The organism is Reyranella sp. (assembly GCF_004297265.1).
Lineage (GTDB): Bacteria > Pseudomonadota > Alphaproteobacteria > Reyranellales > Reyranellaceae > Reyranella.
In genome coordinates this window covers 56,525-110,873 of record NZ_SCUT01000048.1, presented here as the reverse complement: position 1 = coordinate 110,873, position 54,349 = coordinate 56,525, and the positions used below count along the sequence as shown (strand labels likewise).

At 66.4% G+C, this 54,349-nt stretch carries 58 protein-coding genes and 3 tRNA genes (2 of these 61 cut by a window edge); 27 read left to right on the top strand and 34 right to left on the bottom strand.

Features of this window, described 5'->3' with window-relative positions; genetic code table 11:
• From EPO41_RS21125 to EPO41_RS21090, 8 genes are all read left to right on the top strand, one after another.
• Window positions 1–12, top strand: the 3' portion of a protein-coding gene (locus tag EPO41_RS21125) for an ETC complex I subunit (protein ID WP_296329257.1). It extends 291 nt beyond the left edge of the window; only the last 12 of its 303 coding nucleotides appear in the window; its start codon lies beyond the left edge, outside the window; its stop codon occupies window positions 10–12.
• A 35-nt stretch (window positions 13–47) separates the two neighbouring features.
• Window positions 48–123, top strand: a tRNA-Arg gene (locus EPO41_RS21120).
• 211 nt (window positions 124–334) lie between these two features.
• Complete coding sequence (locus EPO41_RS21115) at window positions 335–2,626, top strand: TonB-dependent receptor (protein ID WP_296329254.1); 2,292 nt, start codon at window positions 335–337, stop codon at window positions 2,624–2,626.
• 21 nt (window positions 2,627–2,647) lie between these two features.
• A complete protein-coding gene (locus EPO41_RS21110; RefSeq protein WP_296329250.1) occupies window positions 2,648–3,331 on the top strand; it encodes a Fe2+-dependent dioxygenase in 684 nt (227 codons plus the stop codon).
• A complete protein-coding gene (locus tag EPO41_RS21105; protein ID WP_296329247.1) occupies window positions 3,331–4,017 on the top strand; it encodes a PepSY-associated TM helix domain-containing protein in 687 nt (228 codons plus the stop codon). Before EPO41_RS21110 ends, EPO41_RS21105 begins: the two co-directional genes overlap by 1 nt.
• Window positions 4,018–4,039: 22 nt before the next feature.
• Window positions 4,040–4,840: an energy transducer TonB gene (locus tag EPO41_RS21100; RefSeq protein ID WP_296329244.1), complete on the top strand. Its 801-nt coding sequence runs from the start codon at window positions 4,040–4,042 to the stop codon at window positions 4,838–4,840.
• An 11-nt stretch (window positions 4,841–4,851) separates the two neighbouring features.
• Window positions 4,852–5,583, top strand: coding sequence for a MotA/TolQ/ExbB proton channel family protein (locus EPO41_RS21095; protein ID WP_296329241.1), 732 nt, complete (start codon window positions 4,852–4,854; stop codon window positions 5,581–5,583).
• A gap of 12 nt (window positions 5,584–5,595) precedes the next feature.
• Window positions 5,596–6,012, top strand: coding sequence for a biopolymer transporter ExbD (locus EPO41_RS21090; RefSeq protein WP_296329239.1), 417 nt, complete (start codon window positions 5,596–5,598; stop codon window positions 6,010–6,012).
• A 4-nt stretch (window positions 6,013–6,016) separates the two neighbouring features.
• On the opposite strand, the gene EPO41_RS21085 is transcribed toward EPO41_RS21090, so the two are convergent.
• On the bottom strand, window positions 6,017–6,643 hold the full coding sequence (locus EPO41_RS21085; RefSeq protein ID WP_296329237.1) for a LysE family translocator: 627 nt from the start codon (window positions 6,641–6,643) through the stop codon (window positions 6,017–6,019).
• A gap of 114 nt (window positions 6,644–6,757) precedes the next feature.
• On the opposite strand from EPO41_RS21085, the gene EPO41_RS21080 reads away from it, so the two are divergent.
• On the top strand, window positions 6,758–7,375 hold the full coding sequence (locus EPO41_RS21080; protein WP_296329235.1) for a TetR/AcrR family transcriptional regulator: 618 nt from the start codon (window positions 6,758–6,760) through the stop codon (window positions 7,373–7,375).
• Window positions 7,376–7,388: 13 nt separating this feature from the next.
• On the opposite strand, the gene EPO41_RS21075 is transcribed toward EPO41_RS21080, so the two are convergent.
• Window positions 7,389–7,979 carry a GNAT family N-acetyltransferase gene (locus tag EPO41_RS21075; protein WP_296329233.1) on the bottom strand — a complete coding sequence of 197 codons (591 nt, stop codon included), beginning with the start codon at window positions 7,977–7,979 and terminating at the stop codon, window positions 7,389–7,391.
• 8 nt (window positions 7,980–7,987) lie between these two features.
• Between EPO41_RS21075 and EPO41_RS21070 the strand changes: the two genes are divergently transcribed.
• Window positions 7,988–8,611, top strand: a complete 624-nt coding sequence (locus EPO41_RS21070) for an HAD-IA family hydrolase (protein WP_296329230.1) — start codon at window positions 7,988–7,990, stop codon at window positions 8,609–8,611.
• A gap of 63 nt (window positions 8,612–8,674) precedes the next feature.
• On the opposite strand, the gene mdcB is transcribed toward EPO41_RS21070, so the two are convergent.
• Genes mdcB through mdcA form a run of 6 tightly spaced genes read right to left on the bottom strand, consistent with a single transcriptional unit; the run spans window position 8,675 to window position 13,741 of the window.
• On the bottom strand, window positions 8,675–9,511 hold the full coding sequence (gene mdcB / locus EPO41_RS21065; protein ID WP_296329227.1) for a triphosphoribosyl-dephospho-CoA synthase MdcB: 837 nt from the start codon (window positions 9,509–9,511) through the stop codon (window positions 8,675–8,677).
• On the bottom strand, window positions 9,508–10,143 hold the full coding sequence (gene mdcG / locus EPO41_RS21060; protein WP_296329225.1) for a malonate decarboxylase holo-[acyl-carrier-protein] synthase: 636 nt from the start codon (window positions 10,141–10,143) through the stop codon (window positions 9,508–9,510). Before mdcG ends, mdcB begins: the two co-directional genes overlap by 4 nt.
• Complete coding sequence (locus EPO41_RS21055; protein WP_296329221.1) at window positions 10,140–10,880, bottom strand: biotin-independent malonate decarboxylase subunit gamma; 741 nt, start codon at window positions 10,878–10,880, stop codon at window positions 10,140–10,142. Before EPO41_RS21055 ends, mdcG begins: the two co-directional genes overlap by 4 nt.
• Before the next feature lie 3 nt (window positions 10,881–10,883).
• The gene (locus tag EPO41_RS21050) at window positions 10,884–11,762 is read right to left on the bottom strand and encodes a biotin-independent malonate decarboxylase subunit beta (protein WP_296329219.1); all 879 of its coding nucleotides are present in this window, start codon (window positions 11,760–11,762) and stop codon (window positions 10,884–10,886) included.
• On the bottom strand, window positions 11,759–12,082 hold the full coding sequence (mdcC, locus tag EPO41_RS21045) for a malonate decarboxylase acyl carrier protein (protein ID WP_296329216.1): 324 nt from the start codon (window positions 12,080–12,082) through the stop codon (window positions 11,759–11,761). Before mdcC ends, EPO41_RS21050 begins: the two co-directional genes overlap by 4 nt.
• Before the next feature lie 9 nt (window positions 12,083–12,091).
• The gene (gene mdcA / locus EPO41_RS21040; protein WP_296329209.1) at window positions 12,092–13,741 is read right to left on the bottom strand and encodes a malonate decarboxylase subunit alpha; all 1,650 of its coding nucleotides are present in this window, start codon (window positions 13,739–13,741) and stop codon (window positions 12,092–12,094) included.
• Between the two features lie 51 nt (window positions 13,742–13,792).
• Here mdcA and EPO41_RS21035 point away from each other — a divergent pair, with 51 nt between their 5' ends.
• Together EPO41_RS21035 and EPO41_RS21030 are read left to right on the top strand one after the other, a co-directional pair.
• Window positions 13,793–14,122 carry a DHCW motif cupin fold protein gene (locus tag EPO41_RS21035; RefSeq protein WP_296329206.1) on the top strand — a complete coding sequence of 110 codons (330 nt, stop codon included), beginning with the start codon at window positions 13,793–13,795 and terminating at the stop codon, window positions 14,120–14,122.
• A 1-nt stretch (window position 14,123) separates the two neighbouring features.
• Window positions 14,124–15,011, top strand: a complete 888-nt coding sequence (locus EPO41_RS21030; protein WP_296329204.1) for an NAD(P)-dependent oxidoreductase — start codon at window positions 14,124–14,126, stop codon at window positions 15,009–15,011.
• A gap of 18 nt (window positions 15,012–15,029) precedes the next feature.
• On the opposite strand, the gene EPO41_RS21025 is transcribed toward EPO41_RS21030, so the two are convergent.
• The 4 genes from EPO41_RS21025 to EPO41_RS21010 all read right to left on the bottom strand — a co-directional run bounded on the left by EPO41_RS21025 (window position 15,030) and on the right by EPO41_RS21010 (window position 18,461).
• Window positions 15,030–16,064 carry a histidine kinase dimerization/phosphoacceptor domain -containing protein gene (locus EPO41_RS21025; RefSeq protein WP_296329201.1) on the bottom strand — a complete coding sequence of 345 codons (1,035 nt, stop codon included), beginning with the start codon at window positions 16,062–16,064 and terminating at the stop codon, window positions 15,030–15,032.
• A gap of 1 nt (window position 16,065) precedes the next feature.
• A complete protein-coding gene (locus EPO41_RS21020; RefSeq protein WP_296329198.1) occupies window positions 16,066–16,506 on the bottom strand; it encodes a response regulator in 441 nt (146 codons plus the stop codon).
• 9 nt (window positions 16,507–16,515) lie between these two features.
• On the bottom strand, window positions 16,516–17,985 hold the full coding sequence (locus EPO41_RS21015) for a CHASE3 domain-containing protein (protein ID WP_296329194.1): 1,470 nt from the start codon (window positions 17,983–17,985) through the stop codon (window positions 16,516–16,518).
• Window positions 17,986–18,086: 101 nt separating this feature from the next.
• Window positions 18,087–18,461 carry a hypothetical protein gene (locus tag EPO41_RS21010; RefSeq protein WP_296329191.1) on the bottom strand — a complete coding sequence of 125 codons (375 nt, stop codon included), beginning with the start codon at window positions 18,459–18,461 and terminating at the stop codon, window positions 18,087–18,089.
• 117 nt (window positions 18,462–18,578) lie between these two features.
• On the opposite strand from EPO41_RS21010, the gene EPO41_RS21005 reads away from it, so the two are divergent.
• Window positions 18,579–20,105 carry a M81 family metallopeptidase gene (locus EPO41_RS21005; RefSeq protein ID WP_296329188.1) on the top strand — a complete coding sequence of 509 codons (1,527 nt, stop codon included), beginning with the start codon at window positions 18,579–18,581 and terminating at the stop codon, window positions 20,103–20,105.
• Between the two features lie 3 nt (window positions 20,106–20,108).
• Here EPO41_RS21005 and EPO41_RS21000 read toward each other — a convergent pair whose 3' ends face one another.
• Genes EPO41_RS21000 through hisI form a run of 3 tightly spaced genes read right to left on the bottom strand, consistent with a single transcriptional unit; the run spans window position 20,109 to window position 22,180 of the window.
• Complete coding sequence (locus EPO41_RS21000; protein WP_296329185.1) at window positions 20,109–21,281, bottom strand: MFS transporter; 1,173 nt, start codon at window positions 21,279–21,281, stop codon at window positions 20,109–20,111.
• Window positions 21,282–21,296: 15 nt separating this feature from the next.
• Window positions 21,297–21,770, bottom strand: a complete 474-nt coding sequence (locus EPO41_RS20995) for a hypothetical protein (protein ID WP_296329183.1) — start codon at window positions 21,768–21,770, stop codon at window positions 21,297–21,299.
• Window positions 21,767–22,180 (bottom strand): phosphoribosyl-AMP cyclohydrolase, encoded by a 414-nt coding sequence (hisI, locus tag EPO41_RS20990; protein ID WP_296329180.1) that lies wholly within the window; start codon window positions 22,178–22,180, stop codon window positions 21,767–21,769. Before hisI ends, EPO41_RS20995 begins: the two co-directional genes overlap by 4 nt.
• A 92-nt stretch (window positions 22,181–22,272) precedes the next feature.
• On the opposite strand from hisI, the gene EPO41_RS20985 reads away from it, so the two are divergent.
• Window positions 22,273–22,764, top strand: a complete 492-nt coding sequence (locus EPO41_RS20985) for a Fur family transcriptional regulator (RefSeq protein ID WP_296329177.1) — start codon at window positions 22,273–22,275, stop codon at window positions 22,762–22,764.
• 193 nt (window positions 22,765–22,957) lie between these two features.
• Here EPO41_RS20985 and metC read toward each other — a convergent pair whose 3' ends face one another.
• From metC to EPO41_RS20960, 5 genes are read right to left on the bottom strand one after another with little or no spacing between them, the layout of a single operon-like run.
• Entirely contained in the window at window positions 22,958–24,154 is a 1,197-nt protein-coding gene (gene metC, locus EPO41_RS20980) for a cystathionine beta-lyase (protein WP_296329175.1), read from the bottom strand.
• Window positions 24,155–24,185: 31 nt separating this feature from the next.
• Window positions 24,186–25,043, bottom strand: a complete 858-nt coding sequence (sseA, locus tag EPO41_RS20975) for a 3-mercaptopyruvate sulfurtransferase (protein ID WP_296329172.1) — start codon at window positions 25,041–25,043, stop codon at window positions 24,186–24,188.
• 11 nt (window positions 25,044–25,054) lie between these two features.
• Window positions 25,055–25,756 (bottom strand): alanyl-tRNA editing protein, encoded by a 702-nt coding sequence (locus EPO41_RS20970; protein ID WP_296329167.1) that lies wholly within the window; start codon window positions 25,754–25,756, stop codon window positions 25,055–25,057.
• Between the two features lie 9 nt (window positions 25,757–25,765).
• Window positions 25,766–26,680: a ribokinase gene (locus EPO41_RS20965; protein WP_296329164.1), complete on the bottom strand. Its 915-nt coding sequence runs from the start codon at window positions 26,678–26,680 to the stop codon at window positions 25,766–25,768.
• Between the two features lie 10 nt (window positions 26,681–26,690).
• On the bottom strand, window positions 26,691–27,692 hold the full coding sequence (locus tag EPO41_RS20960) for a cysteine synthase A (protein ID WP_296329161.1): 1,002 nt from the start codon (window positions 27,690–27,692) through the stop codon (window positions 26,691–26,693).
• A 163-nt stretch (window positions 27,693–27,855) separates the two neighbouring features.
• Here EPO41_RS20960 and EPO41_RS20955 point away from each other — a divergent pair, with 163 nt between their 5' ends.
• The gene (locus EPO41_RS20955; protein WP_296329159.1) at window positions 27,856–28,995 is read left to right on the top strand and encodes a hypothetical protein; all 1,140 of its coding nucleotides are present in this window, start codon (window positions 27,856–27,858) and stop codon (window positions 28,993–28,995) included.
• Window positions 28,996–29,007: 12 nt separating this feature from the next.
• Here the strand turns inward: EPO41_RS20955 and EPO41_RS20950 are convergent, their stop codons facing one another.
• The 3 genes from EPO41_RS20950 to EPO41_RS20940 all read right to left on the bottom strand — a co-directional run bounded on the left by EPO41_RS20950 (window position 29,008) and on the right by EPO41_RS20940 (window position 29,922).
• The gene (locus tag EPO41_RS20950) at window positions 29,008–29,622 is read right to left on the bottom strand and encodes an NUDIX domain-containing protein (RefSeq protein WP_296329156.1); all 615 of its coding nucleotides are present in this window, start codon (window positions 29,620–29,622) and stop codon (window positions 29,008–29,010) included.
• A 55-nt stretch (window positions 29,623–29,677) separates the two neighbouring features.
• A tRNA-Asn gene (locus EPO41_RS20945) sits at window positions 29,678–29,752 on the bottom strand.
• Between the two features lie 96 nt (window positions 29,753–29,848).
• Window positions 29,849–29,922: transfer RNA gene (locus EPO41_RS20940), tRNA-Cys, on the bottom strand.
• A gap of 125 nt (window positions 29,923–30,047) precedes the next feature.
• Between EPO41_RS20940 and EPO41_RS20935 the strand changes: the two genes are divergently transcribed.
• The 5 genes from EPO41_RS20935 (at window position 30,048) to EPO41_RS20915 (ending at window position 36,205) form a co-directional block, all read left to right on the top strand.
• Entirely contained in the window at window positions 30,048–30,707 is a 660-nt protein-coding gene (locus tag EPO41_RS20935) for a protein-L-isoaspartate O-methyltransferase (protein WP_296329153.1), read from the top strand.
• Between the two features lie 84 nt (window positions 30,708–30,791).
• The gene (locus tag EPO41_RS20930; RefSeq protein ID WP_296329149.1) at window positions 30,792–32,255 is read left to right on the top strand and encodes a TolC family outer membrane protein; all 1,464 of its coding nucleotides are present in this window, start codon (window positions 30,792–30,794) and stop codon (window positions 32,253–32,255) included.
• Complete coding sequence (locus tag EPO41_RS20925; protein ID WP_296329146.1) at window positions 32,252–32,854, top strand: DUF2497 domain-containing protein; 603 nt, start codon at window positions 32,252–32,254, stop codon at window positions 32,852–32,854. Before EPO41_RS20930 ends, EPO41_RS20925 begins: the two co-directional genes overlap by 4 nt.
• A gap of 68 nt (window positions 32,855–32,922) precedes the next feature.
• On the top strand, window positions 32,923–35,604 hold the full coding sequence (locus tag EPO41_RS20920; protein ID WP_296329144.1) for a valine--tRNA ligase: 2,682 nt from the start codon (window positions 32,923–32,925) through the stop codon (window positions 35,602–35,604).
• A gap of 97 nt (window positions 35,605–35,701) precedes the next feature.
• Window positions 35,702–36,205: a hypothetical protein gene (locus EPO41_RS20915; protein WP_296329142.1), complete on the top strand. Its 504-nt coding sequence runs from the start codon at window positions 35,702–35,704 to the stop codon at window positions 36,203–36,205.
• A 36-nt stretch (window positions 36,206–36,241) separates the two neighbouring features.
• Here the strand turns inward: EPO41_RS20915 and EPO41_RS20910 are convergent, their stop codons facing one another.
• The 8 genes from EPO41_RS20910 to parE form a co-directional block, all read right to left on the bottom strand.
• The gene (locus tag EPO41_RS20910) at window positions 36,242–37,669 is read right to left on the bottom strand and encodes a coniferyl aldehyde dehydrogenase (RefSeq protein ID WP_296329140.1); all 1,428 of its coding nucleotides are present in this window, start codon (window positions 37,667–37,669) and stop codon (window positions 36,242–36,244) included.
• Window positions 37,670–37,674: 5 nt separating this feature from the next.
• Window positions 37,675–38,508 carry a phytanoyl-CoA dioxygenase family protein gene (locus EPO41_RS20905; RefSeq protein WP_296329136.1) on the bottom strand — a complete coding sequence of 278 codons (834 nt, stop codon included), beginning with the start codon at window positions 38,506–38,508 and terminating at the stop codon, window positions 37,675–37,677.
• Window positions 38,509–38,520: 12 nt separating this feature from the next.
• Entirely contained in the window at window positions 38,521–40,068 is a 1,548-nt protein-coding gene (locus EPO41_RS20900) for an acetyl-CoA acetyltransferase (RefSeq protein ID WP_296329133.1), read from the bottom strand.
• Window positions 40,065–41,225 carry a CaiB/BaiF CoA-transferase family protein gene (locus EPO41_RS20895; protein WP_296329131.1) on the bottom strand — a complete coding sequence of 387 codons (1,161 nt, stop codon included), beginning with the start codon at window positions 41,223–41,225 and terminating at the stop codon, window positions 40,065–40,067. Before EPO41_RS20895 ends, EPO41_RS20900 begins: the two co-directional genes overlap by 4 nt.
• A gap of 4 nt (window positions 41,226–41,229) precedes the next feature.
• The gene (locus tag EPO41_RS20890; RefSeq protein ID WP_296329128.1) at window positions 41,230–42,135 is read right to left on the bottom strand and encodes a DMT family transporter; all 906 of its coding nucleotides are present in this window, start codon (window positions 42,133–42,135) and stop codon (window positions 41,230–41,232) included.
• 80 nt (window positions 42,136–42,215) lie between these two features.
• Window positions 42,216–43,265: a quinone-dependent dihydroorotate dehydrogenase gene (locus EPO41_RS20885; RefSeq protein ID WP_296329126.1), complete on the bottom strand. Its 1,050-nt coding sequence runs from the start codon at window positions 43,263–43,265 to the stop codon at window positions 42,216–42,218.
• Between the two features lie 52 nt (window positions 43,266–43,317).
• Window positions 43,318–43,887: a hypothetical protein gene (locus EPO41_RS20880; RefSeq protein WP_296329123.1), complete on the bottom strand. Its 570-nt coding sequence runs from the start codon at window positions 43,885–43,887 to the stop codon at window positions 43,318–43,320.
• Between the two features lie 103 nt (window positions 43,888–43,990).
• Complete coding sequence (gene parE, locus EPO41_RS20875) at window positions 43,991–46,000, bottom strand: DNA topoisomerase IV subunit B (protein ID WP_296329122.1); 2,010 nt, start codon at window positions 45,998–46,000, stop codon at window positions 43,991–43,993.
• Window positions 46,001–46,109: 109 nt separating this feature from the next.
• On the opposite strand from parE, the gene EPO41_RS20870 reads away from it, so the two are divergent.
• From EPO41_RS20870 to prpB, 5 genes are read left to right on the top strand one after another with little or no spacing between them, the layout of a single operon-like run.
• The gene (locus EPO41_RS20870; protein ID WP_296329119.1) at window positions 46,110–46,496 is read left to right on the top strand and encodes an acyl-CoA thioesterase; all 387 of its coding nucleotides are present in this window, start codon (window positions 46,110–46,112) and stop codon (window positions 46,494–46,496) included.
• Window positions 46,493–47,167 (top strand): DUF1007 family protein, encoded by a 675-nt coding sequence (locus EPO41_RS20865; RefSeq protein WP_296329116.1) that lies wholly within the window; start codon window positions 46,493–46,495, stop codon window positions 47,165–47,167. The genes EPO41_RS20870 and EPO41_RS20865 overlap by 4 nt, the downstream gene beginning before the upstream one ends.
• Complete coding sequence (locus tag EPO41_RS20860) at window positions 47,164–48,075, top strand: hypothetical protein (RefSeq protein WP_296329113.1); 912 nt, start codon at window positions 47,164–47,166, stop codon at window positions 48,073–48,075. The genes EPO41_RS20865 and EPO41_RS20860 overlap by 4 nt, the downstream gene beginning before the upstream one ends.
• 8 nt (window positions 48,076–48,083) lie before the next feature.
• The gene (locus tag EPO41_RS20855; RefSeq protein WP_296329111.1) at window positions 48,084–48,974 is read left to right on the top strand and encodes a DMT family transporter; all 891 of its coding nucleotides are present in this window, start codon (window positions 48,084–48,086) and stop codon (window positions 48,972–48,974) included.
• Between the two features lie 13 nt (window positions 48,975–48,987).
• Window positions 48,988–49,911 carry a methylisocitrate lyase gene (gene prpB, locus EPO41_RS20850; protein WP_296329107.1) on the top strand — a complete coding sequence of 308 codons (924 nt, stop codon included), beginning with the start codon at window positions 48,988–48,990 and terminating at the stop codon, window positions 49,909–49,911.
• A gap of 21 nt (window positions 49,912–49,932) precedes the next feature.
• Here the strand turns inward: prpB and EPO41_RS20845 are convergent, their stop codons facing one another.
• From EPO41_RS20845 to EPO41_RS20835, 3 genes are read right to left on the bottom strand one after another with little or no spacing between them, the layout of a single operon-like run.
• Window positions 49,933–50,325, bottom strand: coding sequence for an NUDIX domain-containing protein (locus EPO41_RS20845; protein ID WP_296329104.1), 393 nt, complete (start codon window positions 50,323–50,325; stop codon window positions 49,933–49,935).
• A 13-nt stretch (window positions 50,326–50,338) separates the two neighbouring features.
• Window positions 50,339–51,742, bottom strand: a complete 1,404-nt coding sequence (locus EPO41_RS20840; protein ID WP_296329102.1) for an amidase — start codon at window positions 51,740–51,742, stop codon at window positions 50,339–50,341.
• A complete protein-coding gene (locus EPO41_RS20835) occupies window positions 51,742–52,485 on the bottom strand; it encodes an SDR family NAD(P)-dependent oxidoreductase (RefSeq protein ID WP_296329096.1) in 744 nt (247 codons plus the stop codon). Before EPO41_RS20835 ends, EPO41_RS20840 begins: the two co-directional genes overlap by 1 nt.
• Before the next feature lie 108 nt (window positions 52,486–52,593).
• Between EPO41_RS20835 and EPO41_RS20830 the strand changes: the two genes are divergently transcribed.
• Together EPO41_RS20830 and EPO41_RS20825 are read left to right on the top strand one after the other, a co-directional pair.
• Window positions 52,594–53,517 (top strand): MoxR family ATPase, encoded by a 924-nt coding sequence (locus EPO41_RS20830; RefSeq protein ID WP_295139266.1) that lies wholly within the window; start codon window positions 52,594–52,596, stop codon window positions 53,515–53,517.
• A gap of 7 nt (window positions 53,518–53,524) precedes the next feature.
• A protein-coding gene (locus tag EPO41_RS20825; protein WP_296329094.1) for a VWA domain-containing protein crosses the window boundary here: on the top strand, window positions 53,525–54,349 show its 5' portion. The gene runs 438 nt beyond the window's last position; 825 of the gene's 1,263 nt are visible here — the first part of the coding sequence; its start codon is at window positions 53,525–53,527; its stop codon lies beyond the right edge, outside the window.

Genomic DNA, 54,349 nt, shown 5'->3' with positions numbered 1-54,349 from the left:
TGGACGCACTGAACGTCCAGGCCGGGCGTGTGATATCGAGACGGCAGGCGCCCGTAGCTCAGTGGATAGAGCAACCGCCTTCTAAGCGGTAGGCCGCTGGTTCGAATCCAGCCGGGCGCGCCACCTCGACGGACGGGCCAATAACGCAATCGACTGAGATGGGGCGGGTCGGCCAACAGGGCTTCGGTGATCGCACGCATCGCAGATGAAACGCATTTGCAAGGCAGCATCCCTCTATTGCATGCGATTCATTATCAGTGCCATATTTCTTCCGTGATAATAACTCGCATTCTCCTCATTTAAGAGGAGGCGAGTGAATTTCCGGGGAGTAATCATGGCAAAGCGCGTACCGGTAAAGACAGCCTTGGTGGGTCTGCTTGTGGCCCCATCGGCAATGGCCCAGCAGGAAACCGCCCAGACCCCGGCACCGGCGCCAGCCACCCCCTCCACCGAGAACCAGCCCGCCGATCCCTCGGCCGCCCCGGCAACCATGCAGACGGTGACGGTCACCGGCAGCCGTCCCAGCGAAGACTTCCAGGTCACCCGCGGCTCGATCAACCGCTTGGGCGCCGCCAACCTGATGGACGTGCCGCAGTCCGTGGTCGTCATCAACCGCGCCCTGATGCAGTCGCAGGGCGTGACCAGGCTGGAAGACGCCGTCCGCAATGCGCCGGGCGTCACCATCGGCTCGGCCGAAGGCGGCGCCATCGGCACGAACATCAACATCAACGGCTTCTCGGCCCGCACCGACATCTATCTCGACGGCATGCGCGACCGCGGCCAGTACTATCGCGACGTGTTCGCCCTGGAGCAGGTCGAGGTGCTGATGGGCCCGTCCTCGATGCTGTTCGGCCGCGGCTCGACCGGCGGCGTCATCAACCAGGTGACCAAGAAGCCGTTCCTGAAGCAGGCGACCGAGCTCAGCGCCCAGGCGACCACCAACGGCCTCGTGCGCACCACCGCCGACGTCAACACGCCGTTCGAGGAGACCAACGCGGCCCGCGTATCGGCGATGTTCCAGGTCGGCAAGGCCTCGACCGTCGACCAGACCAACGTGCTCGACTTCGGCCTCGCGCCGAGCGTCAAGCTCGGCATCGGCACCCCGACCGAGATCACGCTGGGTGCGATCCTTCAGCATCGCAAGGACCAGGTGAACTACGGCGTCCCGAACCTGAACGGCTACCCGCTGAATGCACCGCGCAACACCGCCTGGGGATTCAGCGACGACTATACCGAGCAGGATGTCATCGCCCTGCAGAGCCTGATCGAGCACAAGTTCGCGCCGAACCTGAACCTGCGCAACCAGACGGAGTTCGTCTGGGTGAACACGTCCGTGCGTGAAACGTCCGGTGGCTTCGTCGGCACGCTCGGCTCCAACGGAGGATTCGTGGCGGCTCCGCGCGGCCCGAACAACATTCCCTATAGCGCGGCGCCACTCGGGAACCTGTGGATCCGCCAGCTCAGCCGCGACCGCAACATCAACGACATCACGGTCGAGAACCAGACCGAGGTGTTGGCCAAGTTCGATACCGGCACCGTCGGCCACACTTTGCTGATGGGCATCGACCTCAACTACGAATCCTACAGCAACAAGGCGTTCAGCCGCACCGGTACGTGTAACGGCGTCGCGCTTCCAGCCGGCTCAGTGGGCTGCACGCCGGCCGGCTACACGGTCGGCGCCAGCACGCCCGGCAACGTCGCACAGGTGCCGGGCAACTATGCCTCTTCGCAGGCCTGGGGGGCGGGCTTCTACTTCAACGATACGATCCAGGTCCTTCCCGAACTGAAGCTGGTCGGCGGCCTGCGCTGGGACTACTACGCGGCGACGATCGGCAACTCGATCAACAGTGCCAACACGCCGGGCAACAATTCGGTTCCCTTCCTGTATCAGGCCGACACCTTCACCAGCGTTCGTGGCGGCGTGATCTTCGAGCCGACGCCGCAGCAGTCGTACTACGTGTCCTACAGCACCTCGTTCAACCCGTCGCTGGAGCAGCTCACCTCGACGACCGGTACCTCCACCTTGCCGCCGGAAAACAACGCTGGCTGGGAAGCCGGGGTAAAATACGAGTTGCTGAATGCGAACCTGTCGCTCAACGCCGCGGTGTTCTCGATCATCAAGAACAACGCACGCACGGCCAATCCGGACGGCAGCTACTCGCCGACCGGCAACGTGCAGGTGACCGGCGGCCGTGTCGGGGTCTCGGGCCGCATCACGCCGGAATGGCAGGTCTTCGGCGGTTACGCCCACCTCAACGGCGTGATCCTGAACGGGCTCAGCTACCAGAACGGAATCGGCAACACGACCGGCAAGGTGCCGCTCAACACGCCGACCGACTCGGCAAACCTCTGGACGACCTACACGTTCAAGGAAACCTACGAGATCGGCGGCGGCTTCTTCTATGTCGGCCAACGCTATGCCAACAACGCCAACACGGTGGTCGTGCCGGCCTATACCCGGTTCGATCTGACGGCGGCCTACAAGCAGCCGACCTACGACGTGCGTCTCAACGTCTACAACCTGTTCAACTCGATCTACTACGATGGCGTCATCGCCTCGGACGGTGGTCGCGCGGTCATGGGTGCCGGTACGACCGGCATGATCACGCTGAACTACCGGCTGTGATGACGGAAGCCGCCGCCCGTCATGCTGGTCTGTGTTCCCAATGTTCTCGGCGCCGCGCAGCTCGTCAGCCTGCGCGAGCGTCTCGAGCGCTCGAATTCCTGGGTCGACGGTCGCGTGACCGCCGGCTACCAGGGCGCACCCGTCAAGTTCAACCAGCAGATCGACGAGAGGTCCGAGACGGCGATCGCCTGCCAGCGCATCGTCGGGGCGGCGCTGGAGGTCCATCCGGTCTTCATCAGCGCCGTTCTGCCGAACGAGATCTACCCGCCCATGTTCAACCGCTACGGCGAGGGCATGCGGTTCGGCCCGCATGTCGACGGCAGCGTGCGCATCAACCCGCACAGCGGGCGCAAGCTGCGCACCGACGTGTCAGCGACGTTGTTCCTCAGCAACCCCGAGGACTATGACGGCGGCGAGCTGCTGATCGAGGACACGTACGGCCAGCACAGCGTCAAGCTGGCGGCCGGCGACATGGTCGTCTATCCGGCGACCAGCCTGCATTCGGTGGCGCCGATCACCCGCGGCGTGCGGCTGGCCTGCTTCTTCTGGACGCAGAGCCTGATCCGCGACGACATGCAGCGATCCCTGCTGCACGACATGGACAATGCCATCCAGCGCCTGAACGAGACCAGTGCAGATGAGGCGGCACGCCGGTCGCTGATCGGCTGCTACCACAACCTCGTGCGGCAATGGAGCGAGACCTGATGAGCGTCGCCGCGGCCGCGGCGGGGAAGGCCGGCAAGGTCAACCGCCGCCTGACGTTCGTGCGCTGGGTGCGCAAGACCCATGGGTGGTTCGGCCTCTGGGGTGCGCTGCTGGGTCTCCTGTTCGGGTTCAGCGGCGTCTGGCTGAATCATCGCAACACGATGAAGCTGACCTTGCCCGACCAGAAGCAGATCAACGCGCAGCTCGAACTGCCCGACCCGCGGCCTCAGACTATCGAGGCAATGGGCGCCTGGCTGCAGCAGACGCTGAAGCTCGATCGCGGGCCGAACAATATACGTGTCGAGCGCGCGCGGCCCGTTCCGTGGGGCGAGCGGAGTGGTGAGGGCAATGCCCGCCCGCTGCAACAACCCGAGCGCTGGCTGATGAACCTCGGCGGTCCCAACCATCTGGTGCAGGCGGAGTATTGGGTCGGCAACAAATCGCTGTCTGTGCGCACGACTGAGAACGGACTCGTGGCGACGCTGACGAACCTTCACAAGGGCACGGCGATGCCCGTGCCGTGGATCCTGTTGATCGACACGCTGGCCGGCAGCATGATCTTTCTGTCGATCAGCGGCGTCATCCTGTGGTGGGAAACGCATCGCAAGCGCGCGGTCGGCATCACGATTTTCGCCGTCTCCGTGGCCGCCACGGTGGCATTCGCCGTCAGTCCGCTCCAGTTGTAGGGGCGATGCAGTGGTAGATCCCGTGTCCTCGAGTCCGCCTGTCGTGGAGCCCGGCCCGCCGGGGCCCTCGCGCGAGCCGCTTTCGACTGCAGCGCGGCGCGGAATCCTGGTGCTGGTGATCTTCTTCCACGTGGGAGGAGGCTGGGCGCTGACGCAGGTCGAGCCAGTGAAGCTGGTGGTTGGCGACATCGCGCCGATGGAGGTGCGGATGGTACCGGCCGAGGAGCCGGCCCAGGTCGAGATCGAGGATTCGGAGCCGCCGCCACCGGTCGACCTGAAACCCCCGCCGCCGGACCTGGCGACCATCGTCGACCCGCCGCCACCCGACCTGCCGCCGCCGGAATTCCCGCTGGCCAAGATCGACCTGCCGCCGCCGGACGAGCCGCCGCCGCCAGAGATGCCGCCGCCGGAGAAGAAGGTCGAGCCGAAGCCAAAGCCCCCGGAGCCCAAGCCGGTGCAGCGCAAGCCGCAACCGGCGCGCCCCGCGGCCCCGGTCGAGCCGGGCCCGCAGCAGGCCGCGCCCGCGGCGCCAGCCGCGCCGCGCACGGTTCAGGCCTCGCAGCTCGGCTGGCTGGTGCAGCCCAATCCGGCCTACCCGGCACGTTCGCGCCGCGCGGGCGAGCAGGGTACGGCGACGGTCCGCGTCCTGGTCGACGTGACCGGCCGGCCGGCCCAGGTCTCGCTGGCGTCGTCGTCGGGCCACGCCGATCTCGACCAGGCGGCGCTCAGCGCCGTCCGCGCCGCACAATTCCGACCCTATGTCGAGCGCGGCATGGCGCAGGCGGTCTGGGTCCACGTTCCGATCAAATTCGTATTGCAGTAGGAGAGCATCTCATGGGCGACGCATCGGCCCTGGGCTTCGGCCATTTTCTCGCGCAGGCGGACATCGTCGCGAAGGTCCTGCTGGGCGTGCTGGCAGTGATGTCGGCGATCTCCTGGTACCTGATCATCTACAAGGGGATCGGGCAGATCATCCGCCAGGAGCGCAGTCGCCGGTTCCTCAATTTCTTCTGGAGCGCGACCTCGCTCGAGCAGGTGCAGAACGAGCTCAGCATCCATGGCGTGCGCGAGCCGTTCGGCCATCTCACGGCGCACTCGCTGCACGCCCAGGCGCACCACGCCAAGTTCGGCGCGGCCAAGCTCGAGGAGGCGGGCAGCGAGACCGAGTTCCTGACGCGCACCATCAAGAAGGTGCTCGACGAGGAGACGACCTCACTGGAGAACGGCCTCACGATGCTCGCCACGATCGGCGCCACGGCGCCGTTCGTGGGCCTGTTCGGCACGGTATGGGGCGTCTATCACGCGCTGGTGGCCATCGGCATGTCGGGCTCGGGCATGCTCGACAAGGTGGCCGGTCCGGTGGGCGAGGCGCTGATCATGACGGGCATCGGCCTCGCCGTCGCCCTTCCGGCGGTCATGGGCTACAACTGGCTGACCCGGTCCAATCGCGTGCTGACGGCCAAGCTCGACGCGTTCGCCTTCGAACTGCTGACCTTCCTGTCGATGGGCCGTGCGCTGCAGGCCGGCCGCAAGCCGGGCAGCGTGCCACTCGCGGCCGTGAACTGAGGGAGGCGGGCAATGGCATTCGGAAGTTTCGAACGCAAGACCTCGTCCCAGCCGATGGCCGAGATCAACATGGTGCCTCTGATCGACGTGGTGCTGGTGCTGCTGGTCATCTTCATCGTGACGGCGCCGCTGCTCACCAACGTGGTCAAGCTCGACCTGCCCAAGGCGACGGCCAACGCCGACCTGCAGAAACCCGAGAAGATCGAGTTCGCGATCGACGCGCAGGGCGCCCTGCACTGGGGCGGCGAGCGCCTGACCCGCGAGGAGGCGCAGGAGAAGTTCGCCGAGGCCGGCCGCAAGCGGCCGCAGCCCGAGGTCTATCTCCGCGCCGACGCCACCGTGCCCTACCGCTACGTCATGGAGACGCTCGCCGACGCCTCCAAGGGCGGCCTCTCCAAGATCGCCTTCGTCAGCGAACCGGCACGCTGAGTCGCTAGCTCCGAGATCCGGCGAAGCTCACGGTGGCGACACCGGCGCCGACCAGCAGGCCGCCGCCCACCTTGTTGACCACGCCGATGGCGCGCGGATCGGAGGCCAGCCGTCGGGCGCGCGACGCGACCAGCGCGTAGCCGAAGGCGTTGGCGAAGGCGAGGACCAGGAAGGTTGTCTCGAAGACCAGCATCTGGGTCAGGAAGTCCGCCCTGGGATCGAGGAAGGCGGGCAGGAAGGCCACGAAGAAGGTGATGCTCTTGGGGTTGAGCGCCGTCACCAGCCAGGCGTGGCCCAGCATCTTTGCGGCGGAAACGGCGTCGGTCCGCGGCGCGGCGTCGAGCGTGCCGCCGGCGCGCCAGAGCTTGATGCCGAGATAGACCAGATAGGCTGCGCCCACCCACTTCAGGATCGTGAACAACGTGGCCGAGGTCGCGAGCAGGGCGCCCAGGCCCAGCATCGAGAGGGTCATGGCGGTGAAGTCTCCCAGCGCCACGCCGATGGCCATGGGCAGCGCGGTCCGCCAGCCCTGGCCCAGCGCATAGGAAACGACCAGCAGGACGGTCGGGCCGGGGATCACCAGAAGGACGCTCGACGCGGCGGCAAAGGCAGCCCAAGTCTCGAATGTCATGAAAGCTCCATCGGATACCGGGAGATCAAGCCACGCCCGAATCGCGACGTCAGCCGGAATTTGGCCTCTTTCCATCGTCAAGATTAAACGCTATCTGATCTTGCTGGAGGCCGGATGACCCGCACCAAGGCACGAGGCTATCACCATGGCGACCTGCGCGAGGCGCTGGTCGCGTCGGGGCGCAAGCTCCTCGAGGAGAAGGGCATCCGTGGCTTCACCCTTCGTGAATGCGCGCGTCGTGCCGAGGTCTCCCATGCAGCGCCCGCCCACCATTTCGCGTCGATGGACGATCTGCTGGCCGAGCTGGTGCGCCGCGGCTTCGCCGAGCTGACGGCCGCCATGACGGCCGAGGTCCAGCGCGTCGAGGACGAGCCGGCGGCCCGTCTGGTCGGTCTCGGCGTGGGCTACATGGCCTTCGCTGCGGCCAATCCGACGCTGTTCCAGCTCATGTTCAGCCGCGAGGCCAACCGCATCGAACTCAAGGAAGGGGACGAGGGCGCGGAGGGTGTTCGTCGTCTGCAGGCCGCGGTCGTCGACGAGGTGCTGGCGCACGCCTCCGGCGAGCTACGCCAGCGCGCGGCCGACTTCGCCTGGGCCTCCATGCACGGCTTCATCACGCTGGTGCTCGAGGGCGAGATCGGCGGCCGCGATTCGTCCCGGGCGCTGAAGACCCGCGGGCTGGCCGCTCTCGCGGCCATGGCTGAGACGGTGGTGCGGCTGGCCCGGTCCTGAACCCGGCCGACGTTCAGAGAGGGATGCGGAACAGCAGGGCTTCGCTGCCGCCGTGTGCTGCGACCTTCGTGAAGCGATCGACGAGGACGCCACCGTTGGCCGTGATGACCTTCTGCGAGGGCAGATTGTCCGGGTCCGTCGTCAGGTCGACATGCGGTAACCCGTGCCGCCGGATCTCCTTCAGGAGCATCCCCAGCGCCAGGGTCGCGTAGCCCCGTTGGCGCTTCCATGGCGCCACGGCATAGCCGATATGGCCAAGAACGTAAGCGGGGAGCGCCGCCGTCCCCGGCTGCCAGCGAAAGCCGATCGAGCCGCAGAACTCGCCGTCCCACATCCAGCGGCGATAGCCTGGCATGCGGGCGACCATCGTGCCATCGGGCAGGGTGATGGGGCCGGCCTTGGCCTCGGGATCGTCCAGCGAGGCCACGAAGGCCGCCGGATCGGCTTCGATGCGGGCCAACTCCTCGCGCGGCGCCTCGTCGACCCGCACATTGTCGGGCGACCAGCCGCGGCGGAGCGCGTCGGCATAGCCGTCGAGATGGGCGAGATCGGGCACGATGAGCTGCAACGGACTTTCCTTTTGGCCGGGCGGGTGCTGTAGCATGCCGGGCCATGAGTTCCAGCCCCATCCTCGTCCTCGATATCGATGGCGTCGTCTCGCTCGCCCAGCCGGGCTCGCCGCATCCTTGGTACGCGACCTTGAAGGAGGACTGGGGCCTCGACCACGACAGCGAACTGGCGCCGGAATTCTTCCTCAAGCCCGAGTTCATGGAGGTCCTGCGCGGCCGGCTCGATCTCTACGTGGCCCTGCACGCGTATTTCGAGACCAAGGGCCTGGCCGACCGGCTCGAGGAATTCGTCTCCTATTGGTTCGAGAAGGATGCCGACATCGATCGGGGCGTCCTCGCGCAGGCCGACGCCTGGCGCCGGCGCACCGGCGGCCGCGTCTATGCGGCGACCAACCAGGAGCATCACCGCATCGCCTACCTGCGCGACCATCTCGGCCTCGGCGCGCATTTCGACGAGATCGTCTATTCGGCGGCGCTGGGCGTCTGCAAGCCCGAGCGCGTGTTCTACACCAACGCCCAGGCGCGCATGGGCGTCACCGTCGCGCAGTCGATCCTGTTCGTCGACGACAAGACCAGCAACGTCGACGGCGCCCGCATGGCCGGCTGGCGCGCCATGCTCTATCGCGGCCCCGAGAGCCTCGAACGGGCATTGGCCGGTTGGGGGTGAAGGCGGAAGCAACGGAGCGCGCCACTCCAGTGGCGCGCTCCAATGAGGATTACGCGGCGTAACTTAAATCGCCTTGCCGCAACAGCGGGCGACGAGGAGCGTGCAGGCCAGCAGGTCGGCGCAGCCGCCGGCCGACAGGTTGCGCGCGATGAAGGTGCGGTGCAGCGCTTCTGCTTTCTCGAACCAGTCGGAGCGGTGGCAGCCGCCGCCGGCCAGGAAGTCTGCGGCCGACCGGTGGACGAACGAGCCCCCTTCAAGGCCTCCGCGATAGAGCACCGTCGTGTCGTCGATCGACGACATCAGGGTGAACAGGGTCTGTACGGCCGCAGCGTTGTCGTCGAAGCCGGCTTCCCGTGCGCGGCGATAGGCGGGGAGGCCCATCTCGAACACGCTCGGAAAGGCGCGCGCAGCCTCGCGGCGAGCGCCGGCGCGGCCCGTCCTGCGGCGTACTTGGGCACCGTGGCTCGTCTCGCCGTCGCGGGCAGCGTGCGCATCGAGCGAATTGCCCCATGTGCTCCTGAGCGCCTCGCGAATGGCGGCGGGAGAGAGGGCGGGGAAGAGCATCTGTGCTCGCGCGATGGCCGCGACGATCATGCCGATCGAGAAGATCGCGCCGCGATGTGTGTTGACACCACCGGTGACCGTCAGCATTCCGCGCTCGGCCTCGATGCCGATCGGCATCAGGGCCTGCTCGAACGACTGGCCCGCACGGCCGGCCGCGGCGAGGGCCGTGAAGGGCTGCAGCAGCGAATCGGCCGAGCGGCACATCAGGGCGAAATCCATGTCGGCATGGGCACCGGAATCGATCGGACTGACGAGCCCGGGCTTGGGATAGGCCTGTAGTTCGTCGCGCATCGCCGTTACGGCGGCGAGGGCCAGCGCGTGGTCTTCCGGGCTCATCGTCCGAGCTGGGAGCGCGGTACGAGTTTCAGCGTGTCGACGGACTTCAGCAGGACCTCATCCCGGTCCTGGAGCAGTTCGCGCCAGTGGACCTCGCCGTGCCCGGGGAAGGAGAGCTCGCCGTCGATGCGGAAGGCGAGGTCTTGTTCCTCGCGCGCAAGGAAGTTGACCGCGCGGCTGGCCACGTCGAGGTCGGCGACGTCGATCACCACGTCCAGGTCGGACGCTTCGTGCACATGGCGCTCGCCGGTCAGGGCCTGCCACATCCAGCTTCCATAGACGCGGATGTCGAGGCCGGTATCGGTCGCGGCGGAGACGAGGTGCGCAAAGGGTGCCGCGTGCGCCGCCGCCGCGGGGCAGCGGGCGATCAGTTCGAGGGAGGGTGGACGCGCCTCGCGGACGATCTGATCCGCGGCGATCCGGGCGGCCACACGGCGCGGCCGCAATTCGGGATGGGCGGGATCGGTGGTGCAGAACCCCAGGCCGATATCGTTGCCGTGGTCCCGGCGGCGCGTCACGACGAAGGGGCGACCGGCCGCGTGCCAGATGGCCGCCCGGGAGCGGTCGTCTTCAGTCTCCGCCTGGGGCGCCTGCGACAGCCAGACCAGGGTGTGGCGCCGGAGGCCGGTCATCGAGCCGATTCGGCGAGGACCTTCTTGCGGATGTCGAGGGCGAGCTTGCGGCCGCCGCGCTTCTTGCCGAGCTCGGCGCGATTGTCGTCGGTTGACGAGGCCGCGATGGCGGCGGCGAGCTTGGCCTGGACGTCGTCGTCGGCCGACCAGACCTCTTCGACTCCGCCCAGCAGCGCAAACGGCGCGGCGCCGAATTCGAGCGACGGCATGGTCTTCGACAGCTTCTCCAGCACCGGAGCGGGAATCTTGGTGACGGCCGACATCGCCGCGATCGGCATCAGCCCGACGCTGGCCTGGTCGAGCGCGTAGATGCGGTCGGCGAACATGCCGTAGCAGAGGAACGCGCCGCCGACGGCCTGGCCGGTCGCGACGGTGATCAGCTTGTGGCCCTTACGGCGCGCCAGTTCGAGGCACGACAGGAGATGGCCGAAGTAGCTGGCGAGACCCAGCATCTCGGCGACGCGGTTCGGCTCCTGGCCGGCGCTGTCGACCAGCATGACGATCGGCGTCTTCGGCGCGCGCTCGATGCACTGGATCACGTGGGCGGCGAGGCGGAGCGCCGCCGCATTGTCGATGTAGGTGCCATCGCCGGTGCCGATGACGCAGACCTTCTTGCCGCCGACTGTGGCGTAGCCCGTCAGCACGGACTTCTCGATGGCGATGTCCTTGGCGGAGGCGCCGAACAGGCGTGCCAGGACGGCGCGGGCGGACGGCTTCTTCGGTGTCGGCTTCTTCATGACCTACTTCCCACGCTTGGCGAGGGCGGCGAATTCCGGCCCGGAGGCCAGCGACGCGGCCTCGATGTCGCGCACGCCCATGCCTTTCCAGACGGCGTCGGGCTCGCTGGTCGCGCCGAACTTCTTCAGCCGCTTCTCCAGTTCCTTCTGGCGCGCCTTGATGGACGCAAGGCTGACGGCGCTCGACTTGCCGAGGAACTTCGAAATGCCATCCCGCACAGCGTCGGCCGTGTCATGCACGAGGGCATCCGCATCGCCCAGCAGGTACTTGGTCTTGCCGCCGCTCGTCTTCCACACCAGGGCGCGGTTGGCGGAATCGTAGGCCTTCTTGCCCATCCACTTCTCGATGACGATCGGGCCGGAGATTCCCAGGCGCCCGTGCTCGGTCATGACGCGGAAGTCGCAGCAGGTCGACAGGATGCCGATGCCGCCATAGGCGCCGATGTCGGTGGCGATGACGGCGATGGTAGGGACCTTCAGCGCACGGCATTCGAAGATCGCACGCATCGTCTCGGCGATGGCGATCTCGCCGGACGAGCCTTCGTGCAGGCGCACGCCGCCGCTCTCGACGATCAGCACGCAGGGCACCTTGTCGCGCGCGGCCGCCTTGAACAGGCCGGTGAGCTTCGCGCCGTGGATCTCGCCGACGGCGCCACCGACGAACTGGCCGACCTGGGCCGCGAGGTAGATCTTCTTGCCGCCGATCCGGGCGCGGCCGATCACGACGCCGTCGTCGAACGACACCGGGATGCCGAGCTGGGCCAGATAGGGGCTGGTGAGCCGCTCCGGCGGTGGGAGCAACTCGGCGAAAGAGTGCAGATCGACGAGCGATGCGATGCGCTGCCGCGCGGTCTGCTCGTGAAAAAGGATGGCGCCGGTCATTTGTCGCCCTTGATGAGATGGTCGTAGGCCTGGCGCAGACGCAGCGTGACAAGCACCGGCGGCGCGCCCTGATCGTTGATCGTGACCTTCGTTCCACCAGCCGCGTAATGATGGGCGAAGTCGGAAAGGGCGGCGAGCCACGCGGCCTTGTAGCCGGGGATCGACGTCTCGACATGGCACTCCATGGCGTTGGAGGGCTTGCCCCCGCGCTCCAGCAGCACTTCGAGATTGCCCGAGCCGACGACGCCGGCAAGTGCCCAAGGCTTGGCCGTCTTCGACGGCAGCGGCTTGGACGGGAAAGCCTTGGCGAACTTTTCCATGGAGACGTCCTACCAGTCGACGAATTGCGAGGGTGGGTCGTAGAGACCGTTGGACCAGCGCACGAGGCCCTTGATGTCCTGGGTGGCCAGCAGGCTGCGGCTCGCCTCGGACGGGCGGACGCCGACATCCTCGGGCAGCTGGACGATGCCGCGGGCACGCAGGTCCTCGGTCTCGCGCTTCTTGCGCTTGAGACCGACCGGTGTGTAGCCGGCGACCGCGCGGATGGCCGCCTGGCGCTCGGCGACCGAACGGCAGGCGGCCAGGTTGGCGATGCCCTCCTCGGTGACGATGTGGGTGACGTCGTCGCCGTAGATCATCACCGGCGTGACGCCGTGCAAGGCCTTCCGGATGCTCGGCTCATGAGCATCGAGTTCCTCGACGAAGGTCGGCACGCGGCCGGCCTGGAACGTCTCGACCATCTGCACGACCAGCTTGCGGCCGGGCGACGTGCCCGGCCCAGGATTGGCTTCCGCGCCGGCCTTGAGCCATGACTTGCTGGGATGGCGGCGTCCGGTCGGCTGGCACCCCATGTTGGGAGCGCCGCCGTAGCCTGTGATTCGGTTCTTCGAAACGGTCGACGAATTGCCGTTGATGTCGATCTGCAGGGAGGCGCCGATGAACATATCGATGCCGTAAAGGCCGGCCAACTGGCCCATGGGCCGATTGGAATGGAAGCCGCCGTCGCGTCCGGTAAAGAAGACATCCGAACGCGCGGCAGTGTAGCGCTCCATGCCGACCTCGCCACCGAAGGCGAAGACGCTTTCCACCCAGCCGGTTTCGATCGCCGGGATCATGGTCGGCAACGGGTTCACCACCCAGTGCTTGCAGATCTTGCCCTTCAGCCCGAGTCGCTCGCCGTATGTCGGCAACAGCAGCTCGATCGCGGCGGTGTTGAAGCCGACGCCGTGATTCAGCGACTGGACCTCGTATTTCTCGTAGATGCCGCGCAGAGCAACCATCGCCATCAGGACCTGCACTTCGGTGATCGCTGCCGGATCGCGCGTGAACAGCGCCTGCAGGTGCATGGGGTAGGGGGCCTGGACGATGAAGTCGACCTGGTCGGCAGGAATGTCGATGTGCGGGATCCTGTCGACGATCTCGTTGACCTGGGCGAACACGATGCCGTCGGAGAAGGCCGTCGGCTCGACGACGGCAGGCGTGTCCTCGGTGTTCGCCGCAAGATAGAGATTGCCCTTGCGGTCGGCTTGGGCCGCGGCGACCAGCGCGACCCGCGGCGTGAGGTCGACATAGAAGCGGGCGAACAGCTCGTTGTAGGTGTGGATGGCCCCGACCGGGAACTTCTTCGCCTTCACGAGATCGGCGACGGCGGTGCCCTGCGGTCCGGCGTAGCAGAAATCCACCTGCTTGATCATGCCCTTCCTGAAGAGCTCGATATGGGCCGGCAGCGTGATGCAGGACATCACCAGGTGGATGTCGCGCAGGTCCTTCTTGCCGAGCGTCGCGAGCTGGTTGGCGAGGAAATCGGCCTGCTTCTGGTTGTCGCCTTCGAGGCAGAGGATGTCGCCGGGCTCAACGATGCGCCGCAGGACTTCCGGCACTTTTTCCGGGGCCACGAACTTGCCGCGAGCCAGCTTGCCGACACGAGCGATGCGCTCGGTCTTGTTCTCGCGACGCTTCGCCGTTTTTGCAGTGATCATGTTGTCTTTTTGGTCTATCCGTTGGTAACGGTCAATGTGATAGAGCAAACCATGCTGATGTTTGAAATACCCTTCGGGACGACCGACTGGGAGAGCGTCGAACGCACGGAGCATCCGGGCGAAACCGGCAAGGCGTTCTGGCGCACCAGGACCTTCAACAACATCCGGGTTCGGATCGTGGAGTACACGCCGGGATATCTCGCCGACCACTGGTGCCAGAAAGGTCACATCCTGCTGGTGCTCGAGGGTGAGCTGTCGACTGAGCTGGCGGACGGCCGCACCGTCACGCTGAAGCAGGGCCAGAGCTACCAGGTCGCCGACAACACGCTCGGACACCGGTCCCGTACGGCCAAGGGCGCCAAACTCTTCATCGTGGACTGACATGACGGACATGATCGGATTTATCGGCGTCGGCACCATGGGCGAACCGATGTGCCGCAATCTGGCGCGCAAGAGCGGCATGACCGTGCTCGCCGCCGATCGTGACAAGGCGCCTCTCGAGAGACTGGCGGCCGACGGCGTGAAGACGGCCTCGGTCGACGAGATCGCCGCAAGCTGCCGCACGATCTTCCTCTCCCTGCCGGGCGGTAGGGAAGTCGAGGAAGTCTGCCTGGGTGACGGCGGCCTGGTCTCGAAGGCAAAGCTGGGCTGGACGGTGGTCGACCTCAGCACCGCGCCGCCCATCCTGGCGCGACGCCTCTACGAAGAGTTCCAGGGCAAGGCTTCGGCCTTCGCCGATGCGCCTGTCGCACGCACGCGACAGGCCGCGATCGACGGCACGCTCTCCATCATGGTGGGTGCGACCGTGCCGACCTTCGAGCGTATCGAGCCGCTGCTGCGTCACATGGCGAGCGAGGTCACGCATTGCGGCGATGTCGGCGCGGGCCAAACGGTCAAGATCCTGAACAACATGATCCTGTTCCAGACCGTGGTGGCGCTGGCCGAGGGCCTGTCGATCGCCCGCGCGAACGGGGTCGATGGCAAGGTCCTGTTCGAGACGCTGACCAAGGGCTCGGCGGATTCGTTCGCGCTGCGCAATCACGGCATGAAGGCCTTGCTGACGGGAGTGTTCCCGGAGCGCGCCTTCTCGACCAAGTACGCCCTGAAGGACCTGGGCTACGCCATCGACATGGCGGAGCAGGCAAAGATTCCGGCCCTGGGCGCCGACGTGGCGCGCGAGGTCATGGAGCGGGCCGTCGAGCTGGGGCACGGCGAGGAATACTGGCCGGTCCTTCTCAAGGCCATCGAGGACGCGACCGGCAAGCCGTAGCGCGACGCGACCAGGCCGTCAGAGGCGAAAGCGGAAACTGGCGCGCGTGCCCTCTACGCCGCTGTCGTACTCGACCTTGGACTGGAGGTTGGCCGCCATCGCGGTGATGACACGCGTGCCCAGCCCGGTGCCCTGCGTCGATCCCGTGCCTTTCCAGCCGACGCCATCGTCCTCGACGGCGATCGAGATGGTATCGTCGCCGATCTTCTGGAGGATCACCCGGATCTCGCCGCGCATGCCGGCCGGGTAGGCGTACTTGTAGGCGTTGGTGAGCAGCTCGGTGACGATCACGCCGATCGACACCGCCTTGTCGGTGGGCACCCGGACGTCGGCGTCGGCGTGGAGCGCCACGACGTTCTTCTTGTCGGCCGCTTCGATGGCGGCGCTCAACTCGTCGATCAGGCTCATCAGGTAGGAGCCCAGTTCGACGATGCGGACATCCGAGGACGTGTAGAGCCGGCGGTGGATGCCGGCGACGGCCATGATGCGCGCCTGCATCTCCTGCAGGGCGTTTCGAGCCGCCTCGTCCTGCACCGCATTGGCCTGCAGGCGGGCGAGGGAGGCCACCAGAGCGAGCGAGTTGGCGACCCGGTGATTGACTTCGTGCAGCAGGAGTTCGGCTCGGTCGCGTTCCTCGCGGATGGTGCGCTGCGCTTCCTCGGCTTCGGCCTTCATCCGCTGCTGCTGCAGGGCGGAGCGTATGGCAGCACCCAGAAGTTCGCGGAAATGCCCCTGGACATCCTTCCAGACATAGTCCGCCGCGCCGGCCTTGAGCGCGGCCACGGCGACGCGCGCATCCTCGGAGCCAGTCACGTAGACGACCGGCACATCGACCGTGACACGCTGGATCTTCGACAGGACGTCGAGGCCGGTCTCATTGGTCAGGTTATGGTCGAGGGCGATCGCATGGAATTTCTCGTTTTCGAGAAGCTCCAGGCCTTCGTCGCCGGAACCGACATGACGGACGGAGATGCCGTGCGGCGCGAGCGCGCGTTCGACCAGCCGGCCGATACCGGCATCGTCGTCGATGTAGAGGATCCGGACCTGCTCCATATCACTCGGTGGCCGGGACCTGCATGACCGACAGGAACAGGCCAAGCTGCTGGATGGCGTTCGCGAAGCTTTCGTAGTTGACCGGCTTGGTGATGTAGACGTTGGCGCCGAGGTCGTAGCAGCGCTTGATCTCACGCTGGTCGTCCGTCGTCGTCAGCACGATCACCGGCGACCGCTTCAGGTGGGCGTTCGACTTGACCTTGGCCAGGATGTCCACGCCGGTCATGTCGGGCAGGTTGAGGTCGAGCAGGATCAGCAGCGAGCGTGCGCCGTTCTCCGCGCCGGTTCCGTCCGCGCCGAGCAGATAGGCGAGGGCCGATGTTCCGTCCTTGAAGGCGAATATCTCGTTGTTGACACCGGCGCGACGGATGTTGCGCTCGATCAGCCTCGCATGGCCTTCGTCGTCTTCCACCATGACGATGGAAACGGGCTTGGCGTTCATTCGCAGCCTCTACCTGTTTTCGATGAGTCTGAGCCTTCGCGGCAAATCTATCCGAAACGTCGTACCGCGACCAACTTCGGACTGCACAGTAATATCGCCGCCCAGCCGGCGCACCAGCGCGCGCACATGGGCCAGCCCGATGCCTTCGCCGGGCCGGTCCTGGGTACCTGCCCGCCGGAACAGCTCGAAGATGCGCTCATGGTCCTGCTCGGCGATGCCGCGTCCATTGTCCGTGATGTCTATGTGCACGCGCCGCGCCGTCTCGCCGGTAGCGATCACGATGCGCCCCGGCCGGTCGCGCGCCAGATACTTCACCGCATTGTCCACGACGTTGCCGACGATCTGCTCCATGGCCAGGCGGTCGCTCACGAGGGCAGGGGCCGACGAGGGTACCGCGATCTCGGCACCCACCTCATCCGTTTGATGACGAACGCTGGCGGCCGCGTTCTTGAACAGGCTCACGAGATCGACCGGTTCGGGGCGCAGTTCCCGCCGGCCCTCGCGCGACAGCTTGAGGATCGCATTGATCAGCCCGTCCATCTTGCCGGTCGACGCGCGGATGAAACGCAGCGCCTCGGGAATGTCCTCCTCGGTCGCCTGCCGGGCCTTGTCGGCCAAGGTGGCGTCGCCTGCAACGTAGGGGCCGACCGTCTTCATGGCGGCCTCCAGCTCGCTGGTGAAGCCCATGATGTTCACCAGCGGCGAACGCAGGTCGTGGCTGACGATGTAGGCGAATCGCTGGATCTCGTCATTGGCGCGGGTCAGCGCTTCGGTGCGCTCGGCCACGCGTTCCTCCAGTCCGGCATTCAATGCCTGAAGCTCGATCCTCGCCGCCAGTAGCTGCCGTGTGTACTGGATGACCGTCCAGGAAGCGCCCGCTGCGAACAGGACGATCAGGAGACTGCCGGCCGCCGTTACCCAGGTCAGGATTTCCGCACCGTCGTTGACGGCCTCGAGGCGGTTGGCGACGCGCCGTTCCGCGTCGGCGATAAGCTGGGCGAGCTGAGTTCGGGCCTTCTCCATCAGCAGGCGCCCGCGATCAGACAACACGGTCTGGATCGCCGCGTCCCGCTGCCCGGCCTTTGTCTGTTCGATGGTCTCTGTCAGCTCCGACATCTTTGCATCGAGGACTCCAGCAAGTTCCATCACTGCCGCCAGCTGGGCAGGGTCGGTGGCGACGAGTTCGCGCAGGTTGGCCAGGTCTCTGCGCAGCCGCGGCTGCGCACGCTCGAACGGGCCGAGATAGCGCGCCTCGCCCGTCAGCAGGTAGCCGCGCTGACCGGTTTCGGCGTCGATTGTCGCCGCGAGCAGATTGGTCGTGAGGGCGCGTATCTCACGCTCCACCACGGCTTCTTCGGCATGCTGGGCGGTGCGGACGGACAGCCAGGCCGAAACGGCGACGATAGCCAGGAGAGCAAGCACACCGGCGGCGAGAAAGGCGATCGTGCGACGGGCGAACGATGAACCGAACAGAGGCATGGGGGCTGGGCGACTCGCAGATGCTGCTTGAGGATACCTGCGGGCCGTCAGGTATCGCGAAGGATAATACGGAAAGGCACTTGCGCGTCCATGTGCAACGTTCAGCGCTGGTCGATGTCGCCATCGCTCATCAGGCCTGCACGGAGCGCTGCCTCCGTTGCCGTGTCGAGATCGAATACGCGCTGCGTGGCGAAACCGGGATAGCGATCGGTCGGGCGGGCTCTGGCGAGTCCGACGAGGGCATCGGCGTCGGCTTGCGTTTCGAAACCACACAGGATTTCCGGGAATCCCGCCGTCCGCGAAACGGTGAGGGCGAAGCCGCCGTTCGACGAGGCCGCACGGCCGATGACGCGGTGGAGGAGATCGCGAAGCCCGCGAAGTCGCCGGCTTCCGATTTCGTCGGCGCCCACGTCGACGGCCACCGCGACGACGAGATGACCGTGCGGGAAATCTTTGAGGAAGGCCGGCCAGGACATGCTGCGCATGGAGGCACAACGCAGACGTTCCGCAATCGCTGCCTCACAGGCACGTGTGGAAGCGCGAACGATGATAGGCTAGGCGGATCGGATCGTTACTTGTCGGGGAGAATTGGAATGGCGCGTATTGCGGTTGGTGGTTTTCAGCACGAGACGAACACGTTCGCGCCGCAGCAGGCGACCTGGGAGGAGTTCGTGCGTGCTGATGCCTGGCCGCCGCTGTTGCGCGGCTCCGAGATGATCGCCGGCGTCGAAGGATTCAACATCCCGATCGCGGGCGCGGTGAAGAAGCTGGCTGAACTCGGCCACGAGATCGTGCCGCTGGCCTGGGCGGCCGCCGCACCGGCCTCTTATGTGACCGAGGACGCCTACGAGAAGATGTGGGCGCTGTTCGAGGAGGACCTGGAGAAGCACGGACCGTTCGACGCGATCTATCTCGACCTTCACGGTGCGATGGTCGCCGAGCATACGGAGGATGGCGAAGGCGAGCTGCTACGCCGCATCCGCGCCAACGTGGGTGACGAGCTGCCGATCGTGGCCAGCCTCGACTATCACGCCAACCTGACGCCCGAGATGGCGAAGCTTGCGACGGCGCTGGTCGGCTACCGTACCTATCCGCACATCGATATGGCGGTGACCGGCAGCCGCGCGATCGAGCTGCTGGACAAGCTGCTGCGCGAGAAGCGGCCGGTCTACCGGGCCTACCGCCAGCTCGACTTCCTGATCCCGCTGGTCTGGCAGTGCACCTTCATCGAGCCGGCCAAGGGCATCTTCGATCTCGTGGGCGAGCTGGAAGCCGGCGAGAAGAGCCACAATCAGGGCATCGTCAGCGTCACGCACACGCCGGGCTTCCCGCCGGCCGACATCGCCCAGTGCGGCCCGGCGCTCGTGGTCTATGGCCACGACAGGGAAGCCGTTGAGGCCGCTGCCGACAAGCTCGCCGCCACGGTGAAGGCCCAGGAGAAGGCGTTCGACGGCGAACTGCTCGATCCGGACCAGGCCGCGCTGCGGGCCATCGAACTCTCGAAGAACGCCACGAAGCCGATCGTACTGGCCGACGTACAGGACAATCCCGGCGCCGGCGGCACCTCCGACACGGTCGGCCTGCTGGCGGCCCTGATGCGCCACAAGGCAAGAGGCGCGGTGATCGGCATGATCGTCGACGAAGGCGCGGCGAAGGCTGCCGTCGAGACGGGCGAGGGCAATGTCATGCGCCGCGGCATCGGCGCGGTCGTGGGCTACGGCGGCGAGAAGCCGGTCGAGGCCGACTGGCGCGTGGTCAGGCTGAGCGACGGCGTCTTCACCGGCACCGGCCCGTTCTATGGCGGCGCGAAGTTCCAGATCGGGCCGATGGCTCTGCTGACCGACGAGGCCTCAGGCGTCTCGGCGGTCGTCGCCTGCAAGCGGGTACAGGCGGCCGACCAGGAGATGTTCCGTGCCGTCGGCGTCGAGCCGTCGAAGGTGCCGATCCTCGGCCTGAAATCGACGGTCCATTTCCGCGCCGACTTCCAGCCGATCGCCGAGACGATCCTGGTCGTGCGGTCGACCGGCGCGCACATCACCGATCCGCTGGACATGCCCTACAAATATCTTCGCAAGGGCATCCGCCTGAAGCCGATGGGACCGGTCTGGCAGGGCGCTTGATCGTCAGTCGTCGGCGAAGGCCGGTCGCAGCGCCCAGACCATCGGAACGGTGGTGAGGGCAACGCAGGACACGGCGACGAGAGCCGTCGTCAATCCGACTACATCACCCAGCAGGCCGAAGAGCAGCGGGCCGGTCGCACCGGCTACCGAGCCGCCCGTGTAGAAGACGGCGAAGGCCTTGGTCCGCCGCTCGGGGCTGACGAACTCGGGAATGGTGCCGTAGAGCACCGACGAGGTGCCGTTCAGCATCAATCCGACGACCGGCAACAACAGCAGCGCGAAGTCGAGCGAGAGCGGCAGGGCCGCGAGGATGAGCAGCGTCGTGGCGGCTTCGGTGAGCAGCACCGACGGAACGACGCCGAGCTTCTGGCCGACCCAGCCCATCACCAGCTTGCCCGCGGCGCCGCCGGCGAAGAGCAGCGACAGGCCGAGGCCGATGGTCGGCAGGTCGGCGCCCTTGTTGCGCAGGAGGAACGGCAGGAAAATCAGGAAGCCGGTGCGCACCAGGTCGTCGGCGATGTGGATCGAGAAGAGCAGCCAGTAGGCCCAGGGCCGGTCCTGGCCCGCGACCGCCTTCGACGGTTGGGCCTTGCCGTGCATCACGATGGGCCGCAGCGAGGCGAGGATGATGCCAGCGCCGAGGACGGCGAGGGCGGCCATGACGACCAGCGCCTGCTGCCAACCGAGCGCGGCGGCGATCAGCGCGAACAGGGCCGGCAGCAGGACCTTGCCGACGTCGCCGGTGAAATTGTAGGTGCCGAGCGCCGTTCGCGAGCGCGCGCCGTGATAGGCGGCCGCGACCAGGCTGGAGCCGATAGGGTGCTGCGTGCTGGCGCCCAGCCCCGCGAGCAGCAGCCCGGCAATGACGCCGTAGAGCGAGCCGCTGAGGCCCGCGAGACAATAGCCGGCCGCGATCAGCAGCGTGCCGATGGCCAGGATACGGACACCGCCGAACCGTTCGGCCAGCTGACCCGAGGGAATCTGGCCGGTGGCCATGGCGCCGGAATAGCAGGTCTTCAGCGCCCCGATAGCGCCGTAGCTCAGCCCGAACTGCGACTGCAGCAGCGGGTAGAGGACGTTCAGCAGGTCGGTGAAACCGTCGTGCAGGGCATGCGCGCCGCCGCAGACGGTGAGGGTGCGGCGGGCCGCGGTCGGGGTGGAGACAGCGATTGTCATCTCGCTGTCACAATACTATCGGCCCGGTATCCGGGCGAACCAAAAGGCGATCTGCTGCTGAAAATCGCTTTCGGCGAATGCCGTGTCGGCGATGACCGAGGGCTTGCCGTTGCGCGCGTAGCGCACGCTCACCAGCCGTTTGAAGGCGGTGTCGGCGGAATGGAGGATCAGTACGTCGCCCTGGCGGCGCTGGAAGACGAACTCGTGATACTTGCGGATGTTCACCAGATTGACGACGTAGCGCCCGTCGGGCCCGTCGTCCGCGAGCTGGCGAACCGGAATGTCGCGGCCCTGGTTGGTGATGCCCATCAGCGCAAACGCCTCGGGCGCGGTCATGTTGTCCCGCCCGGTCCTCTGGATCAGCGCGACCAGCCGGTCGCCGCGCGGCGAGAGCGTGTACCGGGGCGCGGGCGTGGTGGCGCAGGCGGCCAGGGGCAGGAGGGATGCCGAAAGCAGGAAACCGCGACGCGTCGATGCGAACGTGCTCAAGCCTTTTCCTTCTCCATGTCGATCTCGATGGGAGCGATCTCCGCCAGCACGCCGTCGCGGATGGCGCGGAAGAAGCAGTTGTGGCGGCCGGTGTGGCAGGCGACGCCGGTCTGGTCGACCAGCGCCAGCAGCGTGTCGCCGTCGCAATCGATGCGCAGCTCCACCAGGGTCTGGATGTGCCCGGACGTGTCGCCCTTGCGCCACGGCGCCTTGCGCGAACGCGACCAGTAGCATGCACGGCCCGTGCGCATCGTCTCGGCAACGGCGTCGCGGTCCATCCAGGCCATCATCAGGATTTCGCCCGTGTCGTGCTGCTGGGCGATCGCCGGCACGAGTCCCTGGGCATCGAACTTGATGACGGCGAGGGCGGCGTCGATCTCGGGCTGCTGGTAGGTCGTCGGGGTCGTCATTGGGGCACCATTGGGCACAGGGGCGAGCCTTGGCCTCCGGAAGGAACGGCGCGTATAATCGCCGCCTACTCGGTTGGCAAATCGGAAGTCCCGTGAAGAAACCGGCCAAAGCGGCGCCCGCCGGGCATGCCCACGATCATGAGCACTGTGTCGAGGACGCGATCGCCGCGGCCGAGAAACTTTGCGCGGCCAAGGACTTGCGCTTCACGCCGCTGCGCCGCCGGGTTCTGGAGCTCGTCTGGTCGAGCCACAAGCCGGTCGGCGCCTATGCGCTGCTCGACAGCCTGCGCAACGAGGATCTGGGCTCCGCACCGCCGACGGTCTATCGCGCGCTCGACTTCCTGATCGAGAACGGGCTGATCCACCGCATCGAGCGCATGAACGCCTTCGTCGGCTGCAGCCATCCGGGCGAGGCCCATCGCGGCTTCTTCCTGATCTGCAGCCAGTGCGGCAATGCCGAGGAGATCGAGGGCGACGGCCTGTCCGATGCCATCACTGCCAGCGCCACTCGCCGTGGCTTCACCGCGCGCGACATGACCCTGGAAGTGACCGGTGTCTGTGGCGAGTGCCAAGGCGCCGCTTGAGGCACTTGGGTCCCGGCGACGTCGTCGGGGCGATTGACCGAAACAGACGAAATAGTCGAAACAATCGAAAGGAAAAAGCCTCCCGGGCAGCGTTCCTGGGGCACGGCGGACTGATATTTTGCACGGACCATGCTTTATGGCCCCCCCCAGGGCCTCCGAGGGGCGCTGCCCAGGATAACGGCTGTTCTCGCGATCAGGCGTTGTGCGCCCGGTTGAGGCGCTCGAAGCCTTCCGCGAGGTCCGTCTTCAGGTCCTCGACGTCTTCCAGGCCGATATGGACGCGCAGGAGCTGCTTGCCCTCGGGCCACGGCACGGCGGTGCGGTACTGGTCGGGGTGCGCGGGGATCATCAGGCTCTCGTAGCCGCCCCAGCTCGCGCCCATGCCGAAGATGTCCATGCCGTCGAGCATGGCGGCCACCGCGGGGCGCTTGATGCCGTCGCGCAGGGTGAAGGAGAACAGGCCGGAGGAGCCCTGGAACTGCTTCTTCCAGTTCTCGTGGCCGGGGCAGTCGGGCAGGGCGGGGTGCAGCACCTTGTCGACCTCGGGCCGCGTCTTCAGCCAGTGGGCGATCTCGAGGCCGCTCTTCTCGTGATGGCGCAGGCGCACGCCCATGGTGCGCAGGCCGCGCAGGGCGAGATAGCAATCGTCCGGCGCAGCGTGGAAGCCGAACGACTGGCAGGCCGTCTTCGCTGTCTCGAACATCTCGCGCGTGGCGCAGGAGATGATGCCCATCATCGCATCCGAATGGCCGACGATGTACTTGGTGCCGGCGTGGATGGAGATGTCGCAGCCATGGTCGAACGGCTTGAAGTAGAGCGGCGTCGCCCAGGTATTGTCGATCATCACGGTCGCGCCGGCCTTCTTGGCGACGGCGGCCATGCCGTCGACATCCTGGACCTCGAAGGTCTGGGAGCCCGGCGCCTCGAGATAGAGCACCTTGGTGTTCGGTCGCATCAGCCTGGCGATGCCCTCGGCGCCGATCATCGGGTCGAAGTAGGTCGTCTCGACGCCGAAGCCCTTCAGTGTCGTGTTGGCGAAGCGCCGTGCCGGACCGTAGGCATTGTCGGTCACCAGCATGTGGTCGCCGGTCTTCAGGAAGCCCACGATCGCGCCGGTGACGGCGGCCAGGCCCGACTGCACGGCAATGGAACGGTGCGCTCCCTCGATGGCGGCGACGGCGTCTTCCAGCGCCTTCTGCGTAGGCGTGCCGTTGCGGCCGTAGCCGAAGCCCTCGAACGGAATCCGGTTCTCGAACTTGTCCATCGTCGGCGAGAGGATCGTCGACGCGTGATAGACGGGCGGATTGACGATGCCGAAATTGTTGTCGGGGTCGCGGCCGGAGACGGCCAGAACGGTGTCGGGGCGGGTGTAGGTTTTCTTGGAGGTCATGACTCGGCTATGGCAAGGCGTTGAGGGGAGATCAGGGTCCGGTGACGATGGGCGTGTCGGCGCGGCCGCCCCATTCCGTCCACGAGCCGTCGTAGACCGCGGCTTCGGGTGCGCCGGTGAGATAGAGGCCGAGCGCCACGACACAGGCCGTGACTCCGGATCCGCAGCTCGCCGTCACCTTCTTCGACGGATCGATGCCGGACGCGGCGATGCGGGCCGCGAGCTTGTCCGCCGGCAGCATCGTGCCGGTCGCGGGATCGAGTAGCTCGTTGTAGGGGAGGTTGAACGCGCCTGGCATGTGGCCGCTGCGCAGGCCCGCGCGCGGCTCGGGTACCTCGCCGCGGAAGCGGTTGGCGGCCCGCGCATCGACGATCTGCTCGCGCTTGCTCTCGATCAGGCCGAATACGTCGTCGATGGAGCGCACGAGAGAGTTGTCGAGGCGCGACGTGAAGTGGCGCTCGCGTGGCGGCGTTGGATCGTCGGTGACGGGCCGGCCTTCGCTCATCCACTTGGGCAGGCCACCGTTCAGAACCGACACGTCCTTGTAGCCCATCGCGCGGAACATCCACCACACGCGGCAGGCGCCGGTCATCGGCGTGGTGTCGTAGATCACGATCTTGTTGCCGTCACCCAGGCCCAGCTTGCGGACTCTGGCCGAGAACTTCTCCGGCGGCGGCAGCATGTGCGGCAGCGGACTCGTCGTGTCGGCGATCTCGTCGATGTCGAAGAACACCGCGCCCGGAATGTGCTGCTGCACGAACTCGGCCCTGGGATCGCGCTTCTGCGCCGGCAGGTAGAACGAGCCGTCGACGACGCGCACGTCCGGCGCATCGAGGCGGGCGGCCAGCCATTCGGTGCTGACGAGGGCGTCGGGCCTTGCATAGTCCATCGTGATTTCTCCTAGGCCAGCGCGATGATGAAGCGCCGGTTCATCTTTCCCTTGTTCTCGATCTTGATGCATTCGACCCTGCCGATCTCGCCGCTGCGGGCGACATGCGTGCCGCCGCAGGCCTGCAGGTCGACGCCTTCGATCGACAGGAGCCGGACGCGACCGGCGCCCATGGGCGGCCGCACGCTCATCGTCTTCACGAGTTCAGGGCGGGACGTCAGCTCGTCGTCGGTGACCCATTGCTGCGTGACGAGACGGTCCAGCGCGATCAGCTTGTTGACCTCTTCGGTGACCCATTCCTTGGTCGGAACGTCGCCTTCGAGGTTGAAGTCGAGGCGGCTCTTGTCGACGCCGACCTGGCCGCCCGTGACGTTGCCCTTGATGACCGCGGACATCAGGTGCAGCGCAGTGTGCATGCGCATGTGCAGATGGCGGCGCTCCCAGTCGAGGGTCGCATGGACCTTCGTTCCGACTCCGGGCCGCGGCGCGTCGGGAGCCAGCACGTGCAGCACGTCACCGCCCTCGGCCTTCACTGAGTCGACGATCTTGGCCTCGCCGCCCTCCCAGCGCAGGAGCCCGGTGTCGCCGGGTTGCCCGCCGCCGGTGGGATAGAAGATCGAGCGGTCCAGCCGTACGCCGCGCTCCTCGACACCAGTCACGGTGGCGTCGGCTTCCTTGAGATAGGCGTCCTGCCTGAAGAGTTCTTCGACCATGACCGGGATTTAGGCTTTCACCAGACGCGCCGCAACTTCCTCGCCTGTCGGCATGGCGGGTGCGGCGCCAAGGCGTTCGACCGAACAGGAGGCGGCGGCACTGGCGAAGCGCGCGGCCTCAGCAGGCGTCACCCCTCCGGCAAGGCGCGATGCGAGGGCGCCGACGAAACAGTCGCCGGCGCCGGTCGTATCGACGACCTTCGTCTGGAAGGCGGCAATGGTATCGACGCCCGTTGCCGTCACGACGATCGCGCCGCGCGCGCCCAGGGTTGCGATGACGGCCCGCGCGCCGCGATCGCGCAGGACGCTGCAGGCGGCGGCGACGTCGTCGGTCGAGCTGGAAGCGTCGAGCCTGATGCCGGTCGCCTGGGAGAGTTCGATCTCGTTCAGCACCGCGACATCGACTGCCTCCAGCAGTGCCGGCGGATGTTCCGTGTACGGGGCGAGGTTGAGGACGGTGCGGGCGCCGGCCGCGCGGGCGCGCGCAAGGATCTCCTGCGTCGCGGCGAGCGGCGTCTCGAACTGCGCCACCCACACTTCGTCGTGTTGCGGTTCGTGGTGCAGCATGGACGCTGCGAAGTGCATGTTGGCGCCCGACGCGACGGTGATCGAATTGTCACCTTCCGCCACCTGGATCAGCGCCATGCCGGTCGCGGGGCCGTCGACTTCCGTGACGCTCGTGCTGTCGACATCGTTGTCGGCCAGGAAGCCGCGCAGGCTGTTGGCGAAGGCATCGTTGCCGACCGCGCCGACCATCGCGGTCGGCACGCCAAGGCGCGCGCAGGCGATCGCCTGGTTGAGGCCCTTGCCGCCCGGCAGGAACGAAACCTCCGCCCCCAGGATCGTCTCGCCGGGCAGGGGGCGTCGCGCACTCTGCACGACGACATCCATGTTGAGGCTGCCGCAGACGACGACGCGACTCATCTGCACGGACTCACTTCATCCAGCGCGGCAGCGGCAGGTTCTTCTCGCGAAGGAATACCGGATTGAAGAGCTTGGACTGGTAGCGGCTGCCGCCGTCGCAGAGGATGGTGACGACGGTCTTGCCGGGTCCCAGGTCGCGCGCGAGCCGCATGGCGCCCACGATGTTGATCGCGGTCGAGCCGCCCAGCACGAGGCCCTCATGCTCGATCAGGTCGAACAGGACGGGCAGGGCCTCCTCGTCGGTGATCTGATAGGCCATGTCGATCGGCGCGCCTTCCAGGTTGGCGGTGACGCGCCCTTGGCCGATGCCCTCGGTGACCGAATTGCCTTCCGCCTTGAGTTCGCCCTTGGCGTACCAGTTGAAGAGGGCCGAGCCCATGGGATCGCTCAGCGCGATCTTGATGTTCGGGTTGCGCTCCTTCAGCGCGAGTGCAACGCCGGCCAGGGTGCCACCGCTGCCGACGGAGCAGGTGAAGCCGTCGACCGTGCCGTCGGTCTGCTCCCAGATTTCCGGCCCGGTCGTCCGGTAATGGCCGCCCCGGTTGGCCGTGTTGTCGAATTGGTTGGCCCAGATCGCGCCGTTCGGCTCCTTCGCGGCCAGCTCATCGGCCAGGGCGCCGGAGAAGCGGACATAGTTGTTTGGATTGGAATAGGGCGCCGCCGGGACGAGGCGCAGGTCGGCCCCGCACAGGCGCAGCATGTCCTTCTTCTCCTGGCTTTGCGTCTCCGGCATCACGATGACGGAGCGGTAGCCGCGTGCATTGGCGACCAGCGCGATTCCAATCCCGGTATTGCCGGCCGTCCCCTCGACGATGACGCCGCCCGGCTTGAGTTTTCCCCGTTTCTCGGCGTCCTCGATGATGGCGAGCGCGGCGCGGTCCTTCACGGAGCCGCCCGGATTTAGGAACTCGGCCTTGCCGTAGATGCTGCAGCCCGTCGCCTCGGAAGCGGCGCGCAGCTTGATCAGCGGCGTGTTGCCGATGCTATCGATGAAACCCGACCGGACCTTCATGATCTACTCGCTCTCTTGACCCTGCGCCGCCCCCAGCTCGACCGTAGACAGGGAGCGGGGGGGATCGCAACAAGACCGTACCGGTTGGCGGCATGATTGGCCCAGAATTCGCATGGAAACGTCCGGGCTCGTGCGCCCCGCATGGCCCAGATTGGAAGTTCCCATGAATGCGCATGCTGCTGTCCATTCGAACTGGGCGAGCCTGGTTCATCCGAACGGCGATCCCATTCGTCTGAATCGCCAGGATTTCGTGGCCATCGATCGCGACCAGGACGCGACCTACGATCCGATCTACCGCCCCCAGGCGCTCTACAATCGCGTGAGCAACGGCTTTCACGCAAACAACGAGGCCTTCCTGCTGCAGGAAGTCGCGACGAACCTGCCGATCTACCGTCCCGACGCCGGTCCGACCGACTTCCACCTTCATCTTCCCCCGGGTGGCTTCCAGCTGGTGCTTGTCACGTCCGGACTGTTCACCTTCGACTACGATGGCCTGATGCACTATGTCGGACCCGGTGCGCTGATCCTGCAGAGCGCGATCGTGCACCGGCAGAGTTCCTACAGCTGGTCCGGGCTCTCGACGGACGCGAACCTGAAGACGCCGCAGACGGTCGTGCCTGATCCGCTTTCCATGGGTTACTCTGGCAAGTTCATCGAAGCCTTCATCACCGATCCTACGACGTTCCCCAATCCGACGGTCGTGCACTCGGACGAGATCGACGAGGCCGAGACGCCGCGTCTGGCCTGGAGCCACCCCTTTCACGACCGCCCGCACGATGCCGGTTTCTGGTTCCAGGATCCGCTGGCGCTGGACGCGCTCTACCGGCCGCTGCCGGCCGGAGGCGTCAAGTCGGCCATGCCCGTTCATGTCCGCGACCTCGGCATCGAGGCCCCGAGCGGCCATCTCGTCACCGGCCACATCATCGCCACTGATCCGCGCGGCCAGTCCCTGCTGCCGAAGAGCGCATCGTCCGCCGCCGATGTCACGGGGCTCGAGAGGGGCGAGGTCGTGGTCTATCGCGTCATTCGCGGGACCGCCGAATTCAAGGATGCCGCAGGCAAAGGGTTCGAGCTCGCGACCGGCGACTCGGTCACCTTGGGCAGGAACGCGGCGACGCTCGTCGGGGTTGGCGAAAACACGCAGGTCCTCCGGCTCGGCCTCCTGAAGGGCATGGACAATCTCTTCAGATGGACCCCGGCGCAGCGCGACGAGATCGATGGCTTGGCCGGCCGGATCATCACGCGCAAGGAGGCCCGTGCCCAGCGCACCCACGGCAAACCCGTCGGGTATCTCTACGAATAGGCCCGCGGGCGATCAGCGCCAGCGGCTGCGCAACTCGTCGCGGTGGAGCGCCAGCCACTGCAGGGCGATCACGGCAGCCGAATTGTCGATCTCGTCGCGAGCGAGGAGTGCGCGCGCGTTGGCGAACGGCATGGCCTGCACGAGGATGTCTTCGTTCTCGGATTCGAGGCCGTGAATGCCGCCGACACCGGTCGTGTCGATGCGACCCAGGAAGATGTTGCAGGTTTCCGAGCAGGCGCCTGGACTGAGGACGAGGCTGTACAGGGGAACGAGGTCGAGGATCCGCACCGAGGCTTCCTCGACCGCCTCGCGCCGGGCGACGTCTTCGGGCGTTTCGCCGTCCTCGATCATCCCGGCCACGATCTCCCAGCACCAGGGATGACGGCCGGCGGCGAAGGCGCCGGCGCGGAACTGCCGGATCATCACGACCTCATCGCGGACCGGATCGTAGGGCAGCACGGCCGCAGCCTGGCCGCGCTCGAACACTTCGCGATTTACCTCGCCGCTCAGGCCGCCGCGATAAAGGCTGTGGCGGAACAGGTAGCGGGCCATGCGGAAGTAGCCCTGGAAGGCCACCGTGCGTTCGACCGATTCGACTTTTTCACCGGGCAGGGGAACCGAAGGCACGATTTGCACTCCACCAGCGAAAAGGGGCCGCTCCCTTTCGAGAACGGCCCCCAATTGGCTCCGGAGGTAGGAATCGAACCTACGGCCGGGCGATTAACAGTCGCCTGCTCTACCGCTGAGCTACTCCGGAATGGAATTCGTCGCGACGGCGGTAACTCTGCCGCGAAGGCGCGGTCTTGTGACAGAGCGTGTTCGCTCATGCAAGACCTCTCGCTTGTGCAATTCGTGGAGGCCCGGGCCGGAGTCGAACCGGCCTGGAAGGATTTGCAGTCCTCTGCATAGCCGCTTTGCTACCGGGCCGCCCGAAGTGCGCGCGTGCTATACGCGCGGCGAGACGAACCGGTCAAGCCGGGCGCGACGGAGAGCCCTTTGACGCTGTCGTCTACCGCCGCCTATATAACACCGCTACATCTAGGGGGCAGCCTATGACGGATTTCGCGCTCGCGCGACGCAACATGGTGGAAGGGCAGCTCCGGCCCAACCGGGTCAACGATGCCGGCCTGCTGGCGGCGCTCGGGGAGCTGCCGCGGGAACGCTTCCTGCCTGAAGGCCTGCGCTCGGTCGCCTATGCTGATGACGACGTGCCGCTGGGCGGTGGCCGTTTCATGATGGAGCCGATGGTGCTGGCCCGTCTGATCCAGGTCCTGCAGCCGCAGGCCGAGGACAAGGCGATGGTCGTGGCCGCCGGACGGGGCTATGGCGCGGCGATCCTGGCGCGGCTGGCCAAGTCGGTGGTCGCCGTCGAGGCCGACGCGGGTCTGGCCGAAGCTGCCCGGCACGTGTTGCGCGACCTCGGGGTCACGGGCGTGCAGCAGGTGGTGGGCGACGCAGAGCAGGGGGCCGCGGCCTCGGGCCCCTATGACATCATCCTGATCGAGGGCGCGGTGCACGAAGTACCCAAGGCGATTGCCGACCAGCTGGCCGAGAGCGGCCGGCTGGCCACGGTGGTTGCCGATCCCAGCGGCGCCCTGGGCGTCGCCCATCTCTTCGTGAAGCAGGGCGGCGTCGTGTCGGGACGGCCTCTTTTCGACGCCGGCACGCCACCCTTGCCGGGCTTCGCCCGTCCCGTGCGATTTGCCTTCTGACCTGTTCGGGTCTTTCCCATGCCAAGGGCTACCAATAGTGTTCCGCCTGATGCTAGGGTGCCGTTCAAAGATGAGGGTAGAACAATGCGTATCCGGCCCGGTTTGAGGCATGCCCGCACCGCGGCCGCGTGCATCCTGGCGGTCGGGCTCGGGGGTGCTTCCAGTGCATGGTCACAGAGCCTGATCGAGGCCTTGTCGACGACGTACAACAGCAACCCCGACCTGCTGGCAAGCCGGGCGATCCTGCGCCAGACGGACGAAACGCTGTCGCAAGCGGTCGCCAACTGGCGTCCACGGGTCACGCTGAACGTGGAGTACAACAAGGTCGAGCAGGACTCCTACTCGGTGCGGACGACGCCGACCTTCTACGCGTTGAACGGCAGGTTCACGACCCTGCAGATGGTCCAGCCCGTATTCCGCGGCGGCAAGACGATTGCCGAGACCAAGCAGGCGCAGTCGAACATCCAGGCCCAGCGGGCCCAGCTCGCCGAAACCGAGCAGACCGTGCTGCTGTCGGCGGTGACGTCCTATGCCGACCTCGTTCAGAACATCGGCATCGCTGATGCTCGCCGCAATAACGTGCGCGTGCTGGTGCAGCAGCTCGATGCGACGCGCGAGCGTTTCCGGGTCGGCGAACTGACCATCACCGACGTGTCGCAGTCCGAGGCGCGCCTTGAACTGGCCAAGGCCGACCTGGTGCAGGCCGAGACCCAGGTCCGCATTTCTGAAGCGGCCTTCCAGCGCACGATCGGCAAGAAGCCGGGCCGGCTGGGCGAGATTCCGCTGATCGGCGGCCTGCCGTCGTCGGAAGAGGAGGCGATCGGCCTCGCGATGGATGCCGGCCCGCGTGCGGTCACCGCCGCACACCGCATCACGGCGGCCAACTACGGCGTCAATTCAGCGATCGGCGACCTGCTGCCACAGGTCAACCTGGTCGGTGCGCTGCAGCAGCAGTTCGATCTGCAGGTCCCGAACGACAGGTACTACAACTACGCGGTCCGCCTTCAGGCCACGATCCCGATCTTTCAGAACGGCAGCGAATGGTCGCGCATCCGGTCCGCGCGCGAGCTGGTCGGGCAGCGCCGCAACGAACTGGACAGCGCCCGTCGTGCCGTGGCCGAAAACGTCATCCGTGCCTGGCGCCAGCTCGATTCCTCGCGGTCGCGCGTTACGTCTTTCGAATCGCAGGTCCGCGCCAACGAAGTCGCGCTGAACGGCGTGCGCCAGGAAGCGCTGGTCGGCTCGCGTACCACGCTCGACGTATTGAACGCCGAGCAAGAGCTGCTCAACTCGCAGGTCAACCTGATCCAGGCACGCCATGACGTCCAGGTCGCCTATTACGGCGTGCTGGCCGGCATCGGCCGCCTGACGGCCCGCACGCTGGCGCTGCCCGTCGAGTATTACGACGAGGAGCGCTACTACAAGGATGTCGGCTCCCGCTGGATCGGCTGGGGCAGCAGCGGCGAATCGGGTACGGGCATTATCCCGCCGTCCACCTCGCCGGCCGGCGTGGCCGGGACCGCCCCCATGGGAAGCGGCGGCAAATGAGCGACGGCAAGACCGGCCCGAACAAAGACCCGTCGATGGACGACATCCTGGCGTCCATCCGCAAGATCATCTCGGATGACGAGGCACGGGCGCAGGTCGGAAGCCTGCGGAATGCAAATTCGGGAGAGCGTCCGCCTGTGATACCGCCAGCACCGCCCCTCAATTCGCCGCCTGCCGCGCCACACGACGATGTCCTCCTGCTTACCGAGATCGTGGAAGAGCCCAAGTCCATGTCGAATGAACAACCGACACCGCTACGTGCAGTCGAGCCCGTGAACCCGGCGGAGATGCCGCAACCATCGACCGAAGCCCCGGCTGCGGCGCCGGCTCCCATTGGCGCTGCCAAGACCGATTCGCTAGTGGGTGCCGGCGTGGCGGGCGTGGCGAGTTCGGCCTTTGCGCGCCTGAACCAGGCGGTGCAGGACAGCGTGCCGCCGCCGGCGGCCACCAATCCGGGCCCGTCGGTCGGCGGTCAGACCATCGAGGATCTGGTCAAGGAGATGCTGCGCCCGATGCTGAAGGACTGGCTGGACACCAACCTGCCGCCGATGGTCGAACGCTATGTCGAACGCGAGATTACCCGGCTGACCCGCCGCTGACCCCAGGCGCCACCCCCATTCTTCGCCACGGTGTCGCAACCGTGGCGTTTTTCGTTTAAGGCCAGACAATGCTCGACAAGACCTACGACCCCAAGGAAATCGAGGCCCGGCGCTACCCGGAATGGGAAAATGCGGGGGCTTTCCGCGCCCATCCCGAGTCGCCGAAGCAGCCGTATTGCATCGTCATCCCTCCGCCCAACGTCACGGGCAGCCTCCATATGGGTCACGCGCTCGACAACACGCTGCAGGACGTGCTGATCCGCTGGCGCCGTATGAAGGGCGACGACGTGCTGTGGCAGCCCGGCACCGACCATGCGGGCATCGCTACGCAGATGGTGGTCGTCCGCAACCTCGAGCAGGAGGGGATCGGCCTCGCGGTCGAGGGCGCGGCCAGGAACGACGCCAACAAGAAGCTGCTGAACCGCGAGGAATTCCTCGCCAGGGTCTGGGAGTGGAAGGCCTATTCCGGCGGCACCATCACCAGCCAGCTTCGCCGGCTCGGCGCCTCTTGCGACTGGAGCCGCGAGCGCTTCACCATGGACGAGGGCCTGTCGAAGGCCGTGCTCAAGGTATTCGTCGAACTCTACCGCGAAGGCCTGATCTACAAGGACCTGCGGCTGGTCAACTGGGATCCCAAGATGCTGACCGCGATCTCCGACCTCGAGGTCGAATCGCGCGAGGTGAAGGGCCATCTCTGGTACTTCAAGTACCCAATCGAGGGTAGCCCGGACGAGTTCATCGTGGTCGCCACGACGCGGCCCGAGACGATGCTGGGCGACACCGGCATCGCCGTGCATCCCGACGATCCGAAGTGGAAGCACCTGATCGGCAAGCATGCTGTGCTGCCGCTGGTGGGCCGCCGGATCGCGATCGTGGGCGACGAGTATTCGGACCCGGAGAAGGGATCTGGCGCCGTCAAGATCACGCCGGCGCACGACTTCAACGATTTCGAGGTCGGCCGCCGGCACAATCTCGAGGCCATCAACATCTTCGACAAGTTCGCGCGGGTGAACGACAAGGCACCCGAGAAGTATCGCGGCCTTGACCGGTTCGAGGCGCGCAAGGTCATCGTCGCTGAAATGGAAGAGCTCGGCCTCGTCGAGAAGATCGAGCCGCACACCCATGCGGTGCCGTACGGCGATCGTGGCGGCGTGCCGGTCGAGCCCTATCTGACGGAGCAGTGGTACGCCGATGCCAAGAAGCTGGCCGAGGCGCCGCTGGCGGCGGCGCGCGACGGCCGCGTCAAGTTCGTTCCCGAGCGCGGCCGCGAGGATTTCTTCCGCTGGATGGAGAACATCGAGCCATGGTGCGTGTCGCGCCAGCTCTGGTGGGGCCACCAGATTCCGGCCTGGTACGGGCCGGACAAGAAGGTCTTCGTGGCGCTCTCCGAGGATGAGGCCAAGGCCGAGGCGCGCGCGCATTACGGCAAGGACGTAGGACTGGAACGCGATCCCGACGTGCTCGACACCTGGTTCAGCTCGGCCCTGTGGCCGTTCTCGACCCTGGGCTGGCCCGACCAGACGGCGGAACTCGCAAAGTACTACCCGACCAGCACGCTGGTGACGGGCTGGGACATCCTGTTCTTCTGGGTCGCCCGCATGATGATGATGGGCATGCACTTCATGAAGGAGGTGCCGTTCCGCACCGTCTACCTGCACGGGCTGGTGACGGACGAGAAGGGCCAGAAGATGTCGAAATCCAAGGGGAACGTGATCGATCCCCTGGAGCTGATCGACAAATACGGTGCCGACGCGCTGCGCTTCACCATGACGTCGCTGGCGGCGTCGCAAGCTGGCCGGCTGCGCCTCTCACCGGCGCGTGTCGAGGGCGCGCGCAACTTCGCGACCAAGCTGTGGAACGCAACGCGATTCGCCGAGATGAACGGCGCAGCGCTGCCGAAGGGTTTCGATCCGGCGTCGGCCAAGTTGACGGTCAACAAGTGGATGCTGGGCGAGCTCGCCCGCGCGAACCAGGCGATCGACAAGGCGCTTGGCGAGTTCCGGCTGAACGAGGCCGCCAACACGCTCTACGAGTTCGTCTGGGGCGTGGTGTGCGACTGGTATGTCGAACTGACCAAGCCGATCGTGCAGGGGGCCGATGGTCCCGAGAAGGACGAGACTCGCGCCGTAACAGCCTTCGTGCTGCGCGAGACGGTGAAGCTGATGCACCCGGTGATGCCGTTCATTACCGAGGAACTGTGGGACAAACTTGGCCACCGCGCCGAGCACGGCGCGCTGATTTCCCAGCCCTGGCCGGCGCCCACGTCCATCGATCCCGCAGCGGATGCCGAGATGGGCTGGCTGGTAAAGCTGATCCAGGACATCCGCTCGGCCCGCGCCGAGCTGAACGTGCCGGCCGGCGCCAAACTCAGGCTGCTGGTGATCGGCGGCAATGAAACGACCGCGGCGAGGCTGGAGACGCATCGCGCCGCCATCGAGCGGCTGGCCCGCATCGAGGGCGTCGAGGCGGCCACCTCGGCCCCCAAGGCATCGCTGCAGATCGTCATCGGCGAGGCGACCTATACCCTGCCGGTCGGCGACGTGATCGACCTCAAGGCCGAGAGCGCGCGCCTCCAGAAGGAGATCAAGAAGCTCACCGACGAGGTCGGTAAGATCGACGCCAAGCTCGCCAACGCGGCCTTCGTCGCGCGCGCGCCGGAAGAGGTCGTCGAGGAGCAGCGCGAGCGCCGGGCGCAGGCCGAGCAGACCGGGGCTCGGCTCAGCGCGGCGCTGGAGAGGTTGGGCGTTTAGCGGCCGCGCTTGGCTCGCAGAGCGATTGCCCACGGGGGTTGGAGGGGTGTTCTCCAGTATCCACCGTGCCAATATGGATATTCAGACGGAGGCAAGAATGACCTACACTCTTGAGCAGTTGAGCGCCGACATTCGCCAGGCTCTCAAGGCCGATCCGGGGAATGCGGGTAAGCAGGAAGTCTGCAAGCTGGTGTCGAAGGTGCTGCTCGACGAGGCGTTCGTCGCGAAGCATCTGACCGCCGACCAGTGCCGTCCGCGCAAGGTGCTCTACGAGGATCCGGAACTGGGTTTCTGCATCTGCGGACACGTCTACGAGACGGCCGCGCACGGTGCGCCGCACGATCACGGTCCCAGCTGGGCGATCTACGGCCTGGCGACCGGCGACACCGAGATGACGGACTGGCGGATCGTCAAGAAGGGCGAGGGTGACGAACCGTCCCTGGTCGAGCCCACGAAGACCTACGTGTTGAAGCCCGGCGACAGCCACTTCTACGATGTCGGCGTGGTCCACTCGCCGAAGCGCGACGGTCTGACGAAGCTGGTGCGCATCGAGGGCTCCAATCTCGACCGCATCAAGCGCTCGAACATCAAGGCCGCCTGACGATGGAGGTCCCTCGTGCTCGAGGGACCTTTGGTTTCAGCGCTTGATCTGCATCCCCAGATACTTCGCCAGCCCGGCGCCATAGGGCGGCCTCAGCATGCGCAGCGGTGCCAGATCCCACTTGATCTGGTGGTAGATCGATTTGCGATGGCTGAACTCGCGGAAGCCGTCGTGGCCGTGATAGACGCCCATGCCGGCCGGGCCGATGCCGCCGAACGGCAGCTCCTCTTGCGCGACGTGCATGACTACGTCGTTCACCGTGACGCCGCCTGACGTCGTGCCGTCGAGCACGCGGTCGCGCTCCGCCGTGTCGCTGCCGAAATAGTACAGGCCGAGCGGCCGGTCGTGGGCATTGATGTAGTCGATGGCGTCCTGGACGTCGTGATAGGCCTTCACCGGCAGCAGCGGCCCGAAGACCTCCTCCTGCATGACCTTCATCTCGTCGGTCGGATTGAGGATCAAGGTCGGCGCGATGCGACGATGCGGTTGCTGGCGCAGATCCTCGGCACCCGGATTGATCTCGACGATCTCGGCGCCCTTGGTCCGCGCATCGTCCAGGTAGTCCATCAGCCGCGCATAGTGCCGGTCCGTGACGATCGCAGTGTAGTCCGGGCTCTCGCGGATGCTCGGAAACATCTGTCCGACCGAGGTCTTTGCTGCAGCGACGAAGTCGGGGAGCCGGTCGGCCGGCGCGAGCACATAGTCCGGCGCCAGGCAGATCTGTCCCGCATTGAGTGTCTTGCCGTTCATGATCCGCGCCGCGGCCACGGACATGTCGGCCGAGCGCCCGATGACGACGGGGCTCTTGCCTCCGAGTTCCAGTGTCACCGGCACAAGGTTCTCCGCGGCGGCCCGCATCACGTGGCGGCCGATCGCGGTTGCGCCGGTGAAGACCAGATGGTCGAATGGCAGGGACGAAAACGCCTGCCCGACCTCCGGGCCGCCGGTGACGACTGCGATCTCGCTCTCGTCGAACGCGCTGGCGAACATCTGCTTCAGCAACTCGGATGTGGCGGGCGTCGTCTCGGACGGCTTGATCATCGCCCGATTGCCGGCGGCGAGGACGCCGGCCAGCGGCGCGAAAGTGAGGTTGACCGGAAAATTCCACGGGCTGATCACGCCGACCACGCCCTTGGGCTGATGGCGAATCTCGGCCCGCGCGCCCAGGAAACCCAGGATGCGCGGCGTCGTTCGGCGCCGTTCGGTCTTCATCCAGTGCCGCACATGATCGCGCGCGTGCTTCAGCGGACCGATCGAACTCGCGACGTCGGCGAATGCCGTCACGGTGGGCGAGCGGGCGCCGAAATCGGTCGAGAGCGCCGCTTCGATGTCGTGCCGCCTGTCGACGAGGACGCCGATGCAGCGGTTGAGCCGGTCGATGCGCTGCTCGGCGGTCGGCGCACCGTCCTTGAGCTGGGCCTCGCGTTGCTTCAGCAGGATTTCGATTAGTCTGGGACCGGGCATCTCCGCTATGACGCCTTCCGCAGGTCCGGCACGTAGGGCTTGCTGGCGAAGTGCTCCTGCCCGTCGCCACTCGCGAAGCGCAGGCCCGCCCGGCGGATCGCTTCGTCGTCGACCGGCTGCAGCGGCACGTAATAGCGGTCGTCGGCCTTCGTGAAGGTGTCGTTGTCAACCCTGTTGTAGCAGATCAGCAGGGTCCAGCGCCGGTTGGGCGAGCGATTTGCATCCGAGCGATGGATCGCGTTGCAGTGGAAGATCAGCGCGTCGCCTGCCTCCAGCTCGCAATACTCGATAGGGCACTTCTCCAGGATGTGCGGCATCCGGCTCGGATCGACCTCGTTCTGAGTCGGCGACAGCGGCGTGTGATCGATGCGGCCGAGCCTGTGTGAACCGGTGGCGATCTGGAGGCAGCCGTTTTCGCGATTGGTGCGGTCGAGCCCGATCATGATCGAGAGCATGTCGGGGCGCAGGCAGCCGTTGTAGTACCAGTAGCCGTAATCCTGGTGCCACTCCCAGGCGCCGCCTACCTCCGGCTCCTTGGCCGTGAGCTTCGACTGGAAATGATAGACCGGTCCGCCCAGCAGGGCCGCCGACGTGTCGACCATGCGCCGGACGCGGGCGGCGAGGCCATAGACGCTGTCGCCGGCCCGGTTCCAGAGGGCGATACGCGTCGACCGGCCCTCGCCATCGCGGCGATCTAGGATGCTGTCGCGTACGGCCGGATCTTCCTCCATGGCGCGCGTCAACAGCTTCACCTCGTCCAGCGCGAACAGCCCGCGCGCATAGGTGAAGCCCTTCTCGTTGAACTCCGCGGTCTGTGCCGCATTCAGCACGTTCGGCATTGTCTCCTCGCCTCAGACGGGGCGGAAGATATTGCGGCCGCCCGATTCGGAGATCGACACCTTACGCCCGAGCTGCTCGCGCGTCAGCATGTTGGCGACCAGGGCGGGATCGTCCGGGGTCATGGCGACGAAGCGGTCGCCGGTGCTGTCCAGGCGGCCCAGGATGTAGCCGCGCTCGGGGGCGTCCCTGCCGTAGGTCACGCAGTAGGTCTCGATCGTGCCGCTCCCCGTAGGCCTCGTTTCGACCCTGCGCTTCGGGAGCGCGTCGAGTTCGGCCTGGAACTTCTTCGGATCCTCGCGCTTCCATGGCCCCTTGGTTGGCTCGGTCGAGTAGAGGCCGGCCGAGTGCTTGGTGAGATAGTTGCCGTTGGCGGTCACCATGCCGAAAGATCCGGGCCTGGCGCGGACCACGTTCATCATCTCGGCGATCGAGTGGGTGACGTAGTTGTTGCCGGGACCGCCGAAGAAGGGGAGGCCGCCGGTCACGCTGATCGGGCGAGGATCGTCCTCGGCGATGCCGATCTCCTTCATCGCGACTTCGACCGCCGAGGGGAAGCAGCTGTAGAGGTCGAAGGCGGCGATGTCGGAAACCTTCTTCCCGGCCATGTCGAGAGCGATGCGGGCGCAGCCGCGGATGGCGGGGGAGGAGTCGAGTTTGTCGCGTTCCGACACGACCCAGGTGTCGGTGCCGTCGGCGCAGCCATGCAGGAACACCCAGCGATCCTGCGGAATGCCCCATTCACGGGCCTTCTCGACGGAGGTGACGAGCACAGCCGCTGCCTGGTCGATGATGGCGTTGGCGTTCATCAGGCGCGGATAGGGGAAGCAGATCCAGCGATTGTCCGGAGAGATCGTCGACAGGGCTTCGGCGCTATAGCCCTCGCGGCGCGTGGCCAGAGGATTGGCCTTCGCGACCGCGGCGAGGCGCTCGAACAGCCGGCCCATCGCCTTCATGTGGCTGTCGACGTCGCGCTTCAGGCCACCCCGGATGGCGTTCTCGAGCAGCGGATAGAAGTGGATGGCCGCGCGCAGGTCATGGCGCGCTTCCTCCTCGCTGAAGCCGAAGCGCGGATCGCCGATGCGAGTCGGCTCGCCGCCGCCCGGATCCTCGTTCCAGTCGATCTTCATGTTGGTGCGGCGGGCGTTCTGCGTGCTGCGCAACAGCTCGGCGCCGCAGATCAGCGCAAGCTCCGTCTCTCCCCGGGCGATCTGCTCGGCGACCTTGTTCACCAGGTATTGGGGCATGTTGCCGCCCGAGTGCGTGTAGAGCAGCTGCTTCGGATCGGCATGCAGCCGATTTGCCACGCTCTGCGGGGGATTGCTCGAGCGGCCGTAGGGTGAGGCGAAACGCGGGCTGATGTCGCTGAAGAACTCCATGACGGCAATGGCGTCGACCAAGTGGCCGAGCGCATGGCCGCCGATGGCCGCCTTCGTGTCCTCAAGCGCGGCATTGGCGGCCTCGGCGCAGAATGCGACCCTCGAGCGTTCGCTCGACGGCGTACCGGCTGTGTCGGTGATCTGGCCGGCGCCGACCAGGATGGGGGTACGCGGATCGATCATTTTACGAGCGCCTCGATTTCGGATTGGGTGAGGCCGGCCTGCGCCAGGATAGTCTTGGTGTCTTCGCCGAGGGCCGCGACCTTGGGACCGCTCTGCAGCGGGGAGCCGGAGAAGCGGAAGGGTGGTGCGGGCGACTTGTAGCTGCCACCGCCATCCTCGATGGTGCAGAGCGAGCCGCGATGCTCGACCTGTGGGTCCTGCAACGCCTCGGTGACCGTGACATAGGGCGAGCAGGGGACGCCCTGCTTTTCCAGCGCAGCCACGACCTCCTTCACGCTCAGCGTCTTCGACCACTCTTCGAGTTCGTCGACCAACAGCCCCCAGTTCATGCGCCGGTCCTGGTACTTCTCGAAGCGCGGATCGGTCAGCCAGTCGCGGCGACCGGCCGCGGTCGCCATGTCCTGGAAGGTCTTCTCGCTGGCGGTCGCCAGCATCACATAGCCGTCGCTGGCCTCGATCGGACCGTACATGGGCCGCGAGGGCATCTCGAAATCGAACTGCGCGCGGTTCACCTCGCCCAGCAGCATGCCGACCAGCGTCTCGAACATCGACACGTCGACCATCTGGCCCTTGCCGGTGGCATGGCGCTGGTGGACGGCCGCGAGGATGGCGCCCATCGCATAGGCGCCGCTGGCATAGTCGGCGACGAAGATCCCGCAATTGTCGGGGCGCTGGCGGCCCTGCTGGTAGAACAGATGCGCCATGTCGTAGCCGGTCGAGGCATGGATGACAGGCGCATAGGCGGGACGGCCGGCGCCGGGACCGGTCTGGCCGTAGCCCGAGATGGCGCAGTAGATCAGCCGCGGGTTCACCTTGGACAGCTCCGCATAGTCGAGGCCCAGCCGCTTCATGACGCCCGGCCGGTAGTTCTCGACCAGGATGTCGACCGTGGCCGCCAGCTTTTTGATCGCGGCGACCGCTTCCGGCTTCTTGAGATCGAGCACGATCGACTTCTTGCCGGCATTGAGCTGGCCGAACATCGTGCTGAACCCGTCGCGCTGGACCGGCCGCGACCGCATCAGGTCGCCTTCGGGCGATTCGACCTTCACGACATCGGCGCCCATGTCAGCCAGAAGCCGGCTGCAGTGCGGGCCGGCGATGGTGGTGGAGAAGTCGAGGATGCGCAGGCCGTGGAGCGGCCTCGTCATGTCTGTCATGGGGTCACCGGGTTGCGAGGATGAGGATGACGCCGCCGACCACCAGGATGCTGCCGATCCACTCGCCGAGGGACGGCCGCTCCTTGAGGACGAGGCGGGAGGAGATGAAGGTAAAGACCAGCTCGATCTGGCCGACCGCACGGACCAGCGCGGCATTCTCGAGCGTCATGGCGAGAGCCCATCCGGCCGAACCCAGCACACTGAAGATGCCGACCCAGATCGACGAGCGCCAGTTGAACCAGACCTTCGAGAGCTGCGGCCGGTCGCGCCGCGACAGGTAGAGCGCCATCAGGATCACCTGGATGGTGTTCATGCAGGCGAGCACGGTGATGCCACGCACCATGAAGTCGCCTTCGGGCAGCAGCTTCGAGGCCTCGCGGATCGTGCCGGCAGCGATGGCGAAGATCGCGCCCGAGAGGATGCCGTAGAGCGCACCCTTGTGCGTGAGATCGGCCAGCACGCCGCGCACGTCGGAGAATCGTCCCCGGACGCTCAGGATCGCGACGCCGCCCAGGCAGACCAGTATGCCGGCCCAGGCACCGAGTTTCAGTGGCTCGCCGGCGATGAAGGTCGCGAACAGGGCGACGAACACAGTCTCGGTCTTTGAATAGACCGTGCCGACTGCGAAGTTGCGGAGCGAGAAGGCGTGGATCATCAGCGATGTGGCCACGATCTGTGCCACGCCGGCAATTGTCACCAGCAGCAGGAAATGCAGCGAGAGAGACGGCACGTGCCGGCCGGTCACGAAGACCAGGAAAGCCAGCATGCCGAGCGCCAGCGGGGCACCGTACAGGTAGCGCACGAAGTTGGCGCCATCGACGCTCAGGATGCCGCGGATCTTCTGCTGCATCGTTGTGCGGATGTTCTGGCACAAAGCGGCAGCGACGGTGATCGGTATCCAGAGCGGCACAGCGATTATCTCCCTGGCCGGGAGTGTATGGCCTCGCTAGTCCCGCGTCTGCGGTTTAGATTTTCGCGGTGCGACGGGGATCAGCCCCGGACATCGGCCCCGACCGCATCGCCGACCGATGCAAAGCCATCGCGTGCGAGGAGCGCCGCCAATTCGTCCTTGATGCGGCGGATGAGCGGTGGGCCCTCGTAGACCATGGCCGAATAGAGCTGCACCAGGGTCGCACCGGCACGGATCTTGGCGTAAGCCTCGGCGCCCGACCCAACTCCACCGCAACCGATCAGCGGGAACTGCCGCTCGACGCGCTGGGCGGTCTTGCGCAGCACCTCGGTCGACAGCGCGGTAAGCGGCGCTCCGGACAGACCGCCGGTCTCGCCGCGCCGCTCGGACTTCAGCGAGGGCGGGCGGGAGAGTGTGGTGTTGCCGATGATGATGCCGTCGAGCTTCAGGTCGCGGCAGACGAAGACGATGTCGTCGAGGTCGTCGTTGGTCGCGTCGGGCGCGATCTTGACCACGAGTGGCACCGGCTTGGCGGCGATCGCGTCCTGCACGCGCTTCAGCAGGCTTGCGAGCTCGGTCCGGCCTTGCAGGTTCCGCAGGCCCGGGGTGTTGGGCGAGGAGACGTTGCAGACGAGATAGTCGGCATAGGGCGCCAATGCCACGCAGCCCGTAACGTAGTCGGCGGCGCGGTCGGTGCTGTCCTTGTTGGCGCCGATATTGACACCGACGAAACCGCGGCGCGGACGGGCGGCGAGGCGGGAGCGCGCGGCGTCGAGCCCGTGGCCCGGGAAACCCATGCGGTTGATGACGCCGCGATCCTGCGGCAGCCGGAACAGGCGGGGACGCGGATTACCCTCCTGCGGCCGCGGCGTGACGCTGCCGATTTCCACCAGGCCGAAGCCCTGGGCCAGCATGGCGTCGGCGACCTCGGCGTTCTTGTCGAAGCCCGCGGCCAGGCCGATCGGGTTGGGCAGCGAACGGCCCCACACCTCGGTTGCCAGCGAGGCGGCGTCGGCCCGCCGGTCGCCCGGTAGCAGGCCCGTCTTCAGCGCGCGGATGGCCAAGCCGTGGGCGGCTTCCGCGTCGAGGCGAGAGAGGGCGAGATCGAGGAGGGAATACCAGACGGCCATCGCCGTCTGGTTAGCAGAAGTTCCCTGTGGAGCGCTTGGGCGCCTGGGAGCGCTAGAAGCGGCCCATGCTGCCGCCCTGGTTAGGGCGAAGAGACGGAGAGTCGGAGAAGATCACCATGAACAGCTCACGGAACAGCTCGCCGATCCGCGGATCGGTCGGGCTGCTCGCAGGAGTCCAGGCGGTGGTCTCGGACATCGTCATGTCGTTACGGCAGTAGATGGCATAGACGTTGAAGATTCCGGGCTTGCCGGGCTTGAAGCGTACCGTGCCCTTGCAGACCGAATCGCTGTTGAGATCGTTCGCCGGGTCGAAGACCAGCATGAGGCGGTAGTCAGGCCGGGGCGGCTCCGGAGGCGTCTCGTAGGTGAAGGTAAGCCGCGGCATCGGCTTGGCGGCCTGCATCATGGGCAGCAGGTCACGCGCCACGACGGCCGGGTCGGTGCCGGGGAAGGGATTTCCCTGGAGGACCACCTGGAAGTTCTTGCCGTCGGTGGCGGCGAAGAATTCGCGGTAGTCGTACTGCACCGCGTAGTAGGTGCCGCCGATCACGGCTGCGTAAGCGGCGGCCGGAATGGCGGCGACCGCCAGCAGGGCTGCGGCGATTCTGGACCTGAAACGCATTGGGCAAACTCCTCCGCGGATTATCCGCCTATCATACGCCCGGGAAACGTCTCCCGGGATGTCACATTTCTGAGTGCGGCCCGTCAGACTGGAGCAAGCCGGTTCACACGTCGAGGTCACGGGCGAAGCGGGCGTTCTCCTGGATGAAGGCGTAGCGCTTCTCCGGCTTGCGGCCCATCAGGTCCTCGACGAGGGTCCGGGTCCGCATGTCCTCCGTTCGAGCATCCGGTTCGGTTCCGGTGATCAACGGCACGTCGACCTTCAGGAGGACGCGTTTGGACGGATCCATTGTGGTTTCGCGCAGATGCACGGACTGCATCTCGCCCAGCCCCTTGAAGCGCGTGATGTCGGCCTTGCCGTTGAACACCGTCCGGACCAGCTCGTCCTTCTGGGCATCGTCCTGGGCATACTCGGTTCGGCCACCCTTGCTGATGCGGTAGAGCGGCGGCTGCGCCAGGAACAGGTGCCCGTTCTCGATCAGCTTCGGCATCTCGCGATAGAAGAACGTCATCAACAGCGAGGCGATGTGTGCGCCGTCCACGTCGGCGTCGGTCATGATGATGACCCGCTCGTAGCGCAGGCGGTCGTCGTTGTAGTGGGCGCCCGCACCGCAACCCAGCGCCTGGATCAGGTCCTGGATCTCCTGGTTCTCACGCATCTTCTCAGAGCTGGCGCTGGCCACGTTCAGGATCTTGCCGCGCAGGGGCAGGATGGCCTGGGTCTCGCGGTTGCGCGCCGCCTTGGCCGAACCACCGGCCGAATCGCCCTCGACCAGGAAGATCTCGGTGCCGATCGAGGCGGAACTGGAACAGTCGGCGAGCTTGCCCGGCAGGCGAAGCTTGCGCGTCGCGGTCTTGCGCTGCTGCTCGCGGTCCTGCCTTCGCCGCAGACGCTCCTCGGCCTTGGCGACAACATGCTCCAGCAGGACGTTGCCAGCTTCCTTGTCGCCGATCAGCCAGTGCTCGAAATTGTCGCCGACGATCGTCTCGACAAGCTTGGTCGCCTCGACGCTGACCAGCCTTTCCTTGGTCTGGCCCTGGAACTGCGGCTGCTCGATGAAGACCGAGACGAGGGCGGCGGAGCCGTCGATCACGTCATCGGCCGTGATGACGGAGCCCTTGCGGTTGCCGGTCAACTCGGCATAGCGCTTGAGGCCGCGAACCAGCGCGCTTCGGAAGCCCGATTCGTGCGTGCCGCCTTCGGAGGTGGGCACGGTGTTGCAGTAGGAGCGGACGAAGCCTTCCTCGTCGTTCGGCCACCACACGGCCCATTCCACCTTGCCGTTGCCGTCGTTTTTGGCCTCGCCCGCAAAGGGTTGCGGCACGACCGTCGGCCGCTGGCCAATTTCGGAGGTGATGTAGTCCTTCAGGCCGTTGGGAAAGTGGAAGGTTTCCTCTTCGGGAATCCCGCCGCTCTTGAGCAGCGACTTGTCGCACTTCCAGCGGATCTCGACGCCCCGGAACAGGTAGGCCTTGGAGCGCACCATTCGGTAGAGACGCTCGGGCACGAACTGCTGCTTGCCGAAGATCTCGGGATCGGGATGGAAGGTGACAATCGTGCCGCGCCGGTTGGGGGCGGGGCCGGCCGGCTTCAGCTTGGAAACAGGAAGGCCGCGCGAGAAGCTCTGCGTCCAGGCCTGGCGGTCGCGGGCAACCTCGACGACGAGATCGTCCGAGAGCGCGTTCACGACGGAGGCGCCGACGCCATGGAGGCCGCCCGAGGTGGCGTATACCTTGCTGTTGAACTTGCCGCCCGCATGCAGCGTGGTGAGGATCACCTCCAGAGCCGACTTGTTCTTGAATTTCGGATGCGGGTCGACCGGCATGCCGCGGCCGTTGTCGCGCACCGAGACGTAGTTGCCCGGCAGCATCTCCAGCCAGATCGTGTCGGCATGGCCGGCGACGGCCTCGTCCATGGAATTGTCGAGGATCTCGGCCACGAGATGATGCATGGCCCGTTCATCGGTGCCGCCGATATACATGCCGGGGCGCTTGCGGACGGGCTCGAGTCCCTCCAGCACCTCGATGTCATGGGCCGTGTAGGAATTTTCCTTCGGTCCCGCGGCACGCTTGCCGCCGCCAGACCGATCGAAGAGATCGCCGTTTCGTGCCATGCCTGCTTCTTGTCTTTCCGCGGCCGCGCGAGGGGATCGCTGGGTGGCCGGTCCGGCATGGGTATGGTAGCAAAACCGCGTGAAAGCAACCACATCCGGTGAGGAATTGATGTCCGAAAGTCGCCGCGATCCCATCGTAAGGACCGTTCCGCAGCCCGCCGACATGAACGGAAATGGCGACATTTTTGGCGGCTGGGTGCTGAGCCAGATGGATATCGCGGGCGGTTCGCTCGCGGCCCGGGTGGCGAAGGGGCGGGTGGCCACGGTGGCGATCACGGCCATGACCTTCGTCCAGCCGATCAAGGTGGGAGACATGGTGTCGATCTATGGGGATGTCGTGAAAGTCGGCCGGACGTCGATCACCATCGGGCTCGAGACTGTGGTCCAGCGCCGCCATGAGGAAACCGACCTGCGCGTCACCCACGGTACCTTCGTGTTCGTGGCGATCGACGACGAGGGCAAGCCGCGCGCCGTTCCGCACCAGGATCCCGCATGAAGCGGCTGCTCGCTCCGCTCCTGGCCGCCCTGACGCTGCTCGCGCCGGCGGCGGTGCTCGCCCATCCGCACATCGTCGTGCAGCAGGTCGTGCGCATGGTCGCCAAGGACGGGAAATACACCCATGTCGAGATCGAATGGCGGTTCGATCCCTTCTCCAGCGAGGTCGAGATCCCGCTGATCGACGAGGATAAGAACGGCAAGGTCTCGGCGCGGGAAACCAAGCTGCTGGCCGACGAGATGATGCCTGAGCTCGGAAAGTACGGGTACCTGAGTTGGATCAATACCGGCGCCAAGGACTTCCGGCCGCCCAAGGCGCCGCAATTCTCCGCCCGCATCGACGATCCGGCGAGCTTTATTCCGCCGGAATGGGACCGCAACGCCGGCGACAATGCCGGGATGCCGATGCCGACCAACAAGCGGGCCGACGCGCCGGGAGCACCGCGCAAGCAGGGACCGCGCAATCTCGTCTACGTCATGCGTTTCGCGCTACCCCAGCCGTCCAAGCTCGTGTCGATCGCGACCTACGATCCAGAGGATTTCATCCGCATCGAGGTCGACAAGGCCTCGGTCCCGGCCGGTTGCACCCTGGGCAAGCACCCGACCCATAAGGCCGAGTTCGTGCGCGGCTATCCCGTTTTTGCCGATGTGGTCACATGCCAGCTTTCGTGAAAACTTCCGCTCTCCGTTCGCCCTTCCTGTGGGTGGGGCTTCTTCTGCTCGTCGCTCTCGGCGGCGCGCTTGTATTCAGCGACGGCGTCGCCGAACTGGCGCGCTATTCGGCCGACTACCAGCGTCGCATAAACCAGGTCCTGTCGACTTCGTTGCGCGACGTGCAGTCGGGCACGGGGTCGCTCGCGCTGTGGACCCTGGTCACGGTCTGCTTCGGCTACGGCGTCGTGCACACGCTTGGCCCGGGCCACGGCAAGGCCGTCGTGGTGGCCTATTTCCTCGACAGCAGCCGCCCGCGCGCCTGGATCGAGGGCATCTTCGCCGGCGGCTGGATCGCCTTCACCCACACCTTGGCGGCGCTGCTGCTGGCGGGCGCGTTGAAACTCTCCTCGACCGTAGGTCTGTTGGGTGCCTTGCGCGAAGTGCGCAACGTCGAGATCGTCTCCTATACGCTGATCGTGCTGGTCGGCTTCTGGCGGCTCTGGGCCGGCATCACTGGCCGCTTGCACGAACATCCGCACGGTGATCACGACCACGGGCATGGCCATGCACATGATCACAGCCATCATCATCACCATGACCACGAGCCGCCGCAGCGCACGATCGCAGGGTGGCTGTTGCTGACGGCAGCCGGCATCGCACCCTGTGCCGGCGCGCTGATCATCATCCTGCTGTCGATCGCGCTCGATGTCCTGTGGGCGGGCGTGGTTGGCGTCATCTCCATTGCGCTCGGCATGGCAATCACGCTCGCCGCCATCGGCATGGCCTCGATGGTGGCGCACCGGCTGATCATCGCCGAGGGGCGCTCACAGGAGATCGGGCGTTTCACCGCCATCGCCGCCTCGCTGATCGTGATCGCGACGGGCGGCACCCTGCTGCTGGGCTCGCTCGAACGCTTCCTGCGCTGAGGCCCGGAATGGCCGAGATCCAGGCGCCCGGTCGGTCGTCACGGCCATTGCTGGGCGTGCTCTTCATGTGCACGGCCTGCGCGTTGTTTCCGATCATGAACGGACTGGTGAAGCTGCTGGCCGCAACCTACGACCCGCAGGAGATCGTCTGGTTCCGGATCATCCTGCATCTGGTTCTGGTGGCCGCGGTTTTCATGCCGCGCATGGGGCTCGGACTGCTGCGCACGCGCCGCATCGGCACTCAGTTCGTCAGCTCGGTGATGATGATGCTGTCGACGCTGTTCTTCTTCTCGGCGGTGAAATCCATTCCGGTCGCCGAGGCGATCGCCGTCACCTTCGTGGCACCGCTTGCGGTCGTATTGCTCGCCTGGCCGCTGCTGGGCGAGCGCATCACGTTCTTCCGGATGGCCGCCGTCGTCGTCGGCTTCGCCGGCGTCCTGATCGTGATCCGGCCGGGCAGCGCCGTGTTCCAATGGCAGTCGCTGCTGCTGTTGGGCAGCGCCGTTTGCTACGCCATGTACCAGATCCTGATCCGTCGTCTTGCGGGCATCGACGCGCCCGCCACGTCGATTTTCTACAGCGTGCTGCTGGGCGCGATCATCATGTCGATCTGGCTGCCTTTCCACTGGAAGACGCCGACGGGCTGGGCCGACTGGGCACTGCTCTGCTCGCTGGGGGCGTTGGGCGCACTGGGCCATTATTGCGTCGCCAAGGCCATGACTTATGCCTCGGCAAACTTCGTGGCGCCGTTCAACTACACGCAGATGATCGGCTCGGTCATCGTGGGCTACCTCATGTTCGCCGAGGTGCCGGACTTCTACACCTGGCTCGGAACGGCCGTGGTCGTCGGCGCGGGTCTCATGGTGGGCTGGCAGGGACGCAAGCCGCAAAAGAGCTGAAGGGGGAGAGACCATGCCTTATCTCGTTGCAGCCGACCTGCCGACCGAGCCGGCCGGCGTCCGTTTCCGCAACCTGCTCGTACGGCCGCAAATTCTGCGCATGCCGGGCACCCACAATGGCGTCGCGGCACTTCAGGCAGCCCGAGCTGGCTTCGAGGCGCTCTATCTCTCGGGCGCGGCCATGTCGTCCTCGATGGGCCTGCCCGACCTCGGCGTCATCACCGTCGACGAGGTTTGCTTCTTCATCCGCCAGGTGGCGCGCGCCTCGGGCCTGCCGGTTCTGGTCGACGGCGACACCGGCTATGGCGAGGCGCTGAACGTCATGCACATGGTGCGGGCCTTCGAGGAAGCGGGCGCCGCCGCCGTCCATCTCGAGGACCAGCTCCTGCCCAAGAAGTGCGGCCACCTTAACGACAAGAAGCTCGCCCCGCCGCACGACATGGCGGCCAAGGTCGCGGCAGCGGCGAAGGCACGGCGCAATCTTTTCGTCATCGCGCGCACGGATGCAGCAGCGAGCGAGGGGATCGATGGCGCGGTCGCCCGCGCCCGTCTCTATCTCGAGGCCGGCGCCGACGCGATCTTCCCTGAGGCGCTGACCAGCGCCGACATGTTCCGCGCCTTCGCGAGAGCGATGCCCGGGGTGAGTCTCCTGGCCAACATGACAGAGTTCGGTCGCACGCCGTTCTTTACGGCCTCGGAGTTCGAGGCGATGGGCTACCGGATGGTGATCTGGCCCGTTTCGGCCCTGCGCGCCGCCAACAAGGCGCAGGAGGGCGTGTACGCGGCGATCCAGCGCGACGGCGGCACCCAGAACATGATCGACCGCATGCAGACGCGACAGGAACTCTACGACACGATCCGCTACCACGACTACGAGGCGCTCGACGCGTCACTCGTGAAGACCATCGTTCCGCAAGGGATGCCACAGCGCGATTGAACGCTGGGGGCGCCACAGTGGCTATCGATCCGCGATCAAACCTCGCAGCAGCGGTCGATAGGCTTCGAGTGCCAGATCCGGAAGGCGCGAGGCCTTGGCCAGCGCGAACCAGGTCAGTGCCGTGTGCTCGTCGTCGAGGATCGCCGGCTCGCCTTTCCATGAGCTGACGCCGAACATGTGATAGGTGGCAGATGCGTTCGGGTCCGGGATCGTGCTGAGGACAGAGTAGGTGAGCGGCACGATGCCGATCTCTTCGCCCGTTTCGCGGATGAGAGCCTCTTCCAGCGTCTCGCCGGCCTCGACATGGCCGCCGGGAAAACTCCACAAGTCTGGGTAGGCCTTTCGTTTCGGGCTGCGGCGGGCAAGGAGGACATCGCCTCCTTGCAGCAGCAGCGCATTCACGATGACGCGCATCGTGCGGTAGGCTCTAGAGGCCCAGCGCCGACAGGTCCGGTGTGCGCTTGTGGAAGTCGGTCGCGTCCTGCAGCGCCTTGCCGATCCTGAGCACCGTGCCCTCGGCGTAGGGCTTGCCGAGGAGCTGGATGCCGACCGGCAGGCCCTCGGAGAAGCCGCTCGGGAGAGACAGGCCGCAAAGGCCGAGATAGTTGCCGGGGCGCGTCATCAGGGAGATCGCGGGCGAGGTCTCGTCGACCTCGGTGACCGGAATCGCTCCCGAGGCGAGCGCCGGCGTGAGCAGGGCGTCGTAGGGTGCCATCCAGGCGTTGAACGCCGCGCGGCGTTCGCCCATACGGCGCAGTTCTTCGGCATAGAGGGCCAACGGGAAGGACTTCACCGCCATTGCGCGGCCACGCACGCCCGCGCCGATCGGCTGGTTCATGTCCTCGATCCAGCCGCGATGCAGGGACCACAGTTCCGAGGCCGAGATCGAGCCCGCGCCGACGCCGAGATTGAAATACCACTCGGGAATCTTCACCGGCTCGACGTTGGCGCCGAGCTCCTCCAGCTTCTTCGCAGAGGCCTGCCAGGCTTCGATCACGTCGGCGTGGCACTCGGGCAGAGCGGAGGCATCGGGCAAGGCGATGCGCATGCCCTTGATGGAACCGCCTTTTGTCGCCGCGGCAAAATCCTCGAGCGGCTGGCCCAAGGTCGTGGGATCCCGCGGATCGGGGCCTGCAAGGGCGTTGAGCATCAGCGCGCAATCCTCGACCGAGCGCGCCATCGGGCCGATCGAATCGAGCGTCCAGGACAGCAGCATCGTGCCATGCAGGCCGATGCGGCCGAACGTGACCTTGAGGCCGACCAGCCCGTTGAAGGCGCAGGGGATGCGCACCGAGCCGCCGGTGTCGCTGCCGATGCCGGCGGGCGTCAGGCGGGCGGCGACGGCGACGCCGGTGCCGCTCGACGAGCCGCCGGGCGTGCGATGGGTCTCGAGGTCCCAGGGATTCCACGGGGTGCCCATCAGCGGATTGGTGCCCCAGCCGCCGAACGCGAACTCGACCATGTGCAGCTTGCCGAGCGGGATCATCCCGGCCGCGGTCAGGCGCTCCACCGTGTTCGAGGTCTCGGTGGCGATGCGCTTCTCCCACATCTTGGAGCCGCCGGTGCCGATCCGGCCCGCGATGTCGCAGAGATCCTTGTAGGCGACGGGCAGCCCGTGCAGCGGCGGCAAGGGAAAGCCCGAGGCGCGCGCGGCGTCGGCGCCGTCGGCGATCGCGCGGGCTTCCTTCGCATAGACTTCGGTGAAGGCGTGCAGCTTGCCGTCGGCTTGCTCGATGCGCGCCAGCAACGTGTCGACGATCTCCCGAGAGGAGAAGCGCTTTGCGGCAAGACCGGACGCGAGTTCGGTCAGGGTGAGTTCATGCAGAGACATCAGTAGGTAGCCCGTCCACCAGAGAGATCGAAGACCGCACCCGTCGCGAAGGTGCAATGGGAAGAGGCGAGCCAGGCGACCATCTCGGCCACTTCCTCGACCTCGCCGAAGCGATTCATCGGAATCTTGGACAGCATGTAGTTGATGTGTTGCTCGGTCATCTGGCTGAACAGTTCCGTCTTCACCACCGCCGGCGCGACGCAGTTCACCAGCACACCGGTCGTAGCAAGTTCCTTGCCGAGCGACTTGGTGAGTCCGATGACGGCCGCCTTCGAGGCGGAATAGGCCGAGGCATTTGGATTGCCCTCCTTGCCGGCCACGGAGGCGATGTTGACGACACGGCCCCAGCCGCGCTGCACCATGCCGTCGACCACCGCACGGTTGCAGAGGAAGACGCCCGTCAGGTTGATGTCGATCACCTGCCGCCAAGCTTCGACGGGATATTTGGCGACGGTCATGTTGGGGCCGGTGATGCCCGCACTGGCGATCAGGATGTCGGGCGGTGCGAGCAACTTCTCGGTTTCGGCCAGTGCCCGGGCGACGTCCGCCTCGCTGGTCACGTCGACGGCGATGGCAACGGCGCCTTTCAGGGAAGCGGCGGACTGCTTCGCGCGCTCGGGATCGCGGTCCCACAAGGCGACCCGTCCGCCGCCCTGGGTGATCTTCGCGGCGCAGGCGAGGCCTATGCCCCGTGCCCCGCCGGTCACGATCGCGGTCCGGCCCTTGAACGCTTCGGCCTCCATGGCTTCCCTCCCAAATCCTTGAATTATCTTGCGATTCCCAGCATATCGGCGCGCCGGGGCATCCGCTACACTGAGCACTTCAATGCCTCGAGATTTCGCGGGAGTTTCATGCCTTCGCCCATTCCGGCGTCCATCGACGCCACCGTCGAGCTGCTGAAGGGCGGCGACTACATCGCCGACCGCAGCCTCGCCACGGTTCTCTATCTCGCCCTCAAGCTGGGCCGTCCGCTGTTCTGCGAAGGCGAGGCGGGCGTCGGCAAGACCGAGATCGCCAAGGTCCTGTCCGAGACCCTGAAGCGGCCGCTGATCCGTCTGCAATGCTACGAGGGACTAGACGTGGCGTCAGCGGTGTACGAGTGGAACTACGCGCGCCAGATGATCGAGATCCGCCTCGCCGAGGCCCAGGGCGTGCACAATCGCGGCGAACTCGCGGCCGACATCTTCGACGAGAAGTTCCTGATCCGCCGCCCGCTGCTCGAGGCACTGCAACCGCATGTCGATGGCGCGCCGATCCTGCTGATCGACGAGCTGGACCGCACTGACGAGCCGTTCGAAGCCTACCTGCTCGAAGTCCTGTCGGATTTCCAGGTGACGATCCCCGAACTCGGCACGGTGAAGGCGGCCGAGCGGCCGATCGTCATCATCACCTCCAACCGCACGCGCGAGATCCACGACGCGCTGAAGCGGCGGTGCTTCTATCACTGGGTCGACTATCCCGATCTCAAGCGCGAACTAGAGATCCTGAAGGTCAAGGCGCCGGGAGCCAGCGAGCGCCTGTCGCGCCAGGTCGTCGGTTTCGTGCAGGAACTGCGCAAGCTCGACCTGTTCAAGGCCCCGGGCGTCGCCGAATCGATTGACTGGTCGACGGCGCTGTCGGAACTCGACGTGCTCGATCTCGACCCACGGACGATCAACGACACGCTGGGCGTGCTGCTCAAATATCAGGACGACATCCAGCGCCTGCAGGGCTCGGAAGCGGCGGAAATCCTGCGCAAGGTGAAGTCCGATATCGCCGCCCAGCCGCTGGGCTGAGCCTTCGATGGACACACTGCCCGATCCGCCGGCCGGGCTTCCGGGGCGCGAGCCGCCCGGCGGCAAGCTCGCCAGCAACATCGTGCATTTCGCGCGGACATTGCGCACGGCCGGGCTGCGCGTCGGGCCGGGGCAGATCCTGCGCGCGATCGAGGCGGTGGAGGCGGCCGGGCTGCGCAATCGCGACGACTTCTACTGGACGCTCCATTCGGTTTTCGTGAACCGTCGCGACCAGCGCGAGATCTTCGACCAGGCGTTCCACGTCTATTGGCGGAACCCTCGCCTGCTCGAGAAGATGATGGACATGCTGCTGCCGCAGATCGGCGTGCCGGCCGAGCAGGACAAGGGCAAGCAGCTCAGCCGGCGTCTGCAGGAAGCGCTGCAGCCCGGGCAGGGCGAGGCGCCGCCCGAACAGTCCGAGGAACCGCCGGAAGTCGAGGTCGAGGCAACCTTCACCGTGTCGGACCGCGAGGTCCTGCAGACGCGCGACTTCGAGCAGATGTCTCAGACGGAGATCGACGAAGCGCTGCGGGCGATCTCCCGGCTCCGCCTGCCGGTGCCGGAACGGCGCACGCGTCGCTACCAGGCGGCGCGGCGCGGGCCACGCATCGACTTCCGGGCCTCGCTGCGCCGGGCGATGCGGCCGGAGGGGCTGACGGAACTGGCCCGGCGCGAACCGCGCCGCCGGCCGCCGCCGCTGGTCATCCTGTGCGATATCTCCGGATCGATGGCCCGCTACACGCGGATGTTCCTGCATTTCATGCATGCGATCACCAACGACCGCGACCGGGTCTACTGCTTCACCTTCGGCACGCGCCTGTCGAACGTGACG

Bases quoted from the DNA above. Each gene is read 5' to 3' on its own strand.
- mdcC (WP_296329216.1), bottom strand. From the start codon at position 12,082: ATGGAAAAGTTCGCCAAGGCTTTCCCGTCCAAGCCGCTGCCGTCGAAG.
- EPO41_RS21085 (WP_296329237.1), bottom strand. From the start codon at position 6,643: ATGACATTCGAGACTTGGGCTGCCTTTGCCGCCGCGTCGAGCGTCCTT.
- EPO41_RS21095 (WP_296329241.1), top strand. From the start codon at position 4,852: ATGGGCGACGCATCGGCCCTGGGCTTCGGCCATTTTCTCGCGCAGGCG.
- EPO41_RS20915 (WP_296329142.1), top strand. From the start codon at position 35,702: ATGACCTACACTCTTGAGCAGTTGAGCGCCGACATTCGCCAGGCTCTC.
- EPO41_RS20845 (WP_296329104.1), bottom strand. From the start codon at position 50,325: ATGCGCGTCATCGTGAATGCGCTGCTGCTGCAAGGAGGCGATGTCCTC.
- sseA (WP_296329172.1), bottom strand. From the start codon at position 25,043: ATGGACTATGCAAGGCCCGACGCCCTCGTCAGCACCGAATGGCTGGCC.
- EPO41_RS20830 (WP_295139266.1), top strand. From the start codon at position 52,594: ATGCCTTCGCCCATTCCGGCGTCCATCGACGCCACCGTCGAGCTGCTG.
- parE (WP_296329122.1), bottom strand. From the start codon at position 46,000: ATGGCACGAAACGGCGATCTCTTCGATCGGTCTGGCGGCGGCAAGCGT.
- mdcB (WP_296329227.1), bottom strand. From the start codon at position 9,511: ATGAGCCCGGAAGACCACGCGCTGGCCCTCGCCGCCGTAACGGCGATG.
- EPO41_RS20855 (WP_296329111.1), top strand. From the start codon at position 48,084: ATGGCCGAGATCCAGGCGCCCGGTCGGTCGTCACGGCCATTGCTGGGC.
- EPO41_RS20930 (WP_296329149.1), top strand. From the start codon at position 30,792: ATGCGTATCCGGCCCGGTTTGAGGCATGCCCGCACCGCGGCCGCGTGC.
- hisI (WP_296329180.1), bottom strand. From the start codon at position 22,180: ATGACGACCCCGACGACCTACCAGCAGCCCGAGATCGACGCCGCCCTC.
- EPO41_RS21105 (WP_296329247.1), top strand. From the start codon at position 3,331: ATGAGCGTCGCCGCGGCCGCGGCGGGGAAGGCCGGCAAGGTCAACCGC.
- mdcA (WP_296329209.1), bottom strand. From the start codon at position 13,741: ATGATCACTGCAAAAACGGCGAAGCGTCGCGAGAACAAGACCGAGCGC.
- EPO41_RS21090 (WP_296329239.1), top strand. From the start codon at position 5,596: ATGGCATTCGGAAGTTTCGAACGCAAGACCTCGTCCCAGCCGATGGCC.
- EPO41_RS21080 (WP_296329235.1), top strand. From the start codon at position 6,758: ATGACCCGCACCAAGGCACGAGGCTATCACCATGGCGACCTGCGCGAG.
- EPO41_RS21015 (WP_296329194.1), bottom strand. From the start codon at position 17,985: ATGCCTCTGTTCGGTTCATCGTTCGCCCGTCGCACGATCGCCTTTCTC.
- EPO41_RS20895 (WP_296329131.1), bottom strand. From the start codon at position 41,225: ATGACAGACATGACGAGGCCGCTCCACGGCCTGCGCATCCTCGACTTC.
- mdcG (WP_296329225.1), bottom strand. From the start codon at position 10,143: ATGACCGGCCTCCGGCGCCACACCCTGGTCTGGCTGTCGCAGGCGCCC.
- EPO41_RS21020 (WP_296329198.1), bottom strand. From the start codon at position 16,506: ATGAACGCCAAGCCCGTTTCCATCGTCATGGTGGAAGACGACGAAGGC.
- EPO41_RS20900 (WP_296329133.1), bottom strand. From the start codon at position 40,068: ATGATCGATCCGCGTACCCCCATCCTGGTCGGCGCCGGCCAGATCACC.
- EPO41_RS21075 (WP_296329233.1), bottom strand. From the start codon at position 7,979: ATGCTACAGCACCCGCCCGGCCAAAAGGAAAGTCCGTTGCAGCTCATC.
- EPO41_RS20965 (WP_296329164.1), bottom strand. From the start codon at position 26,680: ATGAGTCGCGTCGTCGTCTGCGGCAGCCTCAACATGGATGTCGTCGTG.
- EPO41_RS21025 (WP_296329201.1), bottom strand. From the start codon at position 16,064: ATGGAGCAGGTCCGGATCCTCTACATCGACGACGATGCCGGTATCGGC.
- EPO41_RS21055 (WP_296329221.1), bottom strand. From the start codon at position 10,880: ATGAAGAAGCCGACACCGAAGAAGCCGTCCGCCCGCGCCGTCCTGGCA.
- EPO41_RS21035 (WP_296329206.1), top strand. From the start codon at position 13,793: ATGCTGATGTTTGAAATACCCTTCGGGACGACCGACTGGGAGAGCGTC.
- EPO41_RS20840 (WP_296329102.1), bottom strand. From the start codon at position 51,742: ATGTCTCTGCATGAACTCACCCTGACCGAACTCGCGTCCGGTCTTGCC.
- EPO41_RS20835 (WP_296329096.1), bottom strand. From the start codon at position 52,485: ATGGAGGCCGAAGCGTTCAAGGGCCGGACCGCGATCGTGACCGGCGGG.
- prpB (WP_296329107.1), top strand. From the start codon at position 48,988: ATGCCTTATCTCGTTGCAGCCGACCTGCCGACCGAGCCGGCCGGCGTC.
- EPO41_RS21050 (WP_296329219.1), bottom strand. From the start codon at position 11,762: ATGACCGGCGCCATCCTTTTTCACGAGCAGACCGCGCGGCAGCGCATC.
- EPO41_RS20905 (WP_296329136.1), bottom strand. From the start codon at position 38,508: ATGCCGAACGTGCTGAATGCGGCACAGACCGCGGAGTTCAACGAGAAG.
- EPO41_RS20935 (WP_296329153.1), top strand. From the start codon at position 30,048: ATGACGGATTTCGCGCTCGCGCGACGCAACATGGTGGAAGGGCAGCTC.
- EPO41_RS20885 (WP_296329126.1), bottom strand. From the start codon at position 43,265: ATGGCCGTCTGGTATTCCCTCCTCGATCTCGCCCTCTCTCGCCTCGAC.
- EPO41_RS20865 (WP_296329116.1), top strand. From the start codon at position 46,493: ATGAAGCGGCTGCTCGCTCCGCTCCTGGCCGCCCTGACGCTGCTCGCG.
- metC (WP_296329175.1), bottom strand. From the start codon at position 24,154: ATGACCTCCAAGAAAACCTACACCCGCCCCGACACCGTTCTGGCCGTC.
- EPO41_RS21070 (WP_296329230.1), top strand. From the start codon at position 7,988: ATGAGTTCCAGCCCCATCCTCGTCCTCGATATCGATGGCGTCGTCTCG.
- EPO41_RS20880 (WP_296329123.1), bottom strand. From the start codon at position 43,887: ATGCGTTTCAGGTCCAGAATCGCCGCAGCCCTGCTGGCGGTCGCCGCC.
- EPO41_RS20955 (WP_296329159.1), top strand. From the start codon at position 27,856: ATGAATGCGCATGCTGCTGTCCATTCGAACTGGGCGAGCCTGGTTCAT.
- EPO41_RS21110 (WP_296329250.1), top strand. From the start codon at position 2,648: ATGCTGGTCTGTGTTCCCAATGTTCTCGGCGCCGCGCAGCTCGTCAGC.
- EPO41_RS21000 (WP_296329185.1), bottom strand. From the start codon at position 21,281: ATGACAATCGCTGTCTCCACCCCGACCGCGGCCCGCCGCACCCTCACC.
- EPO41_RS20925 (WP_296329146.1), top strand. From the start codon at position 32,252: ATGAGCGACGGCAAGACCGGCCCGAACAAAGACCCGTCGATGGACGAC.
- EPO41_RS21115 (WP_296329254.1), top strand. From the start codon at position 335: ATGGCAAAGCGCGTACCGGTAAAGACAGCCTTGGTGGGTCTGCTTGTG.
- EPO41_RS21005 (WP_296329188.1), top strand. From the start codon at position 18,579: ATGGCGCGTATTGCGGTTGGTGGTTTTCAGCACGAGACGAACACGTTC.
- EPO41_RS20920 (WP_296329144.1), top strand. From the start codon at position 32,923: ATGCTCGACAAGACCTACGACCCCAAGGAAATCGAGGCCCGGCGCTAC.
- EPO41_RS20870 (WP_296329119.1), top strand. From the start codon at position 46,110: ATGTCCGAAAGTCGCCGCGATCCCATCGTAAGGACCGTTCCGCAGCCC.
- EPO41_RS20910 (WP_296329140.1), bottom strand. From the start codon at position 37,669: ATGCCCGGTCCCAGACTAATCGAAATCCTGCTGAAGCAACGCGAGGCC.
- EPO41_RS20970 (WP_296329167.1), bottom strand. From the start codon at position 25,756: ATGGTCGAAGAACTCTTCAGGCAGGACGCCTATCTCAAGGAAGCCGAC.
- EPO41_RS21030 (WP_296329204.1), top strand. From the start codon at position 14,124: ATGACGGACATGATCGGATTTATCGGCGTCGGCACCATGGGCGAACCG.
- EPO41_RS21010 (WP_296329191.1), bottom strand. From the start codon at position 18,461: ATGTCCTGGCCGGCCTTCCTCAAAGATTTCCCGCACGGTCATCTCGTC.
- EPO41_RS20960 (WP_296329161.1), bottom strand. From the start codon at position 27,692: ATGAAGGTCCGGTCGGGTTTCATCGATAGCATCGGCAACACGCCGCTG.